Origin of the sequence: Acidovorax sp. (assembly GCF_046291265.1) — a bacterium.
GTDB lineage: Bacteria > Pseudomonadota > Gammaproteobacteria > Burkholderiales > Burkholderiaceae_C > Acidovorax.
This window is the reverse complement of record NZ_JBKBTV010000034.1, coordinates 1-51,618: the sequence shown is the minus strand read 5'-3', so window position 1 is coordinate 51,618 and position 51,618 is coordinate 1. Positions and strand designations below refer to the sequence as shown.

Genomic DNA, 51,618 nt, shown 5'->3' with positions numbered 1-51,618 from the left:
ATCAGGTCTTCCAGGCCCTCGATGTAGGGCTTCTCCCAGTCGTGGCGCCAGTCGTGGATCTTGCGAGCCGCGGGGTGGATGGAGAAGTTCATCGAACCCATGTTGAGTGAGCACATCTCGGGCTGTGCCTTGAGCGGGTAGGCCAGCCGCTCTTCCAGCGTCATGCGCGTGCTGCCGCCGGTGGTGATGTTGATCACGGCATCGGTGGCAGCGCGGATGCGCGGCACGAACTGGTCGAACACTGCCGGGTCGGCCGTGGGGCTGCCGTCGGCCGGGTTGCGCGCGTGCAGGTGCAGGATGGCCGCGCCTGCCTGGGCTGCCTCGATGGCTTGCTGGGCAATCGCATCGGGCGTGAGCGGCAGGTAAGGCGACATGCTGGGCGTGTGCACTGAGCCCGTGACGGCGCAGGAGATGATGACTTTGTTCTGGGTCGAATCCATGGTGTATTGCTTTACTTCTTGGGATTGGTTGTGTTTGGCGTGGGTTAAACCGCCAGCCAGTCGGCCAGCAGTTGCTCATCGGCCATCAGTGCCTGGGGAGTGCCCTCAAACACGATGCGCCCGTGCCCCATCACGCAGACGCGGGTGGACACCTTGAGCGCAATGGCCAGCTTTTGCTCGACCAGCACCACCGAGACACCGCGGCGGTGCATGTCGCGGATGCAGTCGGCCACTGCAGCAACGATCTTGGGGGCCAGGCCTTCGGTAGGCTCGTCAATCAGCAACACCAGGGGGTTGCCCAGCAGCGACCGGCAGATGGTCAGCATCTGTTGCTCGCCACCCGACAGGCTGCCCGCCTTGGTGTTACGCCGCTCCTTCAGGCGCGGGAAGTAGTCGAACATTTGATCGATGGTCCAGGTCACCGCGCCGGACACAGTGGACTGCTCACCCATGCGCAGGTTTTCGTCCACGGTAAGGTTGGTGAACACCTCGCGTTCTTCGGGCACATAGGCCAGCCCGGCGCGGCAGATGGTGTAGGGCCGCTGCCCCGTCAGCGCACGCCCCTGCAAGTGCACGCTGCCGCCCGTGGGGGGCACCAGGCCCATGAGTGCCTTCATGGTGGTGGATCGGCCCGAGCCGTTGCGCCCCAGCAGGCTGACGACTTCGCCCTGCTTCACGTCAAACGTGACGCCGTGCAAGATGTGGCTCTTGCCGTAGTGGGCGTGCAGCTGGTCCACGCTCAGCAGCGCGGGCTGTGCGTTCATGGCGGGCCTCATGCTGCCACCTCCTCACCCAGATACGCTTCCTTGACGGCTGCGTTGTCGCGGATCTCGTCGGGCGTCCCCGTGGCAATCACCTGGCCGTACACCAGCACGCTGATGCGGTCGCTGATAGAGAACACCACCTGCATGTCGTGCTCGACGATGAGCAGCGCCCTGCCCCGCGTCACCTCGCAGATCAACTCGGCGGTGTAGGCGGTTTCTTCGTTGGACATGCCCGCCATGGGCTCGTCTAGCAGGATGGCCTTGGGGTCGCTGGCCAGCGTCATGGCGATCTCCAGCGAACGCTGCTCGGAGTACGACAGCTCGGCGGCCATCATGGCCGCCTTGGACTGCAGGCGCACCTGCTCCAGCAGGCGCTCGGTCTGCTCGCGCAGACCCGCCGCGTTGTCGATAAAGCGCCAGAAGGTGTACTGCAACCCGTGCGATCGCATGACAGCCAGGCGCAGGTTCTCGAACACCGAAAGCTTGGGAAAGATGTTGGTGATCTGGAACGAACGCGCAAGTCCACGGCGGTTGATGGCCTGGGGCGTCTGGCCGTCGATGCGCTGGCCGTTGAAGACGATCTCGCCCGCGGTGGGCTTGAGGTTGCCGGAGATCAGATGGAACAAGGTGGACTTGCCCGCCCCGTTCGGGCCGATGAGCGCATGACGCTCGTCGCGGCGCAGGTCCAGATCGACGCCGCGAATGATCTGCGTGGGGCCAAACGACTTGGTGAGGCCTTGAAGGGTAAGGATGGATTCGGTCATGCAGACTCCTTCGCGGAGACAGTGGCGGTGGCGGTGGCAGTGGGGACTGGGGAAGTCTCCACGGCGGGGCTGGCAGCGCTTTCGCGTTCGTCCAGCAGCCCTTGCAGGCGCCGCCGCGCGAGGTAGGCCAGTGCGCCACCCACACTCAGCAGCACCACGGGAACCAGCCAGGTGGTGATGGCCGCCGGGGCCCAGTCGACCCCGTACAGCGGGATGGCGGGCCAGGGGGCCGATGGATCGGCGCCCAGCATGGCGCGGTAGTCCCGCGAGAACAGGCGCCGCAGCACCTCGACCACAAAGGCGGTGCCTGCGGCCAGCAGCATGGTGGCAGCGACAAAGCTGGCCACCAGCGGCAGCAGGCGCCATGGGCCAAACCTGCGCCACAACATCGCTGTGCCGCTGAACAGGCCCGCCAGCCCCTGCGGCATGAACATCATCACCACCACGAACAAGATGCCCTGGTACAGCAGCCAGGACTGGGTGAGGTCAGACACCGCATAGCCAAAGAACGTCATCAGCGCCGCACCGAGCGCAGGGCCCAGGAAGGTGCCCACGCCACCGATGTAGGTGTTGAGCACGGCGGCGGCCGACAGGGTGCTTTCGAACAGAACGTAGTTGGCCGCCTCGTTGTTGATGACCTGCAGGCCGCCCGCAATGCCCGAGAACATGGCCGAGACGGTGAACACCAGCACGCTCAGCTTGTGCACGTCGTAGCCCAAGAAGGCCAGCCGGTGTCGGTTCTCGCGCAGGCCCAGGGCCAGGCGCCCAAGTGGCGTGCGGGTGTACAGGTACAGCAGCCCCAGCGACGCCAGCACCCACACGAGCGTGAGGTAGTACACCTCGGCGGTGGAGCCGAACGTGAGCCCCATCGACGGCATGCGCATGCTGGAGACACCCGCCTCTCCACCGAATACGCTCTTGATGTGCGGTGCAATGGAGTGCAGCAGCTCGGCAATGGCCAGCGTGATCATGGCGAAATAGGTGCCCGTGCGCTGGGTGGAGAACCACCCCGCAATCACGCCCACCACCAGCCCGCCCAGGGCGCCGGCCAGCGGCAGCAAAGGGGTGGGTACGATGCCGGCGCCGCCCAACGCGTTCATGGCGTGCACGGTGGCAAAGGCACCCACGCCAAAGTACGCGGCGTGGCCGAACGACAGCATGCCCGCCTGGCCGCACACCACGTTGAAGGCCGAGGCAAACAGCGCGGCGATCAGCATCTGGATGGCGGCGTTGAGCAGCCCCGTGGACAGCAGGAAAGGCAAGCCCGCCAGAATGGCGGCGCCCAGGCACAGGGTGCCGATGAGAAGGATGCGTGTGTGCATGGTGTGGGTTACGTTCATGGACATCGCATCAGGCCTTCTCGCCCATCAGGCCCGAGGGCCGGATCAGCAGCACCAACAGCATCAGCGCAAACGGCAAGGTGGCCGCCAGGCTGGACAGCTTGAGCGTGAGCAGCCCGCCCACCCCTTCAGCCCAGTCCCGCGCACCCACCACGGCCAGCAGGTCGGCCAGGCTGGCGTCGATGGCCACGGCCAGCGACGTGATCACGCCGATCAGCAGCGAGGCCAGCATGGCGCCTTCGAGCGACCCCAGACCGCCCACCACCACCACGACGAAAACCATCACGCCCAGCTCCAGCGCCATGTTGGGGTTGGTGGTGTAGAAAGCCCCGGCCACCGCACCGGCCAGGCCCGCCAGCGCCGCGCCCACGCCGAACACGCTCATGAACACCAGCGGCACGTTGTGCCCCAGGGCCTCCGCCATGTGGGGCTTGTAGATGGCCGACCGCACCACGATGCCCACACGGGTGCGGGTGAGCAGCAGGTAGATGACCACAAACATGACCACCGCCACCACCCCCATGAAGACGCGGTACGCCGGGTAGCTGGCCGAGCCGATGGTGAAGGCCGCAAAGTCCAGCCCCGAAGGGATGCGGTAGTTGACCGGGAAGTTGCCGAAAAACAGCTTGATCAGCTCGGCAATGATGAACGACAGCCCGAAGGTGAGCAGCAGTTCGTGCGCGTGGCCGTGGTGGTGCACGCGGCGCAGAAAATACTTTTCCACCACCACGCCCACCAGCCCCACCAGCACGGTGGCGGCGACCAGCGCCAGAGGGAAGCCCAGCACATCGGTCAGGGTGTAGGCAAAGTAAGCCCCCAGCATGTAGAACGATGCGTGGGCGAAGTTGAGCACGCCCATCATCCCGAAGATGAGCGTGAGCCCGGCCGAGACCATGAACAGCAACAAGCCGTAGATGGTTCCGTTGAGCAACGAAACGATGAGGGTGTCCATACGTGTGGGGGCGTGGGCAAAAAGCGGGAAAAAAGCGGGCAAAAGGCGGCCACAGCGGGTGCGTGAGCGCACTCGCCGGGAGCCAGGAACAACGAAGGCTGGTTGCAGGGCGCCCCGCCAGGGGGCGCCTTCAACGTCAGCGCGTCACTTCAATTCACGTCATGTGATGTCACGAGGGGCGCTGCATCTTGCAGCTCGCCTGCGCAGGCGTGGCGGCCTCTTGCGCCGTGAACAGCTTGACGGGCTTGAAACCCATGTCCGTGCCATCCACCTTGAACTTGGCGTCCTTGGTCACCGTGGACACCACCACGGGCAGCAGCGCCTGGTGGTCTTCGGCCCGCATGCTGATCTCGCCGATGGGGGTGGTGATCTTGGCGGTCTCCAGCGCGCGCGCAAACGCATTCACGTTGAACTTGCCACCATCCGGTTTCACGCGGCCCAGTGCGTCGCCCACCATGAGCAGGCCGAACACGGTTTGCGGGTCGGTGGCCACGGGGGCGCTGCCCGTCTTGGCGCGGTAGTCGTTGACGAACTTCTCGCCCTCGGCGCCGCCCGATTCGGCATTGAAGGTGTGCGCAATGAAGTGGCCCACGGCCAGGTCACCTGCGTTGGCAATGTTGCCCGGCTGGTCCAGAAAGATGGTGCCAAAGCGGGTTTTGAGGCCCGCGGCGCGGGTGGCCTTCATCAGCAGCAGCAGGTCGTTGGACCAGTTGCCGGTGATCACCGTGTCGGCCTTGGCGGCTCCGATCTTGGCCACATAGGGGGCGAAATCCTGAATGCGATTGACGTCGTGCAGCGTCTTTTCGACCACCTGGTAGCCGCCTGCGGACGCGTTGTCCACCGTGGCCTGTTCCATGTCCTGGCCCCAGGAATAGTTCTGGTTGATGGCGTAGACCCGCGTGCCCAGCGTGCCAGCGCCCTTCATGGCCTGCACCAGCGCCTTGGTGCGCACCTGGGCGTTGCCGCTGAAGCGGAAGTGGTGGAAGTGGCACTTCTCGCCCGTCAGTTCCAGGGCCTCGGCACCCACGTTGATGTAGACGATCTCCTTGCCAGCATTGCGCAGGTTGTGTTTGCGCACGTCTTCGGTCAGCTGCCCGCCCACCGCCGACGATGCGCCCTGCACGATGATGTGCACGCCATCGGAAATCGCCGTCTTGAGCTTGTCGGCGGCGCCGGTCGGGCCGCCCTGGTTGTCGTACTCCACCAGTTGCACCGGCTGCCCGTTCCAGCCGCCCTGGGCGTTGATGCGGTCCACCGCATAGCGGGCTGCCGTGCGGTACATCAGGCCCGACGCCGCCTGGGGGCCGGACAGCGTTTCGATCACGCCGATCTTGACAGTCTGTGCCGACACGGCACCGCTGGCGGCCATGCAGGCTGCGGCAATGGCGGTCACGCCGAGGGTTTGGATCATCTTCATACAGTCTCCTTTTGTTGATATGGGGCGTACCGGAATACGGGCGCGTTACAGGTACTCAAGATTTCCGTCCACGCTGATGGCCTGGCCGGTGATGTTTCGAGCGGCTGGGGAGCAAAGGAACAGCGCGGTGGCCGCCACGTCTTCGGGCGTCACCATGCGGCGCAGCGAAATCTTGCGGATGTATTCGTCGCGCATCGCCTCCACGCTGACACCGGTGGTGCTGGCGCGCGCTGCGATCACGCCGCTCATGCGCTCGCCCTCTACCGTGCCGGGCAGGATGGCGTTGACGCGCACCCCTGCAGGCCCCAGTTCGACCGCCAGCGATTTCATGAGCCCCACCACGCCCCATTTGGTGGACGCATAAGGTGTGCGGTAGGCATAACCCAGCCGCCCTGCCACCGAACTCATGGCCACGATGGACGGGCTATGGGGCGACTGACGCAGCAGCGGCACGGCGCGCCGCGCAAAGAGAAACTGGCTGTTCAGGTTGACGTCCATGGTGCGCTGCCACTGGGCGGCGCTGATGTCTTCGATGGGCCCGGTGGGCCCGGCAATGCCGGCGTTGTTGACCAGTACATCCAGGCCGCCAAAACTGCCCACCACGTCTTCAAAAACCAGGTCCACATCGCGTTCAACCGACGCATCCGCCACGCTGGCGGTGACGCCCGGCAGCGCGGCCACCAGGCGGTCAATGGCCGCGCGGTCAATGTCACAGATGTGAACGCTGGCCCCGGCCTCGCTGAAGGCGCGTGCGATGGCGGCGCCGATGCCGCTGGCGCCTGCGGTCACCAGCACGCGCAGGCCGGGCTGGGGAATCAAAGAATTCAGGATGCTCATAAAACAAGAGGCTGTTGCGTTGCAGGTGCTGTGGCGGATGGCGGAGGCTGGCGGCACCAAAGGCTGCGGAGCCTTCATCGCCCCGCCCTTTGGCGCACACCCAGACTGTCTCTGAGTTGGTGATGCATCGCTATGTGACGCGAGCACACTGGGGCCCCTGGACTGATGTGCGCGTCACACTCCGTAGAAACCCGAGCCAACCTACAAAACGAGGGACAAACGCACCGCGCAGGCCTCACACTGCGGGCCCTGGGCGCCAACACGAGCGCCTTTTTCGGAACATCCGTACTACCCCGTGGAGACTGCGCGCATGACCCGTGCTGTGAGTGGCGTTGACACCGATGCGAGTGACCGCATTGGCGAGGAATTGATCGAGCTGTTGCACCGGGCCGACTCCGCCGACGACCTGTCGGCCTGCATGGCCCGTGTCGAAGGGCTGCCTGATGACATGCGGCGCAAACCAGACCTTCTGGAACTGGTGCGCATGGCCATGGCCATCCGCAACCGGCTGGATGTGCAGCACCAGCGCGAGAGCGGCATGCTGGCGGTGATCGAATCTGCCCGCGATCTGTCGAGTCGCCTGGACCTGCCCGAGCTGCTGCGCATGGTGGTGTCACGCGCGCGCCGCCTGCTCGGGTCGCAGGTGGCGTGGCTGTCGGCCTACGACGCCAGCCTGGACGCCTTTCATGTGCTGACGGCAGACGGCGCGCTGGCCCGCGGCACGGGCGAGATGCTGGCGGGGCGCGACCTGGGCATCGTGAGCGTGGTGATGAAAACGCGGCTGCCGTTCACTACGGCCGACTACCTGCACGACACGCGTTTTCCGCACGACCCACAGCTCGATGTCACCTTTCGCGAAGAAGGCATTGCCGCCGTGGTGGGCGTGCCCCTGCTGTGGGAGGACGAAGTGATCGGCCTGCTGTTTGTGGCCGACCGCTACCACCGCACCCACACCACGCACAACATCTCCATCCTCAGCACGCTGGCCACGCACGCGGCCGTGGCCATCAAAAACGCGATGGCTTTTGAGCAGACCCACGCGGCCCTTCGCAGTGCCGAGTTGGCCCACACGCAGCTTGCGCAGCACGCCCAGGGCGTGCAGGCCGCTGCCGAAGCGCATGACCAGATGACCTCGCTGCTGGCCAAGGGTGCCACGCTGGCCACCATCTGCCAGTCGGTGGCCGAGATCATGGAAGGCGAAGTGCTGGTGCTCGACGAGGTGGGGCAGACCATTGGCAAGGGCGTGGCCGATGGCTACGCAGGACCGGGCGCCACCGCATACCACCCGCATGGCGACCACAGCGAAGCGCTGACCCGGGCCCTGGGCGAAAGCCGCCGCATCGGCCGTTCGGTGATGGCATATGAGGCCGCCGGAGAAACCTGCCGCCTCAACGCCGTGATTGGCGGCAACGACGTGCTGGGCACCATGCTGCTGTTTCGCACCGATCCGCTCGACGGACTGGCCGTGCGCACCTACGAGCGGTGCGCGAGCATCGTCGGCATCGTGCTGCTGTCGCGCGAACGCACGGAGGCATCGCAAAGCCGCGACCTGTCGAGCCTTTTGCGGGGTTTGCTGTCGCCCCGCCAGGACGATCTGCACCTGCTGAGCGACCGTGCCGACCGGTTTGGCGTGGCACTGTCACGCCCCACATCGCTGCTGCTGCTGGAAACCCGCGCCACCGAGGCCAGCTACCTGCTGCGGCGCCTTCGATCCACGCCGTTGCTGCCACACACCTTGTTTGACGAGATCGACGGCGTGCTGACCATCCTGTGCGCGACCACGCGGGCCGACGACGTGCGCCGCATCCTCGAAGACGCAGCCCGGCAGCATTTTGGGGCGGCGTATCTGGGTGTGCTGTCGCGACCGATCCCGCAGCCGTCTGAGATCCCTGCGCTGTACTCGTCGCTGCGGCGCGCGCTGCCCGTGCTGGCACGCATTGGCATGCGGGGACACATCGTGGGGCAAAACGAGCTGGCGCTGTACTCCACCTTGTTTGAAACGCACGACCAGGCCAGCCTGCATGCGTACCTGAAAAGCACCATCGGCGCCCTGATAGCGAACGACGAGAAGCGGGGCTCCGAACTGGTCGCCACCTTGCTTGCGTACTTTGACTGCAACCAGAACGCCAAGGCCGCGGCAGAGCGGCTGGGCATCCACGTCAACACGATGCGGCAAAGGCTGACCACCGCAGAGGGACTGGCGGGCCACTGGGGCAACGCCCTGCGCGCGCTGGAGATCCACGTCGCCTTGCGGCTGTGGGTGCTCAGTGGTGGGGCGAAGGACGGGGTTCAGAGCACCACGCTGGCATTGACTGCGGGCGGGGAGCCCGCGGCAGATGGAACGTGATGAGTGAAGCGGGAGAGACGAGGGGCTGAAGGCTTGAAGTCTGTCGCAGCACCCTTCTCTGCAAAATATCAAGCCTTTTAGGCCTCTAGCGCTTATTGGATAAGCGCTAGCAGCTATTAATTTAGAAGCATTCAGCTATTCACGGAACAACCGCACGATCACGCTTTGCAGCCACTGGTTGCCAGGGTCGCTCTCAAACCGGCGGCTCCAATGCAGCGACACGGTGAAGTCGCGCAGCGGTAGCGCGGGTTCGATGATGGTGTAACCCGCGTCGGCCGCAAACGTTTGGGCAATGTTGCGCGGCATGACCACGGCCAGGTCGGTGCCGCGCACGATGGAGGGCAGCGCCATGAAATGCTCGGCGGTAAGGCGCAGGCGGTCTTGCAGCTGCAGCATCTCCAGGATGCGCAAGGTGTCTGAATGCGTGCGCACGGCCACAAACTCCAGTTGCCGCAGGTCACGCAGCAAAGCAGGGCCGCTGCGCTTGCGCAGGCTGAACGGGTGGCCCGAGCGCAGCAGCACGATGTAGCGGTCTTTGAGCAACTGCACCCGGCGGGTGTCTTTCACGGTGGGCAAAAAACCAAACGCAAAGTCGATGCGCCCACTGTCGAGCATGGCGGCGATGTCGCTGCGGGGCACGGGCAAGGTTTCCAGCCGCACGCCTGGCGCCTGCTTTTGAAGCGCCTGCATCAAAGCAGGCAAAAAGCGCCCTTCTCCGATATCGCTCATGTGGATGCGAAACACCTTGCGCGATTGCAGCGGGTCGAACAGTGCGGATTCGTTGAGCGCTTCTTCGAGCAAACCCAGCGCGCTGCGCACGGCGTCTGCCAGCCGGTCGGCCTTGGGGGTGGGCTGCACACCGCCGCCTGCGCGCACAAACAAGGGGTCTTTGATCAGCAGGCGCAGCCGCGTGAGGGCCTGGCTGGCTGCGGGCTGGGTCAAGTCCAGCAGGTCGGCCGCCCGGCTGACGTTGCGCGTGCGGTAGACCGCGTCGAACAGGCGCAGCAGGTTGAGGTCGATGTCCTTGATATGCATTGAATGAATACCGCTTAGTCGCTTCATTGTATTGATGGATGAAGCGTGGCCGCCGAAGATCGGAATCCGTCCCTCAGCACCCACCTTCTCCATGACCCAGGCCCCTTCGTCAAGCGCTGCGACTGCCGCACACCCCGCTTCATCCGCCCGCCTCACCGTGCGCGAGGTGGTGCTGGAGCTGCTGCGTGGCTTTCAGATCAACACCATTTTTGGCAACCCGGGCTCCACCGAGCTGCCGCTGTTTCTGGACTTTCCCAGCGACTTTCGCTACATCCTGGGCCTGCAAGAGGCGGTGGTGGTGGGCATGGCCGATGGCTACGCGCAGGCTACGCACAACGCCGCATTTGTGAACCTGCACTCTGCCGCGGGCGTGGGCCATGCCATGGGCAATATCTTTACCGCGCACAAGAACCGCACGCCCATGGTGATCACGGCGGGGCAGCAGGCGCGGTCCATCCTGCCCTTCGACCCGTTCCTGTTTTCTGGCCAGGCCACCGAGCTGCCCAAGCCATACGTGAAGTGGAGCGTGGAGCCCGCCCGCGCAGAGGACGTGCCGCTGGCCATTGCCCGCGCCTACTACATCGCCATGCAGCAGCCGCGCGGGCCGGTGCTGGTGTCGATCCCGGCGGACGACTGGGACAAGCCCTGCGAGCCCCTGAAGGCCCGCATGGTCAGCACCGAGACGCGGCCTGAACCGCGTGTGCTGGATGCGATTGGCACCGCACTCGACGCCGCACAGCGGCCGGTGTTTGTGGTGGGTGCTGCGGTCGACCGCGATGGCGCGTGGGACGACCTGGTGACCTTGGCCGAGCGGCACAACGCGGCGGTGTGGATTGCGCCGATGTCCGGGCGCTGCGGCTTTCCGCAAAACCACCGCCTGTTTGCCGGGGTGCTGCCCGCCATGCGCGAGAAGATCGTGGCGCTGCTGGCAGGCCACGACCTGGTCTTTGCGCTGGGTGCCGCGGCCTTCACGTACCACGTAGAGGGCTTTGGCCCCCATGTGCCACCCGGCGCCCAACTGGTGCAGCTGATTGAAGACCCCACCACCGCCGCGTGGACACCCGAAGGCACGTCTGCCGTGGGCGGCATTCGTCTGGGCGTGCTGGACCTGCTGGCACGCCCTGCCCCGCCGCCACGCGCCCTGCCCCCACCCCGCGCAGCACGCCCGCGTGCCGAGCCCACAGGCCCGCTGATGAGCGTGGCGTATGTGATGCAGACGCTGGCCGAGGTGCGCGACCCCGCCTCCATCGTGGTGGAAGAAGCCCCCAGCTCGCGCGCTGCCATGCAGGCCCACCTGCCCATCGTGCAGAGCGAAACCTTCTACACCATGTGCAGCGGCGGCCTGGGCTACGCCATGCCCGCCGCTGTGGGGGTGGCATTGGCCAAGCCCGAGTGCAAGGTGATCGGGCTGATTGGAGATGGGTCGGCCATGTACTCCATCCAGGCGCTGTGGAGTGCGGCGCAGCTGCAGCTGCCCATCACCTTCATCATCCTCAAGAACCGGCGCTACGCGGCGCTGCAAGAGTTTGCGCCCACCTTCGGGTTCCATGAAGGCGACAAGCTGGAAGGCACCGATCTGCCGGACCTCGACTTCCTGGCACTGGCCCGCGGCCAGGGGTGCGAGGCGGTGCATGTGAGCGAAGCTGCCCAATTGCACCAGGTTCTGCGCGACGCGCTGGCCAGCCCACGCGCCATCCTGGTGGAGGTGGATGTGGCCTGACAGCGCCTGCCGCCAATCACTGGCCCTTCACCCTCACATTCACCCTCAGCTACGCTGACATCAACCATCACAAGACCCGGCACACCCGGGCCCCCGCTTTCAAGGAGACACACCATGCCATCTGCCCAACACAACAACCACAGCCACAACACCCCACTCCACCAACCCCGCCGACCGCAACACCTGCGCAACGCCCTGGCGCTGGCCTGCGCGGCTTGCGCGCTTGCAATGCCTGTCGCCGCCGTGGCAGACACCTGGCCCAGCAAGCCGATCAAGGTCATCGTCAACTTCCCTGCGGGCGGCGCGGCCGACCAGATTGCACGCGCCGTGTCACAGCCGCTGCAAACCGCGCTGGGACAGCCGGTGGTTGTTGAAAACCGGGGTGGCGCGGGCGGCAACATTGGGGGAGACGCCGCGGCCAAATCGCCTGCGGACGGCTACACGCTGCTGCTGAGTTCGGGCGGAATGGTGTCGGTCAACCCGCACCTGTATCCCAAGATGCCGTTCGACCCGGTCAAGGACCTGACGCCTGTGGCGGCGGCAGCGCGCGTGCTGGTGTTTCTGGAGGTGAAACCGACACTGCCGGTCAACACCATTCAGGATTTTTTGGCCCACCTCAAGGCCAACCCCGGCAAGCTCACGTTTGGCAGCCCCGGCAATGGCAGCTCGCCACATCTGGCGGCAGAAATGATGAAAGCCCAGGCCAACGTGTTTGCGGTGCATGTGCCGTATCGGGGCGCAGCGCCCGCCATGCAGGATTTGCTGGGCGGACAGGTGGATTTCATGTTCGACCCGGGCATTGGGCTGCAGCATGTGAAGGCGGGCAAGCTCAAGCTGTTGGCCGTGGGCAGCGCCAAACGCTCGCCGCTGTTCCCGGACGTGCCCACGCTGGATGAAGCCGGCCTCAAAGGGTTTGACGCCGACACTTTGTTCGGTTTTTATGCGCCTGCGGGCACCCCGGCTGACGTGGTGACCCGCCTTAACCGCGAAATCAACAAGGCCCTGGCAACCCCCGCGGTGCAGGAGCGCATCAACGCACTGGGCGGCGTGCCAGCGCCCATGTCGCCTGCGGAGTTCAACAGCCGCGCCACCGCAGACAGCGCACGGTTTGGCGCACTCATCAAGGCACGCAACATTCAAAGCGATTGACCACGCGCGGCACGGCAGGGTGAAAACACGCTTGGCGTTGTCTGCGCCCGCAGTGACAATGGCACCCGCCATGACTACGCCATCCCCCTCCAACGACCCCACCGCCGCGCTGCCCGAACCCTTCGATCCGGACTCGACCACCGCGTTTCAGCGCCGCATGGAGCGAGCGCCCGAGTGGTTCTGCTCGTTTTTGGCAGGCAACAGCCGCGAAAAAAGCCGCCTCAAGCGCGAGATGGCGACGATGAAGGGGTCGGTGGTGTGGCTGGTGCAGCAGCGCCGCCAAGGCAACTGGGACGCCACCGAGCGCGCCCATTTGCGCGATGTGATGCGATCGGCATCGTCCGTCAGCCCCTATCTGTTCATCTGGGTGATTCCGGGCTCGATGCTGTTGTTGCCGTTCATGGCCTGGTTTCTGGACAAACAACGCAAACGCCGCGAGCGCAAACTGCAGCGCCCTTGAACAGGCGCTGCGGGCGCAAACTCAGGCCCAATTACTCGACAGCGTCACCAGCAAGCCCGTGCCGACGAGACTAGCCTGCCACCGCAAGGCCGTGGACCACGACGGCACGTGCTGCTCTACCCTCAGATACAGCCAACGCCCAGCGGCCAGTGAGAGCACAAACGCCAGCAACATTCCTATCGCATTGACCACGGGCGAGTCAGGCCACAGGATACCCACCACGGCGTTGACCAGCAGGCACACCGCAAAGTGCACCAGAAACACGGAATACGCCATCTGCCCCAACCGCACCAGCGGACCCCAGGGTGCTGCCTCGCTCCATGACCGCACCCGTGCAGAACGCAGCGCAAACACCAGGCACAGCGCTGTGACCAGCGCCACCGCCACGCGGCCGCGGTAGTCCAGCGCCAGCGCAGCGCCGCCCAGCAGGGCGATGGCCGCCAGCCACCCATGCGGGCTGGGCGCACGCACGGCCCAGTACGCCAGCATGCCCAGGCCATACGCGCCAAAAAAGTACAGCGCCCACATGTCGAAACCGGCCATGCGGTTAAAGAACCAGAGCGACGCCGCGACGCCAAGCACGATCAACGCACGGGCCAGGACAGCGCCATGCTGCTGCGCCCACACGCCAGGCAGTGCGCGCACGCCCGCCCACACCAGCACGCTCAGAGTGAACAGCTGAAAGTCGATGGCCACGTACCAGACCCCGGCTGACAGTGCGTCTTCGCCCACGATGTCTTGCAGCAGCAAGGCATTGGCCAGCAACTGCGCCAGCGTGGGCTCATCTGGCACCGAGGGGTGAACCATCCACAAGCGCACGAGCGCGGCCACCACCACGGTAAACACCAGCGCCACTGCGTAGGGCACCACCAGGCGCACAAAACGTTTGGCGATGGCGTTGCCTGCATGGTCAAACCGCGCCACGCCCAGCGGCGCCAAACTGGCGGCCGCCAGATAACCGCCCACCACCAGAAACACCTGCACGGCCATGCGCCCAAAGTCATACAGCCAGGCCATGAGCTCCGGGGCCAGAGGCTGGGCAATGTCCGACATGGGCCCGTAAAAAGCCAGGTGGTGCCAGACGATGGTGATACACGCCAAGCCCTTGACCATGTCGATCAGCGGCGTGCGAGAGGTGGCAGAAGACATGCGGAGTTGTCAGGAAGGATGGGGCCAGGCTCCGGCTCATCCAAACAGGGCGAGCGGGCCAAAAGCCTTCTATTGTCGTCGGGGCGGGCTTTTTGCGGGAGTCTCGGACGCGTCGATTTGTCGGCTCCCGTAGACGCACTCAATCCTATCCATCCCTACACAACATCCTGAATTTTCAGTAATTACTGGAAATTCAGGAAATAACGCGCACAATCGGTGCCCATATGACCTACGTCAACCAACTGCCACCCCTCAACCGCCAGTTCGTGGCCCATTTCGGCGAGATGGGCAGCCGCTGGGGCATCAACCGCACCGTCGGCCAGATGTATGCCCTGATCTTTCTGTCACCGCGCGCGCTCAACGCCGACGAGATCGCCGAAACGCTGGAGTTTTCGCGGTCCAACGTGAGCATGGGGCTGAAGGAGCTGCAGGCCTGGCCTCTCGTCAAGCTCAGCCACCCGCCGGGGGACCGGCGTGAATACTTTGAGGCGCCCAAGGATGTCTGGGAGATCTTTCGCGTGCTGGCCGAAGAGCGACGCCGCCGCGAGATTGAACCCACGCTGTCCATGCTGCGCATGGCTTTGCTCGAAGAACCGACCTCCGACCAAGAGCGCTACGCCCAGGAGCGCATGCGCGAGATGCACGAGCTGATTGACCGATTGATGACCTGGTTTGATGATGTGCAGCGCCTGGCTCCCGAAACGGCCATGCAGCTGATGGGCATGGGCACCGCCGTGACACGGGTGCTCGAGTTCAAAGACCGATTGACCGGCAAAAGCGCCGGTACCGCCAAGAGCAACAATCAAGGAGCCTGAGCCATGGACGCCTTCATGCTGTCGCGAATCCAGTTCGCCGCCAACATCAGCTTTCACATCCTGTTCCCCACCATCACGATTGCGCTGTGCTGGTTTCTGGTGTTCTTCCGTTTGCGCTACACCGCGACGCGCGGCACGCCAGCGGCACTGGGCTGGGAGCAGGCGTACTACTTCTGGACCAAAGTGTTCGCGCTGACCTTTGGGCTGGGTGTGGTGTCGGGCATCACCATGAGTTTTCAGTTCGGCACCAACTGGCCGGGCTTCATGGAGCATGTGGGCAACATCGCCGGGCCGTTGCTGGGCTACGAGGTGTTGACCGCGTTTTTTCTGGAGGCCAGTTTTCTGGGCATCATGCTGTTCGGCCGGGGCCGCGTGTCAGAGCGTGTGCACCTGATTGCGACACTGATGGTGGCTTTTGGCACCACGTTGTCGGCGTTCTGGATCCTGAGTTTGAACTCGTGGATGCAGACGCCTGCAGGCCACGAGATCATCGATGGCAAATTCCATGCGGTGGACTGGCTGGCGATTGTGTTCAACCCGTCGTTTCCCTATCGCCTGGGGCATAAGCTGCTGGCGTCTGCCCTGACCGCAGGCTTCTTGATTGCGGGTGTGAGCGCTTGGCAACTCATCAAGGGCACGGCGACAGACGGCACACGCAAGGCACTGCGCACCGCCATCTCGGCCGTAGCCCTGGTGATCCCGCTACAGATCTTCATGGGCGACCTGCATGGTCTGAACACGCTGAAGCACCAGCCCGCCAAGATCGCTGCCATTGAAGGCATCTGGCATACCGAAAAGGGCGCACCCCTCACGCTGTTTGGCCTGCCCAACGAGAAGGAAGGCCGCACCGACTACGCGCTGCAGATCCCCAAGTTCGCCAGCCTGATCCTCGCGCATGACATCAACGCCGAGCTCAAAGGATTGAATGAGTTTCCAGGCGCCCACCCCCCCGTGGCGCCGGTGTTCTGGGGATTTCGCGTGATGGTGGGCGTGGGCATGCTGATGCTGGCGGTGGCCTGGGTAGGGGCATTTGTGGTTTACAGACGCCGCAAGCAAGACCTGGCCACCCTGCCCCGTCCGCTGCTCTATACGCTGGTGGGCATGACGTTCTCGGGCTGGGTGGCCACGCTGGCAGGTTGGTATGTGACGGAAATCGGCAGACAGCCCTACCTGGTCTACGGACTGTTCAAAACCGCTGATGCCGTGGCCGCACACGCTCCCGCCATGGTGGCGACCACGCTGGTGGCGTATCTCACGGTGTACGTGCTGCTGCTGGTGGCCTATGTGGGCGTGATCAAGTACATGTCCGAGCATCCCACCATGCCCGTGCCCGCAGTGCCGCCCCCATCGCCACAGCCCCTGACACAACGCCCATCGGTCTGAGACGGACCCCGTTCAAAGGAGTACCCCATGGACTTGACTCTCGCCAACACCCTTCCGCTCGCGTTCATGGCCATCATGGGCCTGGCCCTGCTGGCGTATGTGATCCTGGACGGCTACGACCTGGGCGTGGGCATTCTTTTGCCTTTTGCCAGCGATGCAGAAAAGGACGTGATGGTGTCCAGCATCGGTCCGTTCTGGGACGCCAACGAGACCTGGCTGGTGCTGGGCGTGGGCGTACTGCTGATCTGCTTTCCGATGGCGCATGGCATTGTGCTGACAGCCCTGTACCTGCCCGTGGCGGTGATGCTGCTGGGCCTCACGCTGCGGGGTGTGGCGTTTGACTTTCGGGTGAAGGCGCGCGACTCGCACAAGGCCACGTGGAACCGTTTGTTTGCGGGGGGATCGCTGGTGACCTCCATGGCACAGGGTTGGATGCTGGGTGCGTATGTCACCGGCTTTCAAAACGACGCCTGGGGCCTGCTGTTTTCTGCAGGCATTGCACTCACCTTGCCTGCCGCCTACGCCATGCTGGGCGTAGGCTGGTTGCTGATGAAGACCGATGGCGACCTGCAACACAAGGCGGCGCAGTGGGGCCAGCGCGTGTTGTGGCCCATGGGCCTGGCGCTTTCGGGCATCTCGCTGGCCACGCCGCTGGTCAGCCAAACCGTGTTTGCCAAGTGGTTTGTGTTGCCTGAGCTGTTTGCGTTGCTGCCGATTCCGCTGGCCTGCATAGCGGCGTTTTTTGCCATCCGCCACGTACTGGCCACCCAGCGCGTGGTGCAGGCGGGCTATGGCTGGATCGTGTTTGTGGCCACCGTGGTGATTTTTGTGCTGGCCTTTTTTGGCCTGGCCTACAGCATCTATCCCTATATCGTGATTGACCGGCTGACCGTGTGGGACGCAGCCAGCGCGACCGAGTCGTTGGTGGTCATCGGTGTCGGCGTGGCGATCACGCTGCCTGTGATCATCATCTACACCATCTTCATGTACCGCGTGTTCTGGGGCAAGGCACGCGAGCTGACGTACGGGCTGTAAGCGGAGCGCAATCAACGCCGCAGGAGCTCAATATCTCAGGCTGCCTTCTGCGTCCACGATGGCCAGTTCGACATAGGTAGAGCCGTTGTGGTTCTTGGGCGAATACTTCACGTTGAATCGCCCGAACGAGATTTCGCCCGCGTCTTCCATGGACTTGGTGAAAGACTCGGTCGTCAGGTTGTGCCCGGTGCGGCGCAGGCCCTCCACCAGCAGCCGCGCATGCACAAACCCCTCAAACTGCGAGGCAGAAGGCTGGGCCGCCGGTGATTTGGCGCGCAGCAGGCTCAAGTATTCGGCCACCACCGGAATGGTGGTGTTGCGCAGCGACGGCATGATCTGCGCCAGGATGATGCCGCGCGCCTTGTCTTTCAGTTCGCGGTTGATCACGTCCAGACTTGCCACCGAAAAGCCATAGTACGCAGGCCGCGCGGCCGTCAACTGAACAGCCTTGATGTAGTGGGTAAAGGTCGCGCCCGCCGTGGCCACAATCACCGCCTGCGGCTGGGCCTTTTCGGTGGCCGCGGCTGCCGCGGCAAAGTCGGGCTTCTGGGGGTCTACCTTGATTTCGGCGATGAAGGGCAGCTTTTCATCTTCCGACGCCTTCTTCAACTCGCCCGCCAGGGTTTTGCCCAGCCCGTCGTCCTGGTAGAACACCGCCACGCGGCTCATGCCCTGTTGGCGCAACTGCGAGACGATCTTGCTGGCCTCGTTGGCGTAGCCCGCGCGCACATGAAACACCTGCGGGTTGAAGGTTTCGCGAAACACCGATGCGCCCGTGACCGGGCCAAACATCAGCGTGCGGTGCTCTTTGATCAGCGGCAGGATGGCCGCCGTCTGGGCGGTGCCGGTGCTGTTGTAGATCATGAAGACCTTGTCGGTCTCCAGCAGCTGGCGCGTGTTTTCGACCGCTTTCTTGGCGTCAAAAGCGTCGTCCAGCGTGGTGTAACGAATCATGCGGCCATGCACACCGCCCTGGGCGTTGACGGCGTCGAACATCAGCCGCGAGCCCTCGCCGTACTGCACGGTTTGCGCCCCCAGCGGCCCCGAAAGCACGGCCGACGCCCCGAGCCGAATCTCGTCGGCGGTCACCCCCTCATTGCGGGCCTGGACCCCACCGCTGGCGCACAGGGCGGCGAACAGCAGCACAAAAGAACGAAACATGACAGACCCACCTTGCAAAAATGCGCTGACCCAAGGGCCAAAGTCCACGCGCTTTGGTTATGGTTCATCACTATTATCTGCAGCCACTGCGGCGGGTTGATGGGGGTTTGCCCTTGTATCAGGGGCGCCAAAAACAACTTCGCCCGCGATGCGTATAAGGCACTCGCGGGCGAAAGGATGTGGGCAATGAGCCACCGCAACACCGTCTGCGACGGCTCAGTGGCTTCCGTCGTGACGCGGCTTTAAAGCTTGAGGCGGGCGCGGGCGGCTTCGTATTCTCTGCGCAGCTTGGCCACCATCTCGGCGGTGCTGGTCACCGCGTTGATCGCGCCAATGCCCTGGCCGCAGCCCCAGATGTCTTTCCAGGCCTTCTTGGAGTCGCCGCCGAAGTTCATCTTGCTGGGGTCGGACTCGGGCAGGTTGTCGGGATCCATGCCCGCCGCGCGGATCGAGGGGGCCAGATAGTTGCCGTGCACACCGGTAAAGAGGTTGCTGTAGACGATGTCGTCGGAGCTGCCGGCGACGATGGCCTGCTTGTACTCGTCGCTGGCACGCGCTTCGTGCGTGGCGATGAAGGCCGAGCCGATATAGCCAAAATCGGCCCCCATGGCCTGCGCAGCCAGCACCGCGTCGCCGCTGGCGATGGACCCACTCAAAGCGATGGGGCCGTCAAACCATTGGCGGATCTCCTGGATCAACGCAAACGGGCTCTTCACGCCTGCATGGCCTCCGGCACCGGCCGCCACGGCCACCAGCCCGTCTGCGCCCTTTTCAATCGCCTTGTGGGCAAACTTGTTGTTGATGATGTCGTGCAGCACGATGCCGCCCCAGGCATGCACGGCCTGGTTCACGTCTTCGCGGGCGCCCAGGCTGGTGATGATGATCGGCACCTTGTACTTGGCGCAGACCTGCATGTCGTGGTCCAGCCGGTCGTTGCTCTTGTGCACGATCTGGTTGATGGCGAAGGGCGCGGCGGGCTTGTCGGGGTTGGCCTTGTTATAGGCCGCCAGGGTTTCGGTGATCTCGGCCAGCCATTCGTCGAGCAGCTCGGCAGGGCGGGCGTTGAGCGCAGGCATGGAGCCCACCACACCGGCCTTGCACTGCTCGATCACGAGCTTGGGGTTGCTGATGATGAACAGCGGCGAGCCAATGACGGGCAGCGACAGGTTTTGCAACACGGGAGGCAGTTTGGACATGGGAACAACTTCCAGGACAGGTTTTTAGATGAAATATGGCTCTAGCGCTTATCTATCAAGCGCTAGTAGCTATCATTTTTATATCAAGAGGCCTTTGCAATGCGAGGCCTCGTCTCCTCACAGCACACTCAACAATCTTCAGAACGATTCCAGCGCCAGCTCGGTCACGCTGGCCGCCCCTTCCACAATGGAGTCGCGCAGGCCGGGGGCCTTCACCAGAATGTGATCGGCGTAGAACTGGGCCGTGGTGATTTTTGCGCGCATGAAGGCGGCGTCCTGTCCCTTGTGCAACAGGTCCTGCGCCACCAGCAGGCTGCGCGCCAACTGCCAGCCCGCCACCACATTGCCCGCCAGCATCAGGTAGGGCACGCTGCCCGCAAACACGGCGTTGGGCTGGGCCTTGGTGCTACCCGCCACAAAGTCGATCACATCGAGCAGCGCCTTGCGCGCAGCCGTCAGGCGCTTGGCCACGGCCAGGGCGGCAGGGGTGCCGCTGGCCAGCAGGTCAGCCTCGGTCTTTTCGATCTGCGCGGCAATGCCCTTGGCCGTCTGACCACCATCGCGCGCCGTCTTGCGGCCCACGAGGTCGTTGGCCTGGATGGCGGTGGTGCCTTCGTAGATGGTCAGGATCTTGGCGTCGCGGTAGTACTGGGCGGCGCCTGTCTCTTCGATGAAGCCCATGCCGCCGTGCACCTGCACGCCCAGGCTGGTCACTTCCAGGCTGGTCTCGGTGCTGTAGCCCTTGACCAGCGGCACCATGAACTCATAGAACGCCTGGTTTTGCTTGCGCGTGTCGGCGTCCGGGTGGTGGTGGGCAGCGTCAAACGCCGCCGCGGCCACGGTGGCCATGGCGCGGCAGCCTTCCACGGTGGCGCGCATGGTCATGAGCATGCGCTTCACATCGGGGTGGTGAATGATGGCCGCGCTGGCGTTGATGCTGCCGTCCACAGGGCGGCTTTGCACGCGGTCTTTGGCGTACTGCACGGCCTTCTGGTAGGCGCGCTCGGAGATCGCGATGCCCTGCATGCCCACGGCGTAGCGGGCCGCGTTCATCATGATGAACATGTATTCGAGGCCCCGGTTTTCCTGGCCGACGAGGTAACCGATGGCGCCGCCGTTGTCGCCAAACTGCAGCACGGCCGTGGGCGAGGCCTTGATGCCCAGCTTGTGCTCGATGCTCACGCAGTGGGCGTCATTGCGGGCGCCGAGGCTGCCATCTTGGTTGACCATGAACTTGGGCACCACAAACAGGCTGATGCCCTTGACGCCCTCTGGCGCGCCCTGCACACGGGCCAGCACCAAGTGCACGATGTTCTCTGCCATGTCGTGCTCACCGTAGGTGATGAAAATCTTGGTGCCAAAAATCTTGTAGCTGCCATCGGGCTGCGGATCGGCCTTGGTGCGCACCAGTGCCAGATCGGAACCGGCCTGGGGCTCGGTCAGGTTCATGGTGCCGGTCCATTGGCCGGTCACCAGCTTTTCGAGGTAGGTGGCCTTGAGTTCGTCGCTGCCTGCGGTGAGCAGCGCCTCGATGGCGCCATCGGTCAGCAGCGGGCACAGCGCAAAACTCATGTTGGCGCTGTTGCACATCTCGATGCAGGCGGCACCGATGGTCTTGGGCAGGCCCTGGCCGCCAAAGTCGGCGGGGTGTTGCAAGCCTTGCCAGCCGCCTTCGCCGTATTGGCGAAAGGCTTCCTTGAAACCTGGGGTGGTGGTGACCACACCGTCTTTCCAGCTCGAAGGGTTCTTGTCGCCCTCGAAGTTCAGCGGAGCCAGCACACCCTCGTTGAACTTGGCGCACTCTTCCAGCACGGCAGCCGCCGTGTCCAGGCCTGCGTCTTCAAAGCCGGGGATTTGGGCGATCTGTTCAATGTTGGCCAGGTGTTCAATGGCGAACAGCATGTCCTTGACGGGGGCGGTGTAGCTCATGGGTGTCTCCGGGAAATTTCGTCAAAAAAAAGGCATCGCAAGCGATGCCTTTGTATGCACAGGGGCGTTCTTACAGAGCCTTGACCAGTTCTGGCACGGCCGTGAACAGGTCGGCTTCCAGGCCGTAGTCGGCCACGCTGAAGATCGGTGCCTCAGGGTCCTTGTTGATCGCCACGATCACCTTGGAGTCCTTCATGCCGGCCAAATGCTGAATAGCGCCGGAGATGCCCGCTGCGATGTACAGCTGCGGCGCCACGATCTTGCCGGTCTGGCCCACTTGCCAGTCGTTGGGGGCGTAGCCCGCGTCCACCGCGGCGCGGCTGGCGCCCAGGGCAGCGCCCAGCTTGTCGGCCAGGGGGGTCATGATTTCGTCGAACTTTTCTTTGCTGCCCAGCGCCCGGCCACCAGAGACAATGATCTTGGCGGCGGTCAGTTCGGGCCGGTCGCTCTTGGCGATTTCGCTGCCGACGAAGGTACTCTTGCCTGCATCAGCCGTGGCTGCTGCGGTTTCGACAGCGGCGGAACCACCCGTGGCGGCTGCGGCGTCAAAGCCGGTGGTGCGCACGGTGATGATCTTGACGCTGTCGGCGCTTTGCACGGTGGCAATGGCGTTGCCAGCGTAGATGGGGCGTTCAAAGGTGTCGGCGGCAATCACCTTGGTGATGTCGCTGATCTGGGCCACGTCCAGTTTGGCGGCCACGCGGGGGGCGACGTTCTTGCCGCTGGCGGTGGCGGGGAACAGGATGTGGCTGTAGTTGCTGGCGATGGCGAGCACTTGTGCGGCAACGTTTTCTGCCAAGCCATGTTCGAGGCCAGGGGCATCTGCGTGGATGACCTTGGCGACACCGGCGATCTGGCCAGCGGCTGCAGCGGCGGCTGCGGCGTTGTGGCCCGCCACCAGCACGTGCACATCACCACCGCAGGCGATGGCGGCCGTCACGGTGTTGAGCGTTGCGCCCTTGATGGACGCGTTGTTGTGTTCAGCAATAACGAGGGTGGTCATTTCTTGTTCTCCTTAGATGACTTTGGCTTCGTTCTTGAGCTTGTCGACCAGGGCGGCGACATCGGCCACCTTGACGCCAGCACCGCGCTTGGCAGGCTCGGTGACCTTCAGGGTCTTGAGGCGAGGCGCCACATCCACACCGAGGTCTTCAGGCTTGACGATGTCCAGCTGCTTCTTCTTGGCCTTCATGATGTTGGGCAAGGTGACGTAGCGGGGCTCGTTCAGGCGCAGGTCGGTGGTGATGACGGCGGGCAGCGTCAGGGACAGGGTCTCCAGGCCGCCATCCACTTCGCGGGTCACGCTGACCTTGTCGGCCGACAGCTCCACCTTGTTGGCGAACGTGGCCTGGGGCAGGTCTGCCAGGGCCGCCAGCATCTGGCCGGTCTGGTTGGCGTCGTCGTCGATGGCTTGTTTGCCCAGGATCACGAGGCCGGGCTGCTCTTTGTCGACCAGGGCCTTGAGGATCTTGGCGACGGCCAGCGGCTGCAGCTCGACGTCGGTTTCCACCAGGATGGCGCGGTCAGCGCCGATGGCCATGGCGGTGCGCAGGGTTTCCTGGCACTGCGTCACGCCGCAGGAGACTGCGATGACTTCGGTCACCAGGCCTTTTTCTTTCAGGCGCACGGCCTCTTCAACGGCGATTTCGTCAAAGGGGTTCATGCTCATCTTCACGTTCGCGATGTCCACACCCGTGTTGTCCGACTTGACGCGGACCTTCACGTTGTAGTCCACCACGCGCTTGACAGGGACCAAAACCTTCATTGCTGCGGCTCCTAATAGAGTTGGTTGAATTGACGTTTACGTAAACTGGAACATTCTATGCCGCACTGCAACGGGAAAGCGTTACGGCCCGATACCCAAAGGGCATCCACAAAAAAGCACGATCGTTCTTTTTCGAGATTATAGGCGAGTGACCCGTACCCCTGTCTAGAGCAAGCTGTCACATTGGGTTGGTGCATTGCGCATGCTGTGTGCCAACCTCAGTTGGTAGGGGGTAACTCAGTGTCGGCAGCAGTGCCCGCAGGATGGCTCTGCACATGCACCACGCGATGCGGGTAGGGAATCTCGATCTGGTGCGCGCGCAGCGACTGCAACACCGCGATGTTGATGGCCGACCGCAGGCCGAGCGAACCATTTTCGGGGTCGGCAATCCAGAAGCCCAGGGTGAACTCCAGCCCATCGGCCCCAAACGCGGACAAGGCCGCGCTGGGCGAAGGGTCTCGCAGCACGCGGGGACTGGCGAGCGCCGCCTCAGACAGCAGTCGGCCCACCAGATCGACATCGCTGTCATATGCCACGCTGACCACGGTAGACATCCACACACGAGGGTCTGAGAGCGACAGGTTTTCGACCCGCTGCGTGATGAGCAGCTCATTGGGCACGATGGATTCGCGCCCAGACGGCGAACGGATCACCGTGTAGCGGGCGTTGATTTGCGTGATGCGCCCTTCAAAGACATCGAGCTTGACGTTGTCGCCAATGCGCATGCTGCGCTCCGCCAGGATCACAAAGCCGCTCACATAGTTGGCCGCCAGCTTCTGCAAACCAAAGCCAATCCCCACGCCCACCGCACCGCCCAGCACCGACAGCGCGGTCAGGTCGATCCCGACCGCGGACAGCGCCATGATCAGACCCACAAACACCAGCAAGGCCCGCACGGCGTTGCTCACCGCTTTGCGCAATGACAGCTCGCTGCCGGTGACAGAGCGCAACAAACGGGATTCGATGGCCGCCGAGATCCACAGCGCCACCAGCAACACCGCCCCTGCGGTGAGTGCCCCTTCGATCATGGTGCGCACCGAGAGGGTCGAGGCCCCTACCTTCCAGGTGATCTTGTCGAGTTCATCCAGCACGCGCGGCAGCAGACCCGTCACCCACAACACCATCGCCAGCCAGGCCAGCCAGGAGATGGATCGCTCGATAGGTCGCACCCAGGCGGAATCCGGAAGCGCCACCTGCAGCACCTTGACACCGATGCGAATGACAACCAGCGACATGAGCACCGGTATCACCAGCTTGAACGCTGCCAGCGGGACCCAGGCCACCAACAGGGTGCGTGCAAGATACCCCAGGCCCAGCAACAGGATGGGGAACAGCGCCCCATCCACCCCGCGAGCACCAAACAGAATAGAGCGCGAATCGCCCTGCCCCAACCCGCGCCCCAGTGCCGTCACCACGCCCCAGGCCAGGAGCACGCACACCACCAGCGCACCCAACTCGATGAGCACCGTGGGTTGCGCAAACGCTTGAAACCAGCTGCTCACGTCATCAAGCATGGCCGTGCTATTGGCAAACCCCGCCATCAGTGATTCTTCCAGGCGGGTTGGCGTTTTTCGGCAAAGGCGCGGGCGCCCTCCTGCGCGGCCTCATCCATCATGTTGGTGGCCATGGCCTGACCCGCCAGTTGGTAGGCCGCATCCATGCCCAGCTCGCGCTGCTGGTAGACCAGCGCCTTGCCCATGGCGACAGCGACACGCGGTTTTTGCAAGATGGACACCACCAGCTTTTCGACCTCGGCATCCAGCGCGTCGGCGGGCACCACACGGTTCACCAGACCCTGCGCGAGCGCGGTGGGCGCATCGATGAAATCCCCCGTGAGCAGCATCTCCATGGCGCGCTTGGCAGGTACGTTGCGCACCAGCGGCACGCTGGGTGTGGCACAGAACAAGCCGTAGTGGATGCCGCTGGTGGCAAAACTGGCACTGTCGGCGGCCACGGCCAGATCGCACTGCGCCACCAGCTGGCAACCGGCCGCTGTGGCCATACCCTGCACCCGCGCGATCACGGGCACAGGCAACTTGTGGATCGTCAGCATCATGCGGCTGCATTGCGCAAACAGCTTTTGGTAATACGCCAGCTCAGGGTTCGCCGCCATGTCCTTGAGGTTGTGCCCCGCGCAGAAGGCCTTGCCCGCAGCGGCCAACACCACTACACGCACGGCTTCATCACGGCCAGCATCTTCCAGCGCCTGCTGCAGGGCAGAAAGCATCTCGTGGCCCAGCGCGTTGAAGCGTGCCGGGTCGTTCAAGGTCAGAGTGACCACGCCGCGCACATCGCGGGTGATCTGCAGCAGGTCATCGGCATTCGTCTTCATGATTTCTCCAGTGTTCTGCACTGCGCAGTACCGCCGCAACCGGCGTGCCTCCAGGCCAGTGCCACCGTGGAACCGGCTTTGCCAGGCCACGGGTGGCGTCCCCCTGGGGGAAGACGCCGCAGGCGGCTCAGGGGGGCTTACAAGTCCGCCAGCACGCGCACATGCGCTTCCACACTGCGCGCCAGCGGACCCATCACGTACCCCCCCTCCAGGCACGACACGATGCGGCCTTTGGAAAAGCGGCGCGCCACATCCTTCACACGCTGGGTGATCCAGGCATAGTCGTGCTCGGTCAGGCCCAGCTGGCCCATGTCATCCTCGCGGTGGCCGTCAAAGCCCGCGCTGACAAAAATCATTTCCGGCTTGAAGGCTTCCAGGCGGGGCATCCAGCTCATCTCGATGATCTCGCGGATGTCCATGCCGCGGGTGTATGCCGCCACGGGCACGTTCACCATGTTGGGAGCCGGATCCTGGTCGCCGCTGTAGGGGTAAAACGGGTGCTGAAAGATGCTGACCATCAGGGCGCGCGGGTCGTTGGCCAGAATGTCCTCGGTGCCATTGCCGTGGTGCACATCAAAATCGACCACCGCCACCCGCTGCAGGTTGTAGCGCTGCAACGCATATTTGGCGGCCACCGCTACGTTATTGAAAAAACAAAAACCCATGGCCTTGTCACGGCAGGCATGGTGACCCGGGGGGCGGACCGAACAAAACGCGTTCTCCACCTCGCCCGCCATAACGGCGTCGGTAGCGGCCAGTGCCGCCCCGGCTGCGCGCAGGGACGCCTTCCAGGTATGGGCGTTGATGGAGGTGTCGGTGTCAATTTGCGCGTAACTGGGGCCACCCGCCATGATTTCTTCGTTCAGGCGATCTGACATGCCGCGCAGTGCTGCAATGTGCATGCGGCCGTGGGCCAGTTCGATGTCGGCCAGCGATGCTTCGGGGGCCTCATACCGCTCCAGCGCATCGGCAACACCGGTGATCAGCAAGCGGTCTTCAATGGCGTCCAGCCGTTCGGGGCATTCGGGGTGGCCCGGGCCCATCTCGTGCTTCCAACAATCTCGATGGGTGAAATAGCCCGTCTTGCTCACAGTCAATCCCCGTGTCTCGTATTTTTCGGATAACGTCGCGCCATGAATGCACAGCACAAGATCAAATCTTTACTGGATCAGCTTAACACGGTGATCGTGGGCAAAAACGCCCAGGTACAGGACTGCGTAGCCTGCCTTCTGGCAGGCGGACACCTGCTCATCGAAGACGTTCCGGGGGTGGGTAAAACCACGTTGGCCCATGCCCTGTCGCGCACTTTTGGCCTGCAGTTCTCGCGGGTGCAGTTCACGGCCGACCTGATGCCCAGCGACCTGACCGGGGTGTCGGTGTACGAACGCGGCAAGGAAGCTTTTGTGTTCCACCCTGGCCCGGTGTTTGCCCAGGTGCTGCTGGCCGACGAAATCAACCGCGCCAGCCCCAAGACGCAAAGCGCGCTGCTCGAAGCCATGGAGGAAAAGCAGGTCTCGGTGGAAGGTGAGACGCGCGCACTGCCCCACCCATTTTTCGTGATTGCCACGCAGAATCCGCACGACCAGCTGGGCACGTTTGCGTTGCCCGAGTCCCAGCTTGACCGCTTCTTGATGCGCATTTCCATCGGCTACCCCGACCGCGCTGCCGAGCGCGTGCTGCTGGCCGGGGCCGACCGCCGCGACATGGTCGACAGCATGTTGCCCCTGCTGTCAGACGAAGAGCTGGCCGAGCTGCAGCGCCAGGTGCAGGCTATCCACACGGCCGACCCGCTGCTCAACTATGTGCAGGATCTCATCGCCGCGACACGCTCAGGTCGTTGGTTTCTGCAGGGCCTGTCGCCGCGCGCGGGCATTGCGCTGGTGCGCGCTGCCAAGGCCCAGGCCCTTATCAGCGGCCGCGACTACGTGGCGCCCGACGACGTGCAGGCGGTCCTGCCCCAGACCATAGCCCACCGCCTGGTACCCGTAGGCGATGCCGGGCGCGGCGCGGTGGAACAGGTGCGCGCCATGGTCGAATCGGTGCCCCTCCCCTGACACGGGCAGAGCCAATTGCCCATGGCCACTGCCGCATCGAACCCAGCGCCCGCAACGCGCACAGCACCCTCCACATCCGCAAGGCGTCTGCGCGCAGCCATCGCGTCGCTCAACCCGCTCACACCCATCCGCAAGCGTTTTGAGGGCTGGTGGATGGCGCGCCGCCCGCTGAGCGACACGCTGACATTGACCCAGCGCAACGTCTACATCCTGCCCACCGGCTCGGGGTGGATGCTGGCGCTGACGCTGCTGATCCTGCTGGTGGCTTCCATCAACTACCAGCTCAACTTGGGCTATCTGCTGACCTTTTTGTTGGCGGGCAGCGCTGTCGTGGGCATGCACATCTGCCACGCCACCCTGCGTGGGATCACACTGCATTTAAAGGCGCCCGATCCGCATTTCATGGGAACCAGCGCAACGTTTGAGGTGCAGGTGTCCAGCGACCGCAAGACACCGCGTTACGGCATTGGCCTGGCGGTGCACGGAACAACAGGCACACCCCATCACTGGGCCTGGACCGACGTTCCTGCCCAAGGGCAAGCCAGTTTGCACGTGGCGTTTGCGCCAGAGCGGCGCGGGCTGCACCGCATTCCCACACTGACAGCGGAAACGCGGTTTCCGCTGGGCACCTTCCGCGTATGGACCTACTGGCGCCCAGCGGCCCAGGTGTTGGTGTATCCCGCGCCCGAGATCCCGTCGCCCCCGTTGCCAGCGGGCGAGCCGCGTGGCGGGGGCACGGGCAGCGCACCTTCCCAGGGCATCGGCGAATTCGACGGGGTACGGGCCTATCGCCGTGGCGACCCGCTCAAGCTGGTGGTCTGGAAAAAAGCGGCCAAGTCACTGGGCACCGGCACGGACGATCTGGTCAGCCGAGACTCGCAACAGGCCCAGCGCCATGAACTCTGGCTAGACCCGATCCTCGCGTCCCTCCCCGACCCCGAGGCCCGCATCTCTCGCCTGACGGCCTGGGTGCTGCAGGCCGACCGGCTGGGACTGGACTACGGCCTGCGCTTGCCCGGGTTGGAGATTGCGCCGGACACCGGGGCGGCCCACCGTCGGCGCTGCCTGGAAGCACTGGCCCTGTGCTGAACCTTTGCCCATGAACTGCCATCCACTCACACAGCGCACGCGCCGCTGCGCCTCGACCACCCGGAAACCCGTCGCTCCATGAGCCTGCGCCAGACCCTTGCCTCTCTGCCGCGCGATGCGCGGGACACCGTGTTTCTGCTGTTCGTCACGGCCTGGGTGATTGCGCCCCAGGCGACCAACCTGCCCGGCTGGGCCGCGGCCATGGCGGGCGGCATGCTGCTGTGGCGCGGCTGGATGGCCTTCAAGGGACGCCCGCTGCCGGGGCGCTGGCTGCTTACGGCGTTGGTCATCGTGGCCGTGGCGGGCACGCTCTTTACACACCGCACCGTTCTGGGGCGGGATGCGGGCGTCACGCTCATGGTGATGATGCTCGCGTTCAAGACGCTGGAGCTGCGCGCCCGGCGCGATGCCATGGTGGTGTTTTTCCTGGGCTTCTTCACGATGCTCAGCAATTTTTTCTTCTCGCAGTCTCTGCTGACCGCTGCCGCCATGCTGGTGGCACTTCTGGGACTGCTCATGGCGCTGGTCAATGCCCACATGCCGGTGGGGCGCCCGCCGCTTGCGCAGACCTTCCGGATCGCCGGGACCATGGCGCTGCTGGGTGCGCCCATCATGGTGGCGCTGTTCATGCTGTTCCCGCGCATGTCGCCACTGTGGGGCATGCCCGGAGAAAACCTCACCGGGCGCAGCGGACTGTCAGGCACGATGAAGATCGGCGACATGGCAGAGATCGCGCTCGACGAGCGGATAGCCATTCGCCTGCGGTTTGAAGGGGCCGAGGCCGACGTCCCACCCCAATCGGCGTTGTACTTCCGCGGGCCGGTCATGGCCGCGTTTGACGGCAGGCAATGGCAGGCCGAGCCGTTTCGCGAGGACAGCCCCTGGGCCGCCCGTGTCGCCGTGCCCGCCAATCTGCAGGTCACCGGCCCCGCAGTGCGCTACGAAGTCACTCTGGAGCCCCAGCGACAGCCCTGGCTGATGGTGCTGGAAGCCACTCCTGACGCTCCCCAGCTCTCCAACATGCAGGCCTACATGACCCAGGACCTGCAGTGGATGACCACGCGCCCCATTACTGACGTGCTGCGGTACAAGGCCGTGAGCTACCCGGAATTTCGCCACGGCCCCCAACAATCCGTTCGCCAGCTGCGCGTTTACACCGAGTTGCCTCCCGGCTTCAACCCCCGCACGCTGGAGCTGGCCGCGCAAATGCGTGCCGACCCCGCACTGGCGAACGCCAGCACCGACGTCCTGGTCAACGCCGTGTTGCAGCGCCTGCGCACCGGCGGCTACAACTACTCGCTAGATCCCGGCGTTTTTGGCGAACACACGGCCGACGAGTTCTGGTTTGACCGCAAGGAAGGTTTTTGCGAGCACATTTCTTCCGCCTTTGTCGTGCTGATGCGCGCCATGGATGTGCCTTCGCGCATCGTCACTGGCTACCAGGGCGGCGAACGACATCCCGTGGACGGCTATTGGACCGTGCGCAATGCCGACGCCCATGCCTGGGCCGAGGTCTGGATCGAAGGGCGCGGCTGGGTGCGAGTGGACCCCACTGGCGCTGTCTCGCCCGGCCGCGTGGGCGCCTTCCAGCGCTTGCGTCCGCCCCAGGGCGCGTTCGCAAATGCCATGGGCACCATCAGCCCCGGCATGGTGCAAAACCTTCGCGCCGTGTGGGAGGCCGTGAACAACAGCTGGAGCCAGTGGGTGCTGAACTACAGCCAAAGCCGCCAGTTCGACCTGCTCAAGGCCTTGGGCTTTGAATCCCCCAGCTGGCAAGACCTGACCACGGTGCTTGGCATTCTGGTCGGGATCGCGGCGGGCGGCGGCGGCCTGTGGACGCTGTGGGAGCGCAGCCAGCACGACCCGTGGCTGCGCTTGCTGGCACGCACGCGCCAGCGCCTTGCGCGCGCTGGCCTTCAGCTCCCCGACACATTGCCACCACGCGCCATGGCAGAGCGGGTACGGGCACAATTCGGCGCGCCTGCCCAGGGCGTGGCCGATTGGCTGCTGCGCCTGGAGCAAATGCGCTACGCCCCTCAGCCCGCTACCGAACTGCCCCATCTGCGGCGCGAGTTTCGCAACCTGCCCTGGCCGACCACGACCACCGCACCCAAAACCTGAACACTGGACATGCCGAAGATTTTTCGAAGGATCGCAACAGCTATTACATTGATAGCTGCTTGCACAATACCAATAAGCGCTAGCGCCCAAAAACACTCTAAAAACTCTGCGCAGAGTGACAGCACCCATAGCGGCATCGGAAAAAGCCGCAACGCCAACAAGACAGCCGCATCCGACAAGCCCCAGGTCCTGTACGCCACCCGCGCCGACGCAATGCAGTTTGCCGACGACCTGGCCACGCGCCGCGATCTGGACCGCGAATGGGTGCGCCAGGCCATCGGGCAGGCCCGGTTTTTGTCGCAAGTGCCGCGTCTCATGCTGCCGCCCCCCAAGGGCACGGCCAAAAACTGGCGTGTGTACCGTAGCCGCTTCATCGATCCCATTCGCATCCGGGCGGGTGTGCGTTTTTGGCAGGAGCACCGGGCTGCGCTGGAGCGCGCCGAACGCGAGTACGGCGTGCCCGCCGAAATCATCGTGGGCATCATCGGCGTGGAGACGATCTACGGGCAGCAAATGGGAACCTTCCGCGTGATGGACGCGCTGGCCACGTTGGCGTTTGATTTCCCGGCCGCCCACCCCCGCGCCAAAGAACGCACCGAGTTTTTCCGCCGCGAGCTGGAGCAGTTTCTGAGCCTGACGAACCGCAGCAACACCGACCCCTTTGCACTGCGCGGCAGCTATGCGGGTGCCATGGGCCTCGGCCAGTTCATGCCGTCGAGCTGGGTGCGCTACGCCGTGGACTTCGATGGCGATGGACGGGTGGACCTGTTCAACAGCCCCGTCGATGCCATTGGCTCGGTGGCCAACTACTTCATCGGCCACGGCTGGACGCCCGGCATGCACACCCACTTTGGCGTGCAGTTCGATGCCAGTCGCCTGCAACTGGATGACTTGCTGCTGCCGGACATCCTGCCGACCTTCAGTGCGGCCAACATGCAAGCCCAGGGCGCCCTGTTGGATGCTGCAGGGTTGCAGCACCCAGGGCCGCTGGCGCTGGTCGAGCTGCAAAACGGCGGTGACGCGCCCAGCTATGTGGCGGGCACCGAGAACTTTTACGCCATCACGCGCTACAACTGGTCCAGCTACTACGCAATGGCGGTGATCGAACTGGGCCGCGAGGTGGCTGCAGCGCGAGAGCGGTGACCCGCCAACGAAATCACAGCGGCATTGCGGGCGAGGTAGAGAGATAGACAGGCGCTTTGTCCCCGTCCAAGCAAGGCAGCGTCAGCCAGTCCACAATCGTGCGCTTCGACCGCTGGCGTGACACCGTCACCTCAGTGGCCCGCCTCTTTCTGACCGCCACCCTATGCCTGCACCACCTTCGACAACCCCTGCCGTGGACGCCATCGTGCGCGTACGCGGTGTCAGCAAAACCTATGCGGGCGGCTTTCAAGCGCTGAAGAACATCGACCTGGATATCCGCCGGGGCGAAATATTTGCCCTGCTCGGCCCCAATGGCGCGGGCAAAACCACGCTCATCAGTGTGATCTGCGGCATGAGCAATGCCACCGAAGGCAGCATTACTGCCGACGGCCACGACACTGTGCGCGACTACCGCGCCGCCCGCGCATCGATTGGCCTGGTGCCGCAAGAACTGCACACCGACTCGTTCGAAACCGTGTGGGCCACGGTCAACTTCAGCCGGGGCTTGTTCGGCAAGGCGCCCAACCCGGGCTTTATCGAAAAGATCCTCAAGGACCTGTCGCTCTGGGACAAGAAGGACAGCAAGATCCTGGCGCTGTCGGGTGGCATGAAACGCCGTGTGCTGATCGCCAAGGCGCTGTCGCACGAGCCCAAAATACTGTTTCTTGACGAGCCCAGTGCTGGTGTCGACGTGGAGCTGCGCCATGACATGTGGCGCCTGGTGCGCGAGCTGCGCGACGCCGGTACCACAATCATCCTCACCACCCACTACATCGAAGAGGCCGAAGACATGGCCGACCGCATCGGCGTGATCCGCAAGGGCGAGCTGATCGTGGTGGAAGACAAGGACGTGCTGATGCGCAAGCTCGGCAAAAAGCAGCTCACGCTGACCCTGCAGCAGCCGATGGACCATGTGCCCGATGCTCTGGCGCGCTGGCCACTCGTGCTGAGCCAGGGCGGCACTGCACTGACCTACACCTTCGACACCCAGCAAGAGGACACGGGCATCGCCGCCCTCTTGCGCGCCCTGGCTGAGCACGGCATCGACTTCAAGGACCTGCATTCCAGCGAAAGCTCGCTCGAAGACATCTTTGTAAGCCTGGTGCACCAGGACACCCCTGAACAGAAAGCACCCCAAGCATGAACGGCCTGAACTGGCATGGCGTCAGCGCCATTTACCGCTTTGAGATGCACCGCGCGTTTCGCACCTGGATGCAAAGTCTGATTGCCCCCGTACTCACCACGGCGCTCTACTTCATCGTCTTTGGCTCCGCCATCGGCTCGCGCATGGGCGACATCGGCGGTGTGAGCTACGGCGCCTACATCATTCCCGGCCTGCTGATGCTGTCGCTGTTGTCCGAAAGCATTTCCAACTCGGCCTTCGGCATCTACATGCCCAAATGGTCGGGCACCATCTATGAGCTGCTCAGCGCCCCGGTGAACTGGGTGGAAGTGCTGCTGGGCTACGTGGGCGCAGCGGCCAGCAAATCACTGCTGGTGTCGGTACTCATCCTCACCACTGCGCGATTTTTTGTGCCCTACGAAGTGGCGCACCCCGTGTGGATGGTGGGTTTTCTGGTGCTTACAGCTGTCACCTTCTGCCTGTTCGGTTTCATCATTGGCCTGTGGGCAGACAGCTTTCAGAAACTGCAGGTCATCCCGCTGCTGATCGTCACGCCGCTGACTTTCTTAGGCGGCGCGTTCTACAGCATCAGCATGTTGCCGCCGCTGTGGCAAACCGTGTCGCTGTTCAACCCCGTGGTCTACCTGATCAGCGGACTGCGCTGGGCGTTTTACGGCCAGGCTGATGTCCACATCGGCGTGAGCGCGGGGATGACGCTGGTGTTCATGACCCTGTGCCTGGTGGTCGTCTGGTGGGTGTTCAAGACGGGGCACCGCATCCGGCGTTGATGGAGAGCCGCCCGCATCAGCGGGCGCCGTTCAATAGCGCTGCATATTGCAACTGTGCGGCTGCTGCGCCTTGGCCGCCGTGATCTGCCGCACTACGCGAAAGCCATAGCCCGAGCCTTCCACGTCGAACTTCACACCCGGCGCGCCCTTCTTGTCCATCACCCCCACGGCCAGCGCCTGCTGAAACTGGTGGTCGGCTGCGCGCATGCTCCCGCCCTGTCCGGCCAGCTCCACCTGGGCAGACTCCATCTGGCGCGCAATGGCCAGCACATCGGTGCTGCCAGCGCGCTCGATGGATTGCGCCAGCGCCTCGATCATGAGCTGCATGCGCATGTGCACGTAGTCGTCCTGCGGGCGAGGAAAGCGTGTGCGAAACGATTGGTAAAAGCCTTCGCTCTGGGCGCCCGGAACATTGGGTAGCCAGTCTGCTACTGCCACCACCTTGCCAATGCCCGCGTCGCCCATGGCGGCAGGCGCTCCCAAAGCATTGCCATAGAACGTATAGAAGCTGCCTTCATAGCCCACCTCGCGCGCAGACTTGACCAGCAGCGTCAAATCATTGCCCCAGTTGCCCGTTACCACGGCCTGCGCGCCGCTGTTTTTGATCTTCACGGCGTACGGCGCAAAGTCCTTCACGCGACCCACCGGGTGGAGTTCATCGCCCACCACAGCCACATCCGGGCGCTGTGACGCCAACTGTTTTTTGGCCTCGCGCAGCACAGCCTGACCAAAACTGTAGTCTTGCCCGATTAGGTAGACGCTCTTGATGGCCTTGTCTTCGCGCATCACTTCCATCAGCGCGGCCATGCGCATGTCGGCATGGGCGTCGAAGCGAAAGTGCCAGAAGCTGCACTTCTCGTTCGTGAGGATCGGATCCACCGCCGAGTAGTTGAGAAACAGCACGCGCTTGCCGGGCTCGCGCTCGTTGTGTTTGTTGATGGCCTCGATCAGCACCGCGGCAGTGGCCGAGGAATTACCCTGCAGGATGACCTGCGCGCCATCATCGATGGCGGCACGCAGGGCCGACAGCGCCTCTTCGTTCTGGCCCTTGCTGTCATAGCGCTCCAGCGCCAGCAGCCGGGCGCCGCCCGCACTGGCAGGCAGCGAGACGCCGCCGCGTGCATTCACGCGCTCCAACGCCCAGTAAATGTTGCGGTAAACCGCTTCTCCTGTGTTGGCAAATGCGCCCGACAGGCTCTCGATCAATGCGACCTTGACAGGCTTGGCCTGGGCCACCGCAGCCGCAGGCGCCGCGCCTTGCGACCACGCAGCAGACACTGGTGCAAGGGCCAAAACCAGTGCGGCAGCGACCGCAAAAACAGATGGACGTAATGCCGCTGCGCCTGTTTTCAAGCCCACGGAGCGCAATTTATTCATGCCATTTTTCCCTTGAAATGCGACATAGCCGTACACACCTCTTTGGCATGCGGCGACCACGTCGAGAGCCGCGCAGTGTATAGGAGTTACCCATGATCTTCACCCCCGTAATCCGTCGCGCCGCCTACGCTCAAGCCCCCCGCTCCGCCGATCTTGCGCTGCAGCGTTTTCTGATGGGCGCTCTTGCAGAGCCCACCGCAACACGCTCCGCCGGTTGCACCGTGACCCAGGACGAAAAGTCCACTACCTTGCAACTGGATGTGCCGGGTCTTGCCCGCGACCAATTGCAGATCAGCATTGAAGGCGCTGTGGTGCGTCTGCAAAGCGTGGAAGGCGCGCCACGCCAAGTACAACGCGCCTGGGAGCTGGCCACCGACATTGACGCCGCCAACAGCACTGCAAAACTGGAAAACGGCGTGTTGACATTGACCTTGGTTCGCCTGGAGCCGGTGAGCAAGGCCACCTCATTGAGCATTCAGTAAGCAGGAACTGCGGCGAGTCGGAGTGCTGCCGCTTTGTCGAAGCGGCAGCGCACTACTCATCCCTGCATCACGAGCTGGCGATTTCAATCGCCGTCAGGGTCAATGGCCATAAGCGCGCAATCCCAGCAGCAACAGCACAGATAAAAGCAGCACCAACGACACGGTCTGCCAAAACAGCACCGGATTGCGCTCCACCAGGGGTGGCGCGCGCAGGCGCTGGAACTGCGCACCGGGCGATTGCAGGTCGTACAGGAACTCGGACACCGCCTCCTGGCGTTTGAATGCCTCAGGTTGCAGGGCCTTTTGCAGCACGCCATCGAGCCAGGCGGGCAGCTCGGGCCGCAGGTGGCGCACGGGCACGTAGCGCAACTGCTTGAATTGGGCCGGTGAGCGCAGGCGCACCACCTGCAGGCCATAGGGCAGCTGGCCGGTGAGCATCTGGTAGGTGAGGACTGCCAGCGAGAACAGGTCCGAGCGCGCATCCCCCTCGCCACCCACGAAATACTCGGGTGCGGTGTACTGCAGCGTGCCGGCAATGCTATCCGCGCGTGCGCCGGAGGTGCCCTCGGCAAGGCCCGCCACATGCACCGACCCGAAATCGATGAGCTTCACGGTGCCGCTGCGGTCGATCAGCAGGTTCTCGGGTCGGAGGTCCTGGTGCAGCATCTCGCGCGCATGGAAGGCCTGCAGGCCCTTGCCGATCTGGGCGACGAGGCTGCGCACGGCATCCAGGTCCGGCAAGGGGTGGTCGGTCATCCACTGGGCCAGGGTCTGCCCATCCACGAACTCCATGGCCACATGGACATGCTGGCGTGGCCGCTCGCTGCCTGCGGCCCGCAGCACGTGCGGGCTGTGGATGCGCCGTGCCACCCATTCCTCCAGCACAAAGCGGTCCAGATAGTCCTTCTCGGCGGCCAGGTCCACCGACGGGGTCTTGATCACCACCTGCTGGCCCGTGGTGTCGTCCACGGCCAGATGCACGTGGCTGCGCGAGCTCGCATGCAGCTCGCGCACGATGGTGTAGCCCTCGAAGCCCATGCGCGGCGCGAGCGGCGGCGGCAGGGCCAGCCCCTCGCGCTGCGGCGGCAGGTGCGCCAATGCCCGGTCCTCGGGCAGCGCGTCGATGCGCAGCAACTGCACCGTCAGGTCGTCGGTGGCCCCGCGCGCCTGTGCCGCAGCGACCAGCGCCCGCGCGGCTGCATCCAGGTCATCAGTGTGCGCAATGGCGGCATGCACGGCCGCCACATCCAGGTGCGTGTACGCCCCGTCGGTGGCCAGCAGGTAGACATCGCCCACTTCGGCCGGCAGGCTGCGGTAGTCGATCTCGACGTTGGGCCCCATGCCCAGCGCCCGGCCCAGGAAGGATTCGACCGAGGACAGGTGCACGCGGTGGTCCTCGGTCAGTTGCTCCAGCGCCATGGCGTGCACGCGGTAAATGCGCGCATCGCCCACGTGCAGCAGGTGCACCTCGCGGCCCTTGAGGATGAGGGCGCTGAAGGTGGTGACATAGCCCCGGTCCTTGTCGAAGCGCGCATGGCTGCGCATGGTCTGCGCATGCAGCCAGGCATTGGTGGCGCCCAGCACACGCTGGGCCGAGCGGCGCACCGACCAGGCCTCGGAAGTGGCGTAATAGTCGTCGAGAAAGCCGCGCACCGCCGCCGCGCTGGCCTCCTGGCTCACGGCGCTGGAGCCTATGCCGTCGGCCAGCGCCAGCGCGATGCCCTTGGTTCCGCGCTGCGGCCCCGTGGGCAACATGGCACCGTGGAAGTCCTGGTTGACTCCCTTGTGCCCGGCCTCGGAATGCTGGCCGAGAGTGACGCGCAAGGCGTGCATGGCCAACGCTCAGGCAATCTTGCGCTTGGGCGCGGTCTTGTAGTGCGTGGAGTACAGCATGGCGCCCACAAAGGTCAGGCCGCCCACCAGGTTGCCGATCACGGTGGGGATTTCATTCCAGACCAGGTAGTCCATGATCGTGAAGTTGCCACCGAGCAGCAGGCCCGAGGGGAACAGGAACATGTTGACGATGCTGTGCTCGAAACCCATGTAGAAGAACAGGGCGATGGGGATCCACATGCCGATGGCCTTGCCCGACACCGAGGTGGACATCATGGCCGCCACCACGCCGGTGGACACCATCCAGTTGCACATGACGCCACGGATGAACAGGGTCAGCATGCCGGCGGCGCCGTGCGCGGAGTAACCCACCGTGCGACCCTCGCCAATGTGGCCGATTTGCACCCCGACTGCATTGGGCGCCTCGCTAAAACCGAAGGTAAAAATGATGGCCATGAACACCGCCACCATGAAGGCCCCCGCGAAGTTGCCGCAGAACACCAGCGTCCAGTTGCGGAAAACGCCACGCCAGGTGGCGCCAGGACGCTTGTCGAGCACGGCCAGCGGGGCCAGCGTGAACACACCGGTCAGCAGGTCATAACCCAGCAGGTACAGCAGGATGAAGCAGCCTGGGAAGAGCATTGCACCCAGCAGCGGGTTGCCGGTGTTCACTGTGACAGTGACAGCGAAGGCGGCGCCCAGTGCCAGCATGGCGCCGGCCATGAAGGAGCGGATCAGCGTGTCGCGGGTGGACATGAGGAGCTTGGATTCACCGGAATCGACCATCTTGGTCACGAACTCGGCGGGGGCAAGGTAGGCCATTGAACTTCCTTTGGAACGGGGAGACTGATGTGCGCCCCCAAGTGGTCCACCCGGGGAAAAGCGCAAAGAGAGGAGGAAAGAGAAAACGGCGTCCGCTGCGCCCCCATGCAGATGGGGAACGCAATGGACGCCGTTATCCTCGGATGCGCGATTCCTGGGCCTGCGGGCAACCGCAGGCGGTGGATGGCAGGCCGCCGTTAGCCCACCATCCAGTGGACTCCATGCAAGTTCCGTACCCTCGTTGGGGCGGCCGACGGTCCTTTGTGTCCCGCATTCCGTGCATACGGCAAGTCTTCGGCGCAGGAATGGCTTCAAGGCGGTGCACGCAAGGCACCAGCATGGATCAGGCGGGCTTGTCGCCCTTGCGGTCGGGGTGGGCGAACGCCAGGTCCGGCAGGGACAGCGTGGCCTCGGCCACGTCGAGCAGGCGGCGGTTCTGATCCATCGAGGTTTTTTGCAGCACGCGGAAGGCAACCTCCTCGTTCATGCCCAGGCGGGCCATCAGCACGCCCTTGGCGCGCTCGATCACCTTGCGCTCGTTGAGCGTGCGACGCGCCGCTTCAAGCTCGGCCTCCATGCTGGCCATGCGCGCCGACTGGGCCTGCAGCAGCTCGAGCAGCGATGCCGATTCACCGGCATGCGCGCTGGCGGCCTGCTCGGACACGACCTCGGGTGCGATGGCGATGTCGAAGAAGCGGTCCACCGCGTGCGTGCGCTGCGGCGGGTTGTCGCGCAGGCCGCGCAGCAGGCCCCTGGAATCCTGCAGGTCCTGCTGGGCTTCGAGGATGCGGGCCGCGCAGTCCTCGCGCAGGCGCTGCACCAGCTCGACCTGCAGCAGCCACAGCGCGTTGATGCGCTCGGTGGACACGTCGAACCAGGCGTCGCTCAGGTTGCTGTCCAGCGCGGCGCCGGGGCGGGCCACGCACAGCGTGCGCCGCAGGCGCTCCAGCTGGGCCATGCCCGGGGCCAGTTGCTGCTGCTCCCAGCGCGTGCGCAGGGCCGGGTCGGCAAATTCGGAAAATACGCGCAGGCTGCGCTCCTGCGCATCGATCAGGTGCAGCACGCGCTGCTGGTGCGCATCGCTGCCCAGCCCCGAGGCGAAGAGCAAAGCGCCCATGGCCCGCTCCTGCCCCGCCTCTTCCTGCGCCTGCACCAGATGCACCAGGGCCACGAGCTGGCGCGAGACGCTGGGCAGCCCGGCCGCATCGGCCACGTGGAAAACCAGCTCGATCAGGCCGGCGATCAGGTGACTGAACGCGGCAATCGAATCGTGGGCGGTCATCGCCTGCTTGTCGATCTGGCTGCGCAGCGCGGGCAGCGCGTCGAGGCCCAGCAGTGCCCAGGCCATCAGCGACAAGGCCTTGGCCGTGGCGCCCTGCGCGGGCTCCACATGCTGGGCGAACTCGGCGCGCAGCTTGGCCTCCAGCGCCACGACCTCCAGCACGGTGCGGCCGCGCAGGTCGGCAAAGCGCTGGGCCTTGGAGGCCAGGTAGACGCCCGAAGCGCCGCGCTCGCGCTGCAGGCCCTCGATCAGTTGCCCGACCACGTCCACCAGCGCAGCCCGGTTGGCCAGGTGGCGTACCGCATCGATCTCGAGCTGGCGCGAGCGCAGCACGAGGCTGGAAACGGACAGGGGCGCGGCGGCCAGATCGGGCATGCGGTGACTCCGGGATTCAGGATACGCAGATGCTAACCCCGCCGGACGCCTCCCAAAGCGTTCAAGCGACTGCTACGCTGATGCGCCCGCCCTCGGCGCGCACCCCGTGCGCCCGCACCGAATGCTCGGGCGCCTCCAGGCATTCGCCGGTGCGCAGGTCGAAATGGTTCTTGTACAGCGGCGAGGCGACCACGACGCGCTCGCCCAGGTTGCCGATGAGCCCGCGCGACAGCACGCTGGCACCCGACTTGGGGTCCACGTTGTCGATGGCAAAGAACTGGTCGCTGCCGGTGCGGAACACGGCCACGTGGCGGTCGGCCACCAGCGCGCAGACGCCGGTGCTGGGCAGGATGTCGTCGACCGCGCAGATGTCGGTCCAGGCAAGGGGGTCGGTGCGGCTGTTCATGGGAAGTGCGCTCATGGTGTTCTCGTCCTTCTTCTTCAAGCGGCCTGGCGGATGGGGATGATCTTGGCGGGGCTGCGTTCGTCGGCGCGCGCCGGGCGGATCTGGCCACGCTCCTCGACGAAGAGCACGTTCTCGTCAGCCTTGTCGCTGTTGACGAAGGAGCGAAAGCGCTTGCGCGTCTCGGGGTCGGTGATGGCCGTCTTCCACTCGCACTGGTAGGTGTCCGCCACGTGCTGCATCTGGGCTTCGAGCTCGGCGCACAGGCCCAGGCTGTCCTTGATCAGCACGTCGGTGAGGTAGGCCAGGCCGCCTTCGAGGTTCTCGCGCCAGGTGCTGGTGCGCTGCAGCCGGTCGGCCGTGCGCACGTAGAACATCAGCACCCGGTCGATCATGCGCACCAGGTCTTCCTTGGACAGGTCGGACGCGAACAGCTCGGCGTGGCGCGGCTTCATGCCGCCGTTGCCGCAGATGTAGAGGTTCCAGCCCTTTTCGGTAGCGATGATGCCGATGTCCTTGCCCTGCGCCTCGGCGCATTCGCGCGTGCAGCCCGACACGCCGAACTTGATCTTGTGCGGCGAGCGCAGGCCCTTGTAGCGGTGCTCCAACTCCACGGCCAGGCCCACGCTGTCGCCCACGCCATAGCGGCACCAGGTCGAACCCACGCAGCTCTTGACCGTGCGCAGCGATTTGCCGTAGGCATGGCCGGACTCGAAACCGGCGGCGATCAGTTCCTCCCAGATGGTGGGCAGTTGCTCCACGCGCGCGCCGAACAGGTCCACGCGCTGGCCGCCCGTGACCTTGGTGTACAGGCCGTACTTCTTGGCCACCTGGCCCACGGCGATCAGGCCGTCGGGCGTGACCTCGCCGCCGGGCATGCGCGGCACCACCGAGTAGGTGCCGTCCTTCTGGATGTTGCCCAGGTAGTAGTCGTTGCTGTCCTGCAGGCCGGCCAACTCCTTCTTGAGCACGAACTCGTTCCAGCAAGAGGCGAACACGCTGGCCGCCACGGGCTTGCAGATATCGCAGCCCATGCCCTTGCCATGCCGGGCCATGAGGTCCTCAAAGCTCTTGATGTTGCCCACGCGCACCAGGTGGTAGATCTCCTGGCGCGAGTACGCGAAGTGCTCGCAGATGTGGTTGTTCACGGCCATGCCGCGGCGCGCCATTTCGGCCTTCATGACCTGGGTGACCAGGGGCACGCAGCCGCCGCAAGTGGCGCCGGCCTTGGTGCAGGCCTTCATCTCGGCGATGGTGCAGGCGCCATTGCCCACGGCTTCGCAGATGCCGCCCTTGGTGACGTTGTTGCACGAGCAGATCTGCGCCGTATCGGGCAGCGCGTCCACGCCCAGGCCGGGCTTGGCCTTGCCGTCGCTGGACGGGAAGATCAGGAACTCGGGGTCCTCGGGCAGCGCGATGCCGTTGAGCGCCATCTGCAGCAGCGTGCCGTATTCGGTGGCGTCGCCGATGAGCACGGCGCCCAGCAGCTGCTTGCCGTCTTCGCTGATGACGATCTTCTTGTAGACCTGGCGGCGCTCGTCCACGTACTGGCAGGTGCGGCTGTGCGGCGTTTTCGCATGCGCATCGCCGATGCTGGCCACGTCCACGCCCATGAGCTTGAGCTTGGTGCTCATGTCCGCGCCGACAAAGGCCGCGTCGGTATCGCCCGCGATGTGGCGGGCCGCCACGCGGGCCATGTCGTAGCCGGGGGCCACGAGGCCGAAGGTTTGCTCGTTCCACGAGGCGCATTCGCCGATGGCGTACACATCGTGGTCGCTGGTGCGGCAGGCGCTGTCGATGGCCACGCCGCCGCGCGGCCCGACCGCCAGCAGCGACTGGCGGGCCAGGTCGTCACGCGGGCGGATGCCGGCGGAGAAGACGATCATGTCGGTCTCCAGGTACGTGCCGTCGGCAAACACCATGCGGTGGCGTGCACGGGCGCCATCGGTGATCTCCTGCGTGTTGCGGCCGGTGTGCACCTGCACGCCCAACTCCTCGATCTTGGCGCGCAGCACGCGGCCGCCGCCCTCGTCCACCTGCACGGCCATGAGCCGGGGGGCGAACTCGACCACATGGGTTTCCAGGCCCATGTCGCGCAGCGCCTTGGCGCATTCCAGGCCCAGCAGGCCACCGCCCACGACCACGCCGGTCTTGGACTTGGCGCCCGAGGCCTGCATGGCCTCCAGGTCTTCGATGGTGCGGTAGACGAAGCAGTGGTCACGGTCACGCCCCGGCACCTGCGGCACGAAGGGGTTGGAGCCGGTGGCCAGCACCAGCTTGTCGTAGGGCAGCACCTCGCCATCGGCCGTGGTCACGGTGCGGGTGCGGCGGTCCACCGACGCGGCCCGAGCGGCCAGGCGCAGCGTGAAGCCGGTGCGCTCGAAGAAGCCGGGCTCGACCAGCGAGAGCTCGTCGGCCGAGGTGCCGCTGAAGAAGGCGGACAGGTGCACCCGGTCGTAGGCGGCGCGCGGCTCCTCGCACAGCACGGTGACTTCGACGCCGGTGATGCCGGTCTCGGCCAGGCTTTCGAGGAACTTGTGGCCGACCATGCCGTGGCCAATGAGAACGATTTTCATGCTTGCTCATCCTGCAAGGACCCGGGGAACCAGTTCGAGGGGTGCAGGATGTGCCATGCCTTGCGGCACAACGCACCCTCCGCGGAACCACGGGCGTGGGTTGGAACTACCAGGCAGCCCGCTGCGACGCTGCGGCTTGCCCGGGTGTTCCGCCATCATTAGCGGAGGGGTTGTTATCAGTGCGCAGGCAGCTTTACCGGCGGACAGCCTTTGTCCAGCAATAAACATGCCGACTTGTTTTCAGGCATTTGCGCCTGCGTGGCGCCAAGAAAGCGCGTGGCCGTGCCCCACCGAGGGCGCCGCCCCGGGAAACGCGCATCGCTGCGGTGCAGCACATCACCAAATTGGGGCGTGACCTGGCGCAGGCGTGGACAAAGCCCATGCATTGCGCAGAGGCGTCCACCGCCCCCCCTATTTCATGCGCAATTGCGGGTCCACAGCATCGGAGCCCCCCCAAAACAGCTCAGTGCTCCAACAGTGCCAGCGCAGCCTCGCCACAGGTGCGCACACGGTACTCACTGGGACTGCATCCCACATGCGCACGAAAGGCACGGCTGAAATGGGCGCTGTTACTGAAGCCCCAGGAAAGCGCAATGTCGGTGACGGAGCGCTGGGCATGCGCAGGATGGCGCAGGTCGCGCAGGCAGGCCTCCAGGCGGCGGCGCTGGATCATGGCAGCCAGCGTTTCTTCCTCATCGGCTACCGCGTTGTAAAGGTGTCGCTTGCTGCAGTTCAACGCCTGGGCCATGCGGTCGATGGTGAGATCAGGATCACCCAAGTGACGGTCCACGTACTGGCTGATGCGGTCGCGCAGGGCTTCGCGCTGCGACAACATGCTGTGCTGGCCATTGCGCTCCAGCAGCGACAGCTGCACCAAGTGCGTGATCACATCGGCCACGCCGTCTGCGGCGGCGTCGGACATGGTGGGCAGCTCGGAGAAAGCGGCACGCATCGTGTCCCAGGCCAGGCGCGACACACCCGAAGTGCCCGAAAAACGCTGCACCATGAGGTCGTCCAGCTTGAGCTTGCGCTCCGGCAACTGCTCCTTGGGGATCATCAGCACCATCTGGCGCACAGCCTCGGGATTGCTCACGGCGTAGGCGCGGGTGGTGTCGTACACGCTCCACTCACCCGGAGAGAGCCATACCTTTCGCCCGTTCTGCTCGAAGCAGGCGCGCCCTTCAAGCTGCGCCACGACTTTGATGTAGGCGCGATCGCTGCCGCGAATAAGGCTGGGGGTGCGCACCACGCGGTGGCGGCTCACATTGAGCTGACACAGGTTGACGTAACCCGCCTGGCCCGAGGTGATGTGGCCTGCAAAGGCCTCATCGCCAAACGCATCCGACTCCAGCCCGCCAATGAGCCGCCACACCGCGTCGCCCCACAGGTTCAGGCGGTCGCGCGGAGCCACGGTGTCGGTCGATACCTCGGTCAGTGGATGGGCCATGGTGTCTCCAAGGGGTTGCGCGGACCAGATCGTTATGCCGCTGAATTATCGGCCGCACAGGTATCCCGTGCCGCCCGAGGAAATCCGGGTAAACCCGCTGCCACCTGCACGCTCGGACAAGTGTTTTGTGCACGCTCAGCGCAGCACGAAACGACACGCCTGCCTACGATCCGGGGACGGCCTGCACCACGTGGGCTCACATCTGAGGAGACACCAAATGACGCAGCATCAACCATCCAAGCGGCAGTGGATCAAAGGGGCCGCCGCCACCGTCGGCACGCTGGCCGTGGCGCCCCAACTGTGGGCCCAAGGCAGTGGCAGCAACCCCGTGCGCATCGGCTACGCCATCGCCCGCACCGGCCCCTGGGCTGCAGGCGCGCAGGTTAGCCAGGAGCCCAACTACCTGCTGTGGGCCGAACAGGTCAACGCCGCAGGCGGCCTCAGCGTGAAGGGTGCCAAACGCCCCGTCGAACTCATAGGTTACGACGACCGCAGCGAAACCGAAACCTGCGTGCGCACCTACGAAAAGCTCATGGGCAGCGACAAGGTGGACCTGATCCTGCCGCCCTGGGGCTCGGGCGCCAACTTCGCCATCGCGCCGCTGGCCAACCGCTTTGGCTACCCGCTGCTGGCGCCCACGGCGCTGTCGCGCAAGCTGATTGATATGAACCTGCCCTACTTCTTCTCGCTGCTGCAGCAGCCCGACAAGATGATGGGTGCACTGGTAGACATGCTGGTGGCCAACAACGTGAAGACCATTGCCATCGTCTACATGGACGACCTGTTTGGCTTGGAGAATTTTGCGGCACTGAACGCCGCGCTCAAAAAGACCACCATCCAGGTGGTGGAGCGCAAAAGCTACCCGCTGGGCGTGAAGGACCTGGCGCCCGTGCTGCGTGGCATCAAAGACCAGAACCCTGACGCCTTCATCGGCATCACCTACCCGCCCGACACCATCCTGGCGAGCCGCCAGGCGCGCGAAGTGGGCCTGAACCCAAAGTTTTTCTACGCATCGGTGGGCACTGCTTTCCAGCTCTACAAGAACGTGATGCAAGCCAACACCGAAGGCGTGATCGGCATGGGATCGTGGAGCGTGAAGACCAGCCCCGAAGCCAAAGCGTATTTCGACGCCCATGTGAAGAAGTTCAACAAGGAGCCGGACCGCTGGGCCAGCGGCCACTCGTGGGCCGCGCTGCAGATCCTGCAGCAGGCGGTGGAAAAAGCGGGCCTGGACCGCAAGGCACTGCGCGAGCACATCGCCAAGAACGAGTTCAAGACCATCCTGGGCGGCATCCGCTTTGCGGGCAGCGAAAACGCCTCCATCCCCGGCACCGTGAGCCAGTGGCAAGGCAGCGACTTCGAAGTGGTATGGCCCAAGGACCGCGCCACTGCCCAGCTCAACACCAGCAAGCCCGCCTGGAAATAACCCCTTCGGAACCTGCACTGTGTCTTTGACTTCCTGGGCCGAACTGCTCGCCAGTGGCCTCATTACCGGCGGCATCTATGCGCTGGTGGCCATGGGCCTCAATCTTCAATACGGGCTGATGCGCATCATGAACATCTCGCATGGCGAGTTCCTGATGCTCGGTGCCTTCCTGACCTGGTGGGCGCACACGGCCTGGGGCTGGTCGCCGCTGCTGCTCATGCCGCTGGCCTTCGTTGCGCTGTTCGTGCTGGGCGTGGCGGTGCATGCGCTGTGCTTCAAGCGCCTGGCAGCGCGCGCGCCGAACGTGGACGTGTTCGAGGCGCGCAGCCTGATGGTGGGCTTCGGCCTGATGTTCCTGGTGCAGAACACCGCCCTGCTGATCTGGGGCGGCGATCTGCGCGGGTATGAATACCTGGCCGACCCGGTGCAAATCGCGGGCATGCGCTTCACCGAAAACAAGCTGGTGCTGTTTGGCGTGGCGCTGGCGCTGTCGGCCGCGCTGATCGCCCTGCTCAAGCTCACCTTGCTGGGCAAGGCCGTGCGGGCGCTGATGCAGTCGCCCACCGGGGCGCAGCTGGTGGGCATCAACACCCGGCGCCTGCACCCGATGATGTTCGGCATCGGCCTGGGCCTCTCGGGCGTGGCGGGTGCCCTGCTGTCGATGACCTACGAGATCTCCCCCTCGATGGGCGAGCCCTACACCGTGACCGCACTGATCGTGATCACGCTGGGCGGCTTCGGCAGCCTGGCGGGTAGCCTGGCCGGCGGCCTGCTGCTCGGTGTGGTCGAAGCCCTGGGCATGCACTTCAGCAGCCCGTCTCTCAAGATGCTGCTGAGCTATGCGGTGTTCATCGGCGTGCTGATCTGGCGCCCCAACGGACTGTTCTCGAAAAAATGACTTCTCTACATTCCAACAAGTCTTGGCTGGCGCTGGCTGCGGGGGTGGCGGTCGTCGCCACCCTGCCGTGGATGGTGTCGGAGTTCATGGCCTCCGTGCTGCTCAGCTGCCTGATGTACATCGCGTTGGCCACGAGCTGGTCACTGTTCTGCGGCGCCACGCGCTACCTGTCTCTGGCCACATCCGCCTTCTTTGGCATTGGCGCGTACACCAGCGCCACGCTGCTGGCGGTGCTGCCTTGGCCGCTGGTGATTTTGAGCGGCGCGCTCATTGCCACCGTAGTTGCGGTGGTGATGGGGGCGGCAGTGCTTCACCTGCGCGGCACCTACTTTGCCGTGCTCACCTTCGGCATGACCGAGCTGATCCGCCACGCCGTGACGTTTGTTGAAAAGCAGGTCTCAGGCACGGTGGGCCGCGTGCTGACGGTGGTACCCAGCAACGAAACGGTGTACCTCACGGTGCTGCTGATCGCCGCGGCGGCCATTGCCACCTCCATCGCCATCAAACGCAGCCGTTTCGGCCTGGCGCTCTCGGGCATCGGTGCCGACGAGCAGCGTGCTCAAACCCTGGGCGTAGACACGCGCCTGGCCAAGATCGCAGGCTTCGGCATCACGGCCGCCTTTGCAGGCGCCGTGGGCGCAGCGATGGCCGTGCGCTGGACTTACATCGAACCCGCTGCGGTGTTCAGCCCCTTCATCGGCTTCCAGACCGTGCTGATCGCACTGATCGGCGGTGCTGCCAGCATTGGCGGCCCGGTGCTCGCGGCCATCGTGTTCAGCCTGCTGGCCGAAACGCTGCGCTTGCAACTGCCCTATGGCTACATGATGGTGCTGGGCCTGCTGCTGATCCTGTGCGTGATGTACCTGCCCAACGGCCTGGCCACACTGTGGCAACGGCGCAAGCCCGCTGCGGAGGCACACCATGGCTGAAGCACTGTTGACCATCGACAGCGTGACCGTGCGCTTTGGCGGCCTGACAGCCGTGGATGGCGTGAGCGCCACGCTGCACACCGGCGAACTCATCGGCATCATCGGACCCAACGGCGCGGGCAAGACCACGTTCTTTAACGCCATCTCAGGCGTGCAGCCGCCCACCTCGGGCACGCTGCACTGCGGTGGAGACGACCTGACCGGCAAGGGCCCACACCACTACGCGGCGCACGGTATCGCACGCACCTTCCAGACCCCCCGCGTGTTCCCCGAGATGACGGTGCGCGACAACGTGCGTTTTGGCATGCAGTTCGCAGGCCGCCACCGCCAGGGCCCGATGGGCCTGCGCAACGAAGACGAGATCCTGGAGATGCTGGGCCTCACGGCCCTGGCGCAGCGCCCCGCCGCCGACGTCACACCGTCGCAGCAGCGGCTGCTGGAGATCGGCATGGCCCTGGGTACACGCCCACGTCTGCTGCTGCTCGACGAGGTTGCGGCCGGACTGACCGAGGCCGAGGTCGACGCCATGGCCCAGCGCATCCGCCGCCTGCGTGACGACTATGGCCTGACGGTGGTGTGGATCGAACACGCGGTGACCACCCTGCTCAAGTACGTGGAACGGGTGCTGGTGCTGCACCAGGGCCGCAAGATCGCCGACGGCACACCCGCCGAAGTGGTGCGCGACCCGCAGGTGATCGAGGCCTACCTGGGTGACGAGATGGGCAGCACCGCCGAACAAGGAGCCACAGCATGAGCGGCGCACACCTCCAAGTCCAGAACCTGACCACGGGCTACCACGGCTTTCAGGTGCTGCAGGACCTGTCGCTCGAAGCAGCACCCGGCATCACGGTCATCGTCGGCCCCAACGGTGCGGGCAAGACCACGCTGCTCAAAGCGCTGGCGGGCCTGCTGCCACGCCAGGGCACGGTGCTGCTGGATGGCCAGAAGGTGCCTGCCACGAACGCGACTGCTTGTGTACAGCGCGGCCTGGCCCTGGTAGCCGAGGGCCGCCAGTTGTTCCCGCAGATGACAGTGACCGAGAACCTGGAGCTGGGTGGTTGGCTGGTGCCCTCGCGCACGCGCACAGAGCGCCTGGCCCAGGCCTTCGAAGACTTCCCGCGCCTCAAGGAGCGCGCGCAACAGCTTGCGGGCACCATGAGCGGCGGCGAGCAGCAGATGGTAGCCGTGGCCCGCGCCATGATGAGCGGACCGCGCCTGCTGATGTTGGACGAACCCTCGCTGGGCCTGGCCCCGCGCATGGTGGACGAGCTGCTGACCATTGTTCAGCGCATTGCCGCGCAAGGCGTAACGGTGCTGATGGTGGAGCAGAACGTGCGCAAAGCGCTGCAGATCGCGCAGCGTGGTTATGTGCTGGAACGCGGACGCATTGTGGCGTCGGGAGATGCGATCACCCTTCTTCAATCCGATGTCGTTCGGCAAGACTATTTGGGCGTCGCCTGAACTTCCATCCCCTCTTCTTTTACCGTCTTCTTTTCATTTTCTTCTTGTTGTTGTCAGGAGTTACTAAATGACCGCGATTTCCATGCTGATCAACGGTGCCAGCGTCCAAGCCACCGGCGGCACCACGTTTGAGCGCCGCAACCCCCTGGACGGCTCCGTCGCCACCACCGCGCCCGCCGCTACCGTAGCGGATGCTGTGGCCGCTGCCGACGCAGCCGCCAAGGCCTTCCCCGCCTGGTCGGCCCTGGGCCCCAACGCGCGCCGCGCACTGCTGCTGAAGGCCGCCCACGCGCTCGAATCCAAGACAGAAGCCTTTGCTGCAGCGATGGCCGCAGAAACGGGCGCATCCGGCATGTGGGCCGGCTTCAACGTGCACCTGGCCGCTGGCTTGCTGCAAGAAGCCGCCGCTTTGACCACGCAAATTGCCGGTGAAGTGATCCCGTCCGACGTACCCGGCAGCCTGGCCATGGGTGTGCGCCAGGCCGCAGGCGTGGTGCTGGGCATTGCGCCGTGGAACGCGCCTGTCATCCTGGGCGTGCGTGCCATCGCCACGCCGCTGGCGTGCGGCAACACGGTGATCCTGAAGGGATCGGAACTGTGCCCCGCCACGCACGGCCTGATCATCGAAGCACTGCAGGAAGCCGGTTTGCCCCCGGGCGTGGTGAACTTCGTGACCAATGCGCCCGCCGATGCCGGTGCCGTGGTCGAGGCCATCGTGGCCCACCCAGCCGTGCGCCGCGTCAACTTCACAGGCTCCACCAAGGTGGGCCGCATCGTCGCGCAGACCTGCGCCAAATACCTCAAACCCGTGGTGCTGGAGCTGGGCGGCAAGGCGCCACTGGTGGTGCTGGACGATGCCGATGTGGACGCTGCGGTGGACGGCGCCGTGTTTGGCGCGTTTGCCAACTCGGGCCAGATCTGCATGTCCACCGAACGCATCGTGGTGGACAGCAGCATTGCCGACGCCTTCGTGGCCAAGCTGGGCGCCCGCGCCGCAGCCCTGCCACTTGGCGACCCGCGCAAGGGCCCGGTGGTGCTCGGATCGGTGGTGGACATGTCGACGGTGACGCGCTGCAACGCCCTCATCGACGACGCTTTGGCCCAGGGCGCCACGCTGGTGTGCGGCGGCAAGGCCGAGAACACGCTGATGCCCGCGACCGTGCTGGACCATGTGACACCAGACATGCTGATCTACCGCGAGGAATCGTTTGCCCCAGTGAAACCCATCGTGCGCGTGAACGGCGTGGAGGAAGCGATTGCTTGCGCCAACGACAACGAGTTCGGTTTGTCGGCTGCCGTGTTCGGGCGGGACATTGCGCGTGCCTGGAATGTGGCGGCGCGGATCGAGTCGGGGATCTGCCACATCAACGGGCCGACGGTGCACGACGAAGGGCAGATGCCGTTCGGGGGGGTGAAGAGTTCGGGCTACGGCCGCTTCGGCGGCATGGCCGGGGTGCGCGAGTTCACCGAGTTGCGCTGGATCACGGTGCAGACAACGGCGCGGCACTATCCGTTCTGATTTTTTGGTGTTTTTAGGCTCTAGCGCTTGTCCTATAAGCGCTAGCAGCTATCTTTTTTGTACTATTAAGTCTCAACCACCTGTTCGGACTTAGCTTGTTGAAGCCGGGACGCTGATCTAGTCACATGCTTGGTTGAAGGGCGGAGGCCGGGGTGTGCGCCCGGCGGCGCAGTAACTTTCTCTTGCTTCGCCAAGAGAAAGTCACCAAAGAGAAGGCGACCCTACACGCTGCGTCCCCACACGCCCTTGCGGGCGTGAGGGGAAACCTGCGGTGCTCGCGTCCAGCGGGGTCTCGCTCGAACTCGCTCCACTGCGTTGCGCTCAGACAATCGCGATCCCTGATCCGCTGGCCGCTGCGCTCCTCGGCGCATCCTGAAGGGAACCCAAGGGGATCGGACATCCACACGGGCCATTGCTTCGCTGCGCTGCGCTCGGCCCCGAGCGCGCGGGCGCAAGCGCCACGCGCTGCGCAGCCTGGGC

At 64.6% G+C, this 51,618-nt stretch carries 44 protein-coding genes; 20 read left to right on the top strand and 24 right to left on the bottom strand.

Going from position 1 to position 51,618, the window contains the following annotated elements; translation table 11 throughout:
* The 7 genes from ACK41V_RS14100 to ACK41V_RS14070 form a co-directional block, all read right to left on the bottom strand.
* A partial coding sequence (locus tag ACK41V_RS14100) for a 3-keto-5-aminohexanoate cleavage protein (RefSeq protein ID WP_409783230.1) occupies positions 1-440 on the bottom strand: 440 nt, incomplete at its 3' end.
* Between the two features lie 44 nt (positions 441-484).
* Positions 485-1,204, bottom strand: coding sequence for an ABC transporter ATP-binding protein (locus ACK41V_RS14095; RefSeq protein WP_409783229.1), 720 nt, complete (start codon positions 1,202-1,204; stop codon positions 485-487).
* An 8-nt stretch (positions 1,205-1,212) separates the two neighbouring features.
* On the bottom strand, positions 1,213-1,968 hold the full coding sequence (locus tag ACK41V_RS14090) for an ABC transporter ATP-binding protein (protein WP_409783228.1): 756 nt from the start codon (positions 1,966-1,968) through the stop codon (positions 1,213-1,215).
* Positions 1,965-3,308 (bottom strand): branched-chain amino acid ABC transporter permease, encoded by a 1,344-nt coding sequence (locus tag ACK41V_RS14085; RefSeq protein ID WP_409783227.1) that lies wholly within the window; start codon positions 3,306-3,308, stop codon positions 1,965-1,967. The genes ACK41V_RS14090 and ACK41V_RS14085 overlap by 4 nt, the downstream gene beginning before the upstream one ends.
* 10 nt (positions 3,309-3,318) lie before the next feature.
* The gene (locus tag ACK41V_RS14080) at positions 3,319-4,260 is read right to left on the bottom strand and encodes a branched-chain amino acid ABC transporter permease (RefSeq protein ID WP_409783226.1); all 942 of its coding nucleotides are present in this window, start codon (positions 4,258-4,260) and stop codon (positions 3,319-3,321) included.
* Positions 4,261-4,429: 169 nt separating this feature from the next.
* Positions 4,430-5,677, bottom strand: a complete 1,248-nt coding sequence (locus tag ACK41V_RS14075; RefSeq protein WP_409783225.1) for a branched-chain amino acid ABC transporter substrate-binding protein — start codon at positions 5,675-5,677, stop codon at positions 4,430-4,432.
* A 45-nt stretch (positions 5,678-5,722) separates the two neighbouring features.
* A complete protein-coding gene (locus ACK41V_RS14070) occupies positions 5,723-6,514 on the bottom strand; it encodes an SDR family oxidoreductase (protein ID WP_409783224.1) in 792 nt (263 codons plus the stop codon).
* Between the two features lie 310 nt (positions 6,515-6,824).
* Between ACK41V_RS14070 and ACK41V_RS14065 the strand changes: the two genes are divergently transcribed.
* Positions 6,825-8,861 carry a helix-turn-helix domain-containing protein gene (locus ACK41V_RS14065; RefSeq protein WP_409783223.1) on the top strand — a complete coding sequence of 679 codons (2,037 nt, stop codon included), beginning with the start codon at positions 6,825-6,827 and terminating at the stop codon, positions 8,859-8,861.
* A 135-nt stretch (positions 8,862-8,996) separates the two neighbouring features.
* Here the strand turns inward: ACK41V_RS14065 and ACK41V_RS14060 are convergent, their stop codons facing one another.
* The gene (locus ACK41V_RS14060) at positions 8,997-9,896 is read right to left on the bottom strand and encodes a LysR family transcriptional regulator (protein ID WP_409783222.1); all 900 of its coding nucleotides are present in this window, start codon (positions 9,894-9,896) and stop codon (positions 8,997-8,999) included.
* 91 nt (positions 9,897-9,987) lie between these two features.
* Between ACK41V_RS14060 and mdlC the strand changes: the two genes are divergently transcribed.
* From mdlC to ACK41V_RS14045, 3 genes are all read left to right on the top strand, one after another.
* Positions 9,988-11,616: a benzoylformate decarboxylase gene (gene mdlC, locus ACK41V_RS14055; RefSeq protein ID WP_409783221.1), complete on the top strand. Its 1,629-nt coding sequence runs from the start codon at positions 9,988-9,990 to the stop codon at positions 11,614-11,616.
* Positions 11,617-11,844: 228 nt separating this feature from the next.
* A complete protein-coding gene (locus ACK41V_RS14050) occupies positions 11,845-12,765 on the top strand; it encodes a Bug family tripartite tricarboxylate transporter substrate binding protein (RefSeq protein ID WP_409783232.1) in 921 nt (306 codons plus the stop codon).
* Between the two features lie 70 nt (positions 12,766-12,835).
* The gene (locus ACK41V_RS14045) at positions 12,836-13,225 is read left to right on the top strand and encodes a hypothetical protein (protein WP_409783220.1); all 390 of its coding nucleotides are present in this window, start codon (positions 12,836-12,838) and stop codon (positions 13,223-13,225) included.
* Positions 13,226-13,246: 21 nt separating this feature from the next.
* On the opposite strand, the gene ACK41V_RS14040 is transcribed toward ACK41V_RS14045, so the two are convergent.
* Positions 13,247-14,374 carry an acyltransferase family protein gene (locus tag ACK41V_RS14040; RefSeq protein ID WP_409783219.1) on the bottom strand — a complete coding sequence of 376 codons (1,128 nt, stop codon included), beginning with the start codon at positions 14,372-14,374 and terminating at the stop codon, positions 13,247-13,249.
* 224 nt (positions 14,375-14,598) lie between these two features.
* Between ACK41V_RS14040 and ACK41V_RS14035 the strand changes: the two genes are divergently transcribed.
* Genes ACK41V_RS14035 through ACK41V_RS14025 form a run of 3 tightly spaced genes read left to right on the top strand, consistent with a single transcriptional unit; the run spans position 14,599 to position 17,607 of the window.
* The gene (locus ACK41V_RS14035) at positions 14,599-15,189 is read left to right on the top strand and encodes a GbsR/MarR family transcriptional regulator (RefSeq protein WP_409783218.1); all 591 of its coding nucleotides are present in this window, start codon (positions 14,599-14,601) and stop codon (positions 15,187-15,189) included.
* Between the two features lie 3 nt (positions 15,190-15,192).
* Complete coding sequence (locus tag ACK41V_RS14030) at positions 15,193-16,572, top strand: cytochrome ubiquinol oxidase subunit I (RefSeq protein WP_409783217.1); 1,380 nt, start codon at positions 15,193-15,195, stop codon at positions 16,570-16,572.
* Between the two features lie 27 nt (positions 16,573-16,599).
* Entirely contained in the window at positions 16,600-17,607 is a 1,008-nt protein-coding gene (locus tag ACK41V_RS14025) for a cytochrome d ubiquinol oxidase subunit II (RefSeq protein ID WP_409783216.1), read from the top strand.
* A 27-nt stretch (positions 17,608-17,634) separates the two neighbouring features.
* Here ACK41V_RS14025 and ACK41V_RS14020 read toward each other — a convergent pair whose 3' ends face one another.
* The 8 genes from ACK41V_RS14020 to ACK41V_RS13985 form a co-directional block, all read right to left on the bottom strand.
* A complete protein-coding gene (locus tag ACK41V_RS14020) occupies positions 17,635-18,768 on the bottom strand; it encodes an ABC transporter substrate-binding protein (protein WP_409783215.1) in 1,134 nt (377 codons plus the stop codon).
* A 242-nt stretch (positions 18,769-19,010) separates the two neighbouring features.
* The gene (locus ACK41V_RS14015; protein ID WP_409783214.1) at positions 19,011-19,964 is read right to left on the bottom strand and encodes an NAD(P)H-dependent flavin oxidoreductase; all 954 of its coding nucleotides are present in this window, start codon (positions 19,962-19,964) and stop codon (positions 19,011-19,013) included.
* A 138-nt stretch (positions 19,965-20,102) separates the two neighbouring features.
* Complete coding sequence (locus ACK41V_RS14010; protein ID WP_409783213.1) at positions 20,103-21,893, bottom strand: acyl-CoA dehydrogenase; 1,791 nt, start codon at positions 21,891-21,893, stop codon at positions 20,103-20,105.
* Between the two features lie 70 nt (positions 21,894-21,963).
* A complete protein-coding gene (locus ACK41V_RS14005) occupies positions 21,964-22,896 on the bottom strand; it encodes an electron transfer flavoprotein subunit alpha/FixB family protein (RefSeq protein WP_409783212.1) in 933 nt (310 codons plus the stop codon).
* 12 nt (positions 22,897-22,908) lie between these two features.
* On the bottom strand, positions 22,909-23,658 hold the full coding sequence (locus ACK41V_RS14000) for an electron transfer flavoprotein subunit beta/FixA family protein (RefSeq protein WP_409783211.1): 750 nt from the start codon (positions 23,656-23,658) through the stop codon (positions 22,909-22,911).
* Positions 23,659-23,876: 218 nt separating this feature from the next.
* Positions 23,877-25,199, bottom strand: a complete 1,323-nt coding sequence (locus tag ACK41V_RS13995; RefSeq protein ID WP_409783210.1) for a mechanosensitive ion channel family protein — start codon at positions 25,197-25,199, stop codon at positions 23,877-23,879.
* Positions 25,199-25,990, bottom strand: coding sequence for an enoyl-CoA hydratase (locus ACK41V_RS13990; protein ID WP_409783209.1), 792 nt, complete (start codon positions 25,988-25,990; stop codon positions 25,199-25,201). The genes ACK41V_RS13995 and ACK41V_RS13990 overlap by 1 nt, the downstream gene beginning before the upstream one ends.
* Positions 25,991-26,127: 137 nt before the next feature.
* Positions 26,128-27,033, bottom strand: a complete 906-nt coding sequence (locus tag ACK41V_RS13985; RefSeq protein ID WP_409783208.1) for a histone deacetylase family protein — start codon at positions 27,031-27,033, stop codon at positions 26,128-26,130.
* A 90-nt stretch (positions 27,034-27,123) separates the two neighbouring features.
* Between ACK41V_RS13985 and ACK41V_RS13980 the strand changes: the two genes are divergently transcribed.
* From ACK41V_RS13980 to ACK41V_RS13955, 6 genes are all read left to right on the top strand, one after another.
* Entirely contained in the window at positions 27,124-28,044 is a 921-nt protein-coding gene (locus ACK41V_RS13980; protein WP_409783207.1) for an AAA family ATPase, read from the top strand.
* A 153-nt stretch (positions 28,045-28,197) separates the two neighbouring features.
* On the top strand, positions 28,198-29,133 hold the full coding sequence (locus tag ACK41V_RS13975) for a DUF58 domain-containing protein (protein WP_409783231.1): 936 nt from the start codon (positions 28,198-28,200) through the stop codon (positions 29,131-29,133).
* Between the two features lie 78 nt (positions 29,134-29,211).
* Positions 29,212-31,254 carry a DUF3488 and DUF4129 domain-containing transglutaminase family protein gene (locus ACK41V_RS13970; protein ID WP_409783206.1) on the top strand — a complete coding sequence of 681 codons (2,043 nt, stop codon included), beginning with the start codon at positions 29,212-29,214 and terminating at the stop codon, positions 31,252-31,254.
* 9 nt (positions 31,255-31,263) lie between these two features.
* Positions 31,264-32,397 carry a lytic murein transglycosylase B gene (gene mltB / locus ACK41V_RS13965; RefSeq protein WP_409783205.1) on the top strand — a complete coding sequence of 378 codons (1,134 nt, stop codon included), beginning with the start codon at positions 31,264-31,266 and terminating at the stop codon, positions 32,395-32,397.
* 163 nt (positions 32,398-32,560) lie between these two features.
* A complete protein-coding gene (locus tag ACK41V_RS13960; RefSeq protein ID WP_409783204.1) occupies positions 32,561-33,541 on the top strand; it encodes an ABC transporter ATP-binding protein in 981 nt (326 codons plus the stop codon).
* Complete coding sequence (locus ACK41V_RS13955; RefSeq protein ID WP_409783203.1) at positions 33,538-34,308, top strand: ABC transporter permease; 771 nt, start codon at positions 33,538-33,540, stop codon at positions 34,306-34,308. Before ACK41V_RS13960 ends, ACK41V_RS13955 begins: the two co-directional genes overlap by 4 nt.
* Before the next feature lie 30 nt (positions 34,309-34,338).
* On the opposite strand, the gene ACK41V_RS13950 is transcribed toward ACK41V_RS13955, so the two are convergent.
* Entirely contained in the window at positions 34,339-35,685 is a 1,347-nt protein-coding gene (locus ACK41V_RS13950; RefSeq protein ID WP_409783202.1) for a branched-chain amino acid ABC transporter substrate-binding protein, read from the bottom strand.
* Between the two features lie 92 nt (positions 35,686-35,777).
* Between ACK41V_RS13950 and ACK41V_RS13945 the strand changes: the two genes are divergently transcribed.
* Positions 35,778-36,167: an Hsp20/alpha crystallin family protein gene (locus ACK41V_RS13945; RefSeq protein ID WP_409783201.1), complete on the top strand. Its 390-nt coding sequence runs from the start codon at positions 35,778-35,780 to the stop codon at positions 36,165-36,167.
* A gap of 99 nt (positions 36,168-36,266) precedes the next feature.
* On the opposite strand, the gene ACK41V_RS13940 is transcribed toward ACK41V_RS13945, so the two are convergent.
* The 6 genes from ACK41V_RS13940 to ACK41V_RS13915 form a co-directional block, all read right to left on the bottom strand.
* On the bottom strand, positions 36,267-38,000 hold the full coding sequence (locus ACK41V_RS13940; protein ID WP_409783200.1) for a protein kinase domain-containing protein: 1,734 nt from the start codon (positions 37,998-38,000) through the stop codon (positions 36,267-36,269).
* A 9-nt stretch (positions 38,001-38,009) separates the two neighbouring features.
* Complete coding sequence (locus ACK41V_RS13935) at positions 38,010-38,822, bottom strand: formate/nitrite transporter family protein (protein WP_409783199.1); 813 nt, start codon at positions 38,820-38,822, stop codon at positions 38,010-38,012.
* A gap of 343 nt (positions 38,823-39,165) precedes the next feature.
* Entirely contained in the window at positions 39,166-40,479 is a 1,314-nt protein-coding gene (locus tag ACK41V_RS13930; protein WP_409783198.1) for a nitrate- and nitrite sensing domain-containing protein, read from the bottom strand.
* A 61-nt stretch (positions 40,480-40,540) separates the two neighbouring features.
* The gene (nirD, locus tag ACK41V_RS13925) at positions 40,541-40,900 is read right to left on the bottom strand and encodes a nitrite reductase small subunit NirD (protein ID WP_409783197.1); all 360 of its coding nucleotides are present in this window, start codon (positions 40,898-40,900) and stop codon (positions 40,541-40,543) included.
* A gap of 20 nt (positions 40,901-40,920) precedes the next feature.
* Entirely contained in the window at positions 40,921-43,458 is a 2,538-nt protein-coding gene (gene nirB / locus ACK41V_RS13920) for a nitrite reductase large subunit NirB (protein ID WP_409783196.1), read from the bottom strand.
* A gap of 463 nt (positions 43,459-43,921) precedes the next feature.
* Positions 43,922-44,905 (bottom strand): helix-turn-helix domain-containing protein, encoded by a 984-nt coding sequence (locus ACK41V_RS13915; RefSeq protein ID WP_409783195.1) that lies wholly within the window; start codon positions 44,903-44,905, stop codon positions 43,922-43,924.
* A 217-nt stretch (positions 44,906-45,122) separates the two neighbouring features.
* On the opposite strand from ACK41V_RS13915, the gene ACK41V_RS13910 reads away from it, so the two are divergent.
* From ACK41V_RS13910 to ACK41V_RS13885, 6 genes are all read left to right on the top strand, one after another.
* Positions 45,123-46,331: an amino acid ABC transporter substrate-binding protein gene (locus tag ACK41V_RS13910; RefSeq protein ID WP_409783194.1), complete on the top strand. Its 1,209-nt coding sequence runs from the start codon at positions 45,123-45,125 to the stop codon at positions 46,329-46,331.
* 19 nt (positions 46,332-46,350) lie between these two features.
* Complete coding sequence (locus ACK41V_RS13905; RefSeq protein WP_409783193.1) at positions 46,351-47,229, top strand: branched-chain amino acid ABC transporter permease; 879 nt, start codon at positions 46,351-46,353, stop codon at positions 47,227-47,229.
* Positions 47,226-48,158, top strand: coding sequence for a branched-chain amino acid ABC transporter permease (locus ACK41V_RS13900; protein WP_409783192.1), 933 nt, complete (start codon positions 47,226-47,228; stop codon positions 48,156-48,158). The genes ACK41V_RS13905 and ACK41V_RS13900 overlap by 4 nt, the downstream gene beginning before the upstream one ends.
* The gene (locus ACK41V_RS13895) at positions 48,151-48,912 is read left to right on the top strand and encodes an ABC transporter ATP-binding protein (protein WP_409783191.1); all 762 of its coding nucleotides are present in this window, start codon (positions 48,151-48,153) and stop codon (positions 48,910-48,912) included. The genes ACK41V_RS13900 and ACK41V_RS13895 overlap by 8 nt, the downstream gene beginning before the upstream one ends.
* Entirely contained in the window at positions 48,909-49,619 is a 711-nt protein-coding gene (locus ACK41V_RS13890; RefSeq protein WP_409783190.1) for an ABC transporter ATP-binding protein, read from the top strand. The genes ACK41V_RS13895 and ACK41V_RS13890 overlap by 4 nt, the downstream gene beginning before the upstream one ends.
* 67 nt (positions 49,620-49,686) lie before the next feature.
* Positions 49,687-51,138 (top strand): aldehyde dehydrogenase, encoded by a 1,452-nt coding sequence (locus tag ACK41V_RS13885; RefSeq protein ID WP_409783189.1) that lies wholly within the window; start codon positions 49,687-49,689, stop codon positions 51,136-51,138.
* The last annotated feature ends 480 nt before the right edge of the window (positions 51,139-51,618 follow it).

Bases quoted from the DNA above. Each gene is read 5' to 3' on its own strand.
- ACK41V_RS14035 (WP_409783218.1), top strand. From the start codon at position 14,599: ATGACCTACGTCAACCAACTGCCACCCCTCAACCGCCAGTTCGTGGCC.
- ACK41V_RS14045 (WP_409783220.1), top strand. From the start codon at position 12,836: ATGACTACGCCATCCCCCTCCAACGACCCCACCGCCGCGCTGCCCGAA.
- ACK41V_RS14085 (WP_409783227.1), bottom strand. From the start codon at position 3,308: ATGAACGTAACCCACACCATGCACACACGCATCCTTCTCATCGGCACC.
- ACK41V_RS14090 (WP_409783228.1), bottom strand. From the start codon at position 1,968: ATGACCGAATCCATCCTTACCCTTCAAGGCCTCACCAAGTCGTTTGGC.
- ACK41V_RS14040 (WP_409783219.1), bottom strand. From the start codon at position 14,374: ATGTCTTCTGCCACCTCTCGCACGCCGCTGATCGACATGGTCAAGGGC.
- ACK41V_RS13975 (WP_409783231.1), top strand. From the start codon at position 28,198: ATGGCGCGCCGCCCGCTGAGCGACACGCTGACATTGACCCAGCGCAAC.
- ACK41V_RS13945 (WP_409783201.1), top strand. From the start codon at position 35,778: ATGATCTTCACCCCCGTAATCCGTCGCGCCGCCTACGCTCAAGCCCCC.
- ACK41V_RS14095 (WP_409783229.1), bottom strand. From the start codon at position 1,204: ATGAACGCACAGCCCGCGCTGCTGAGCGTGGACCAGCTGCACGCCCAC.
- nirD (WP_409783197.1), bottom strand. From the start codon at position 40,900: ATGAGCGCACTTCCCATGAACAGCCGCACCGACCCCCTTGCCTGGACC.
- ACK41V_RS13895 (WP_409783191.1), top strand. From the start codon at position 48,151: ATGGCTGAAGCACTGTTGACCATCGACAGCGTGACCGTGCGCTTTGGC.
- ACK41V_RS14070 (WP_409783224.1), bottom strand. From the start codon at position 6,514: ATGAGCATCCTGAATTCTTTGATTCCCCAGCCCGGCCTGCGCGTGCTG.
- ACK41V_RS13890 (WP_409783190.1), top strand. From the start codon at position 48,909: ATGAGCGGCGCACACCTCCAAGTCCAGAACCTGACCACGGGCTACCAC.
- ACK41V_RS13990 (WP_409783209.1), bottom strand. From the start codon at position 25,990: ATGAAGACGAATGCCGATGACCTGCTGCAGATCACCCGCGATGTGCGC.
- ACK41V_RS14065 (WP_409783223.1), top strand. From the start codon at position 6,825: ATGACCCGTGCTGTGAGTGGCGTTGACACCGATGCGAGTGACCGCATT.
- ACK41V_RS14005 (WP_409783212.1), bottom strand. From the start codon at position 22,896: ATGACCACCCTCGTTATTGCTGAACACAACAACGCGTCCATCAAGGGC.
- ACK41V_RS13900 (WP_409783192.1), top strand. From the start codon at position 47,226: ATGACTTCTCTACATTCCAACAAGTCTTGGCTGGCGCTGGCTGCGGGG.
- ACK41V_RS13910 (WP_409783194.1), top strand. From the start codon at position 45,123: ATGACGCAGCATCAACCATCCAAGCGGCAGTGGATCAAAGGGGCCGCC.
- mdlC (WP_409783221.1), top strand. From the start codon at position 9,988: ATGACCCAGGCCCCTTCGTCAAGCGCTGCGACTGCCGCACACCCCGCT.
- ACK41V_RS13885 (WP_409783189.1), top strand. From the start codon at position 49,687: ATGACCGCGATTTCCATGCTGATCAACGGTGCCAGCGTCCAAGCCACC.
- ACK41V_RS13995 (WP_409783210.1), bottom strand. From the start codon at position 25,199: ATGGCGGGGTTTGCCAATAGCACGGCCATGCTTGATGACGTGAGCAGC.
- nirB (WP_409783196.1), bottom strand. From the start codon at position 43,458: ATGAAAATCGTTCTCATTGGCCACGGCATGGTCGGCCACAAGTTCCTC.
- ACK41V_RS14015 (WP_409783214.1), bottom strand. From the start codon at position 19,964: ATGTCCAAACTGCCTCCCGTGTTGCAAAACCTGTCGCTGCCCGTCATT.
- ACK41V_RS13940 (WP_409783200.1), bottom strand. From the start codon at position 38,000: ATGCACGCCTTGCGCGTCACTCTCGGCCAGCATTCCGAGGCCGGGCAC.
- ACK41V_RS14025 (WP_409783216.1), top strand. From the start codon at position 16,600: ATGGACTTGACTCTCGCCAACACCCTTCCGCTCGCGTTCATGGCCATC.
- ACK41V_RS13980 (WP_409783207.1), top strand. From the start codon at position 27,124: ATGAATGCACAGCACAAGATCAAATCTTTACTGGATCAGCTTAACACG.
- ACK41V_RS13955 (WP_409783203.1), top strand. From the start codon at position 33,538: ATGAACGGCCTGAACTGGCATGGCGTCAGCGCCATTTACCGCTTTGAG.
- ACK41V_RS14075 (WP_409783225.1), bottom strand. From the start codon at position 5,677: ATGAAGATGATCCAAACCCTCGGCGTGACCGCCATTGCCGCAGCCTGC.
- ACK41V_RS14010 (WP_409783213.1), bottom strand. From the start codon at position 21,893: ATGAGCTACACCGCCCCCGTCAAGGACATGCTGTTCGCCATTGAACAC.
- ACK41V_RS13935 (WP_409783199.1), bottom strand. From the start codon at position 38,822: ATGGCCTACCTTGCCCCCGCCGAGTTCGTGACCAAGATGGTCGATTCC.
- ACK41V_RS13950 (WP_409783202.1), bottom strand. From the start codon at position 35,685: ATGAATAAATTGCGCTCCGTGGGCTTGAAAACAGGCGCAGCGGCATTA.
- ACK41V_RS13930 (WP_409783198.1), bottom strand. From the start codon at position 40,479: ATGCCCGATCTGGCCGCCGCGCCCCTGTCCGTTTCCAGCCTCGTGCTG.
- ACK41V_RS14050 (WP_409783232.1), top strand. From the start codon at position 11,845: ATGCCTGTCGCCGCCGTGGCAGACACCTGGCCCAGCAAGCCGATCAAG.
- ACK41V_RS14000 (WP_409783211.1), bottom strand. From the start codon at position 23,658: ATGAAGGTTTTGGTCCCTGTCAAGCGCGTGGTGGACTACAACGTGAAG.
- ACK41V_RS13970 (WP_409783206.1), top strand. From the start codon at position 29,212: ATGAGCCTGCGCCAGACCCTTGCCTCTCTGCCGCGCGATGCGCGGGAC.
- ACK41V_RS14060 (WP_409783222.1), bottom strand. From the start codon at position 9,896: ATGCATATCAAGGACATCGACCTCAACCTGCTGCGCCTGTTCGACGCG.
- ACK41V_RS14020 (WP_409783215.1), bottom strand. From the start codon at position 18,768: ATGTTTCGTTCTTTTGTGCTGCTGTTCGCCGCCCTGTGCGCCAGCGGT.
- mltB (WP_409783205.1), top strand. From the start codon at position 31,264: ATGCCGAAGATTTTTCGAAGGATCGCAACAGCTATTACATTGATAGCT.
- ACK41V_RS13985 (WP_409783208.1), bottom strand. From the start codon at position 27,033: ATGGGCCCGGGCCACCCCGAATGCCCCGAACGGCTGGACGCCATTGAA.
- ACK41V_RS13960 (WP_409783204.1), top strand. From the start codon at position 32,561: ATGCCTGCACCACCTTCGACAACCCCTGCCGTGGACGCCATCGTGCGC.
- ACK41V_RS14080 (WP_409783226.1), bottom strand. From the start codon at position 4,260: ATGGACACCCTCATCGTTTCGTTGCTCAACGGAACCATCTACGGCTTG.
- ACK41V_RS14030 (WP_409783217.1), top strand. From the start codon at position 15,193: ATGGACGCCTTCATGCTGTCGCGAATCCAGTTCGCCGCCAACATCAGC.
- ACK41V_RS13915 (WP_409783195.1), bottom strand. From the start codon at position 44,905: ATGGCCCATCCACTGACCGAGGTATCGACCGACACCGTGGCTCCGCGC.